The organism is Dysgonomonas termitidis (genome assembly GCF_042654545.1).
Taxonomy (GTDB): Bacteria; Bacteroidota; Bacteroidia; order Bacteroidales; family Dysgonomonadaceae; genus Dysgonomonas; species Dysgonomonas termitidis.
The window spans coordinates 57672-115342 of sequence record NZ_JBHSGN010000077.1 but is presented as its reverse complement, the minus strand read 5'-3'; the positions used below and the strand labels follow the sequence as shown (position 1 = coordinate 115342).

The 57671-nt window shown below is 41.0% G+C and carries 45 protein-coding genes (2 of these 45 cut by a window edge); 25 read left to right on the top strand and 20 right to left on the bottom strand.

Annotated features, from left to right (window positions below):
• Nucleotides 1–1276, top strand: partial view of a sulfatase-like hydrolase/transferase gene (locus ACFO6W_RS13195; protein ID WP_379997164.1) — the 3' portion only. 371 nt of this gene lie to the left of the window's left edge; only the last 1276 of its 1647 coding nucleotides appear in the window; its start codon lies beyond the left edge, outside the window; its stop codon occupies nucleotides 1274–1276.
• A gap of 74 nt (nucleotides 1277–1350) precedes the next feature.
• Here the strand turns inward: ACFO6W_RS13195 and ACFO6W_RS13190 are convergent, their stop codons facing one another.
• Both ACFO6W_RS13190 and ACFO6W_RS13185 read right to left on the bottom strand, forming a co-directional pair.
• A complete protein-coding gene (locus ACFO6W_RS13190; RefSeq protein ID WP_379997162.1) occupies nucleotides 1351–2553 on the bottom strand; it encodes an FprA family A-type flavoprotein in 1203 nt (400 codons plus the stop codon).
• A gap of 29 nt (nucleotides 2554–2582) precedes the next feature.
• Nucleotides 2583–3602, bottom strand: a complete 1020-nt coding sequence (locus tag ACFO6W_RS13185) for a prolipoprotein diacylglyceryl transferase (protein ID WP_379997160.1) — start codon at nucleotides 3600–3602, stop codon at nucleotides 2583–2585.
• A 363-nt stretch (nucleotides 3603–3965) separates the two neighbouring features.
• Here ACFO6W_RS13185 and ACFO6W_RS13180 point away from each other — a divergent pair, with 363 nt between their 5' ends.
• From ACFO6W_RS13180 to ACFO6W_RS13165, 4 genes are all read left to right on the top strand, one after another.
• The gene (locus tag ACFO6W_RS13180; RefSeq protein ID WP_379997158.1) at nucleotides 3966–5933 is read left to right on the top strand and encodes a glycogen debranching enzyme N-terminal domain-containing protein; all 1968 of its coding nucleotides are present in this window, start codon (nucleotides 3966–3968) and stop codon (nucleotides 5931–5933) included.
• A 94-nt stretch (nucleotides 5934–6027) separates the two neighbouring features.
• Nucleotides 6028–7287, top strand: coding sequence for a glycosyltransferase family 4 protein (locus ACFO6W_RS13175; protein WP_379997156.1), 1260 nt, complete (start codon nucleotides 6028–6030; stop codon nucleotides 7285–7287).
• Between the two features lie 126 nt (nucleotides 7288–7413).
• Nucleotides 7414–8979: a polysaccharide deacetylase family protein gene (locus ACFO6W_RS13170; protein ID WP_379997154.1), complete on the top strand. Its 1566-nt coding sequence runs from the start codon at nucleotides 7414–7416 to the stop codon at nucleotides 8977–8979.
• 87 nt (nucleotides 8980–9066) lie between these two features.
• Nucleotides 9067–9267: a hypothetical protein gene (locus ACFO6W_RS13165; protein ID WP_379997152.1), complete on the top strand. Its 201-nt coding sequence runs from the start codon at nucleotides 9067–9069 to the stop codon at nucleotides 9265–9267.
• A gap of 70 nt (nucleotides 9268–9337) precedes the next feature.
• Here ACFO6W_RS13165 and ACFO6W_RS13160 read toward each other — a convergent pair whose 3' ends face one another.
• Complete coding sequence (locus ACFO6W_RS13160; protein ID WP_379997150.1) at nucleotides 9338–10087, bottom strand: RDD family protein; 750 nt, start codon at nucleotides 10085–10087, stop codon at nucleotides 9338–9340.
• Nucleotides 10088–10267: 180 nt separating this feature from the next.
• Between ACFO6W_RS13160 and ACFO6W_RS13155 the strand changes: the two genes are divergently transcribed.
• Genes ACFO6W_RS13155 through ACFO6W_RS13130 form a run of 6 tightly spaced genes read left to right on the top strand, consistent with a single transcriptional unit; the run spans nucleotide 10268 to nucleotide 16564 of the window.
• Entirely contained in the window at nucleotides 10268–11263 is a 996-nt protein-coding gene (locus tag ACFO6W_RS13155) for a stage II sporulation protein M (protein ID WP_379997148.1), read from the top strand.
• On the top strand, nucleotides 11250–12122 hold the full coding sequence (locus tag ACFO6W_RS13150) for a DUF7847 domain-containing protein (RefSeq protein WP_379997146.1): 873 nt from the start codon (nucleotides 11250–11252) through the stop codon (nucleotides 12120–12122). Before ACFO6W_RS13155 ends, ACFO6W_RS13150 begins: the two co-directional genes overlap by 14 nt.
• 10 nt (nucleotides 12123–12132) lie before the next feature.
• The gene (locus ACFO6W_RS13145) at nucleotides 12133–12879 is read left to right on the top strand and encodes a hypothetical protein (RefSeq protein ID WP_379997144.1); all 747 of its coding nucleotides are present in this window, start codon (nucleotides 12133–12135) and stop codon (nucleotides 12877–12879) included.
• A complete protein-coding gene (locus ACFO6W_RS13140; protein WP_379997142.1) occupies nucleotides 12869–14248 on the top strand; it encodes a DUF4350 domain-containing protein in 1380 nt (459 codons plus the stop codon). Before ACFO6W_RS13145 ends, ACFO6W_RS13140 begins: the two co-directional genes overlap by 11 nt.
• Before the next feature lie 10 nt (nucleotides 14249–14258).
• The gene (locus ACFO6W_RS13135) at nucleotides 14259–15233 is read left to right on the top strand and encodes an AAA family ATPase (RefSeq protein ID WP_379997140.1); all 975 of its coding nucleotides are present in this window, start codon (nucleotides 14259–14261) and stop codon (nucleotides 15231–15233) included.
• Nucleotides 15197–16564, top strand: a complete 1368-nt coding sequence (locus tag ACFO6W_RS13130; protein WP_379997138.1) for a DUF58 domain-containing protein — start codon at nucleotides 15197–15199, stop codon at nucleotides 16562–16564. The genes ACFO6W_RS13135 and ACFO6W_RS13130 overlap by 37 nt, the downstream gene beginning before the upstream one ends.
• Before the next feature lie 46 nt (nucleotides 16565–16610).
• Here the strand turns inward: ACFO6W_RS13130 and ACFO6W_RS13125 are convergent, their stop codons facing one another.
• The 5 genes from ACFO6W_RS13125 to rfbA form a co-directional block, all read right to left on the bottom strand.
• On the bottom strand, nucleotides 16611–18899 hold the full coding sequence (locus tag ACFO6W_RS13125; protein WP_379997136.1) for an NADP-dependent malic enzyme: 2289 nt from the start codon (nucleotides 18897–18899) through the stop codon (nucleotides 16611–16613).
• Between the two features lie 1118 nt (nucleotides 18900–20017).
• Nucleotides 20018–21019, bottom strand: coding sequence for a S41 family peptidase (locus tag ACFO6W_RS13120; protein ID WP_379997134.1), 1002 nt, complete (start codon nucleotides 21017–21019; stop codon nucleotides 20018–20020).
• Between the two features lie 132 nt (nucleotides 21020–21151).
• Nucleotides 21152–21943, bottom strand: a complete 792-nt coding sequence (locus ACFO6W_RS13115; RefSeq protein WP_379997132.1) for a glycoside hydrolase family 25 protein — start codon at nucleotides 21941–21943, stop codon at nucleotides 21152–21154.
• 9 nt (nucleotides 21944–21952) lie between these two features.
• The gene (rfbC, locus tag ACFO6W_RS13110) at nucleotides 21953–22501 is read right to left on the bottom strand and encodes a dTDP-4-dehydrorhamnose 3,5-epimerase (protein WP_379997130.1); all 549 of its coding nucleotides are present in this window, start codon (nucleotides 22499–22501) and stop codon (nucleotides 21953–21955) included.
• A 14-nt stretch (nucleotides 22502–22515) separates the two neighbouring features.
• Nucleotides 22516–23379 carry a glucose-1-phosphate thymidylyltransferase RfbA gene (gene rfbA / locus ACFO6W_RS13105; protein ID WP_379997128.1) on the bottom strand — a complete coding sequence of 288 codons (864 nt, stop codon included), beginning with the start codon at nucleotides 23377–23379 and terminating at the stop codon, nucleotides 22516–22518.
• A gap of 372 nt (nucleotides 23380–23751) precedes the next feature.
• On the opposite strand from rfbA, the gene ACFO6W_RS13100 reads away from it, so the two are divergent.
• From ACFO6W_RS13100 to ACFO6W_RS13065, 8 genes are all read left to right on the top strand, one after another.
• Entirely contained in the window at nucleotides 23752–25482 is a 1731-nt protein-coding gene (locus ACFO6W_RS13100; protein WP_379997126.1) for a S41 family peptidase, read from the top strand.
• A 343-nt stretch (nucleotides 25483–25825) separates the two neighbouring features.
• Nucleotides 25826–26437 (top strand): DUF4290 domain-containing protein, encoded by a 612-nt coding sequence (locus ACFO6W_RS13095; RefSeq protein WP_379997124.1) that lies wholly within the window; start codon nucleotides 25826–25828, stop codon nucleotides 26435–26437.
• Nucleotides 26438–26542: 105 nt separating this feature from the next.
• Nucleotides 26543–27061, top strand: a complete 519-nt coding sequence (gene rimM, locus ACFO6W_RS13090) for a ribosome maturation factor RimM (protein WP_379997122.1) — start codon at nucleotides 26543–26545, stop codon at nucleotides 27059–27061.
• Between the two features lie 122 nt (nucleotides 27062–27183).
• Entirely contained in the window at nucleotides 27184–28260 is a 1077-nt protein-coding gene (proB, locus tag ACFO6W_RS13085; protein ID WP_379997120.1) for a glutamate 5-kinase, read from the top strand.
• A gap of 2 nt (nucleotides 28261–28262) precedes the next feature.
• Entirely contained in the window at nucleotides 28263–29513 is a 1251-nt protein-coding gene (locus ACFO6W_RS13080) for a glutamate-5-semialdehyde dehydrogenase (protein ID WP_379997118.1), read from the top strand.
• Nucleotides 29513–29698, top strand: a complete 186-nt coding sequence (locus ACFO6W_RS13075; RefSeq protein WP_379997116.1) for a hypothetical protein — start codon at nucleotides 29513–29515, stop codon at nucleotides 29696–29698. The genes ACFO6W_RS13080 and ACFO6W_RS13075 overlap by 1 nt, the downstream gene beginning before the upstream one ends.
• Nucleotides 29698–30600, top strand: coding sequence for an acyltransferase (locus ACFO6W_RS13070; protein ID WP_379997114.1), 903 nt, complete (start codon nucleotides 29698–29700; stop codon nucleotides 30598–30600). Before ACFO6W_RS13075 ends, ACFO6W_RS13070 begins: the two co-directional genes overlap by 1 nt.
• Nucleotides 30600–31553, top strand: a complete 954-nt coding sequence (locus tag ACFO6W_RS13065) for an N-acetylornithine carbamoyltransferase (protein ID WP_379997112.1) — start codon at nucleotides 30600–30602, stop codon at nucleotides 31551–31553. The genes ACFO6W_RS13070 and ACFO6W_RS13065 overlap by 1 nt, the downstream gene beginning before the upstream one ends.
• Nucleotides 31554–31626: 73 nt before the next feature.
• Here the strand turns inward: ACFO6W_RS13065 and ACFO6W_RS13060 are convergent, their stop codons facing one another.
• Nucleotides 31627–33219, bottom strand: a complete 1593-nt coding sequence (locus tag ACFO6W_RS13060; RefSeq protein ID WP_379997110.1) for an OmpP1/FadL family transporter — start codon at nucleotides 33217–33219, stop codon at nucleotides 31627–31629.
• Nucleotides 33220–33310: 91 nt separating this feature from the next.
• Nucleotides 33311–34720: a hypothetical protein gene (locus ACFO6W_RS13055; protein WP_379997108.1), complete on the bottom strand. Its 1410-nt coding sequence runs from the start codon at nucleotides 34718–34720 to the stop codon at nucleotides 33311–33313.
• Between the two features lie 433 nt (nucleotides 34721–35153).
• Between ACFO6W_RS13055 and ACFO6W_RS13050 the strand changes: the two genes are divergently transcribed.
• Together ACFO6W_RS13050 and ACFO6W_RS13045 are read left to right on the top strand one after the other, a co-directional pair.
• The gene (locus ACFO6W_RS13050) at nucleotides 35154–35612 is read left to right on the top strand and encodes a GTP pyrophosphokinase (protein WP_379997106.1); all 459 of its coding nucleotides are present in this window, start codon (nucleotides 35154–35156) and stop codon (nucleotides 35610–35612) included.
• Nucleotides 35602–36804 (top strand): DUF6348 family protein, encoded by a 1203-nt coding sequence (locus ACFO6W_RS13045; RefSeq protein WP_379997104.1) that lies wholly within the window; start codon nucleotides 35602–35604, stop codon nucleotides 36802–36804. Before ACFO6W_RS13050 ends, ACFO6W_RS13045 begins: the two co-directional genes overlap by 11 nt.
• A gap of 42 nt (nucleotides 36805–36846) precedes the next feature.
• On the opposite strand, the gene ACFO6W_RS13040 is transcribed toward ACFO6W_RS13045, so the two are convergent.
• The 6 genes from ACFO6W_RS13040 to ACFO6W_RS13015 all read right to left on the bottom strand — a co-directional run bounded on the left by ACFO6W_RS13040 (nucleotide 36847) and on the right by ACFO6W_RS13015 (nucleotide 45586).
• Entirely contained in the window at nucleotides 36847–37446 is a 600-nt protein-coding gene (locus tag ACFO6W_RS13040) for a sugar O-acetyltransferase (RefSeq protein ID WP_379997176.1), read from the bottom strand.
• Nucleotides 37447–37471: 25 nt separating this feature from the next.
• The gene (locus ACFO6W_RS13035) at nucleotides 37472–39814 is read right to left on the bottom strand and encodes an ATP-dependent helicase (RefSeq protein ID WP_379997102.1); all 2343 of its coding nucleotides are present in this window, start codon (nucleotides 39812–39814) and stop codon (nucleotides 37472–37474) included.
• 395 nt (nucleotides 39815–40209) lie between these two features.
• Complete coding sequence (carB, locus tag ACFO6W_RS13030) at nucleotides 40210–43434, bottom strand: carbamoyl-phosphate synthase (glutamine-hydrolyzing) large subunit (RefSeq protein WP_379997100.1); 3225 nt, start codon at nucleotides 43432–43434, stop codon at nucleotides 40210–40212.
• Nucleotides 43435–43513: 79 nt separating this feature from the next.
• The gene (locus ACFO6W_RS13025) at nucleotides 43514–44278 is read right to left on the bottom strand and encodes an endonuclease/exonuclease/phosphatase family protein (protein ID WP_379997098.1); all 765 of its coding nucleotides are present in this window, start codon (nucleotides 44276–44278) and stop codon (nucleotides 43514–43516) included.
• 68 nt (nucleotides 44279–44346) lie between these two features.
• Nucleotides 44347–45120, bottom strand: a complete 774-nt coding sequence (locus tag ACFO6W_RS13020) for a M15 family metallopeptidase (RefSeq protein ID WP_379997096.1) — start codon at nucleotides 45118–45120, stop codon at nucleotides 44347–44349.
• A gap of 73 nt (nucleotides 45121–45193) precedes the next feature.
• The gene (locus tag ACFO6W_RS13015) at nucleotides 45194–45586 is read right to left on the bottom strand and encodes a DUF1573 domain-containing protein (protein ID WP_379997094.1); all 393 of its coding nucleotides are present in this window, start codon (nucleotides 45584–45586) and stop codon (nucleotides 45194–45196) included.
• Between the two features lie 184 nt (nucleotides 45587–45770).
• On the opposite strand from ACFO6W_RS13015, the gene ACFO6W_RS13010 reads away from it, so the two are divergent.
• The gene (locus tag ACFO6W_RS13010) at nucleotides 45771–46727 is read left to right on the top strand and encodes a hypothetical protein (protein WP_379997092.1); all 957 of its coding nucleotides are present in this window, start codon (nucleotides 45771–45773) and stop codon (nucleotides 46725–46727) included.
• An 83-nt stretch (nucleotides 46728–46810) separates the two neighbouring features.
• On the opposite strand, the gene ACFO6W_RS13005 is transcribed toward ACFO6W_RS13010, so the two are convergent.
• From ACFO6W_RS13005 to crcB, 3 genes are all read right to left on the bottom strand, one after another.
• The gene (locus tag ACFO6W_RS13005; protein ID WP_379997090.1) at nucleotides 46811–47461 is read right to left on the bottom strand and encodes a murein L,D-transpeptidase catalytic domain-containing protein; all 651 of its coding nucleotides are present in this window, start codon (nucleotides 47459–47461) and stop codon (nucleotides 46811–46813) included.
• A gap of 44 nt (nucleotides 47462–47505) precedes the next feature.
• Nucleotides 47506–53463 (bottom strand): alpha-2-macroglobulin family protein, encoded by a 5958-nt coding sequence (locus ACFO6W_RS13000; protein WP_379997088.1) that lies wholly within the window; start codon nucleotides 53461–53463, stop codon nucleotides 47506–47508.
• 121 nt (nucleotides 53464–53584) lie between these two features.
• Nucleotides 53585–53941: a fluoride efflux transporter CrcB gene (gene crcB / locus ACFO6W_RS12995; RefSeq protein WP_379997086.1), complete on the bottom strand. Its 357-nt coding sequence runs from the start codon at nucleotides 53939–53941 to the stop codon at nucleotides 53585–53587.
• Between the two features lie 400 nt (nucleotides 53942–54341).
• On the opposite strand from crcB, the gene ACFO6W_RS12990 reads away from it, so the two are divergent.
• The 3 genes from ACFO6W_RS12990 to ACFO6W_RS12980 all read left to right on the top strand — a co-directional run bounded on the left by ACFO6W_RS12990 (nucleotide 54342) and on the right by ACFO6W_RS12980 (nucleotide 57311).
• Nucleotides 54342–55823: a DUF3943 domain-containing protein gene (locus ACFO6W_RS12990; protein WP_379997084.1), complete on the top strand. Its 1482-nt coding sequence runs from the start codon at nucleotides 54342–54344 to the stop codon at nucleotides 55821–55823.
• Between the two features lie 4 nt (nucleotides 55824–55827).
• Complete coding sequence (locus ACFO6W_RS12985; RefSeq protein ID WP_379997082.1) at nucleotides 55828–56232, top strand: GNAT family N-acetyltransferase; 405 nt, start codon at nucleotides 55828–55830, stop codon at nucleotides 56230–56232.
• Nucleotides 56233–56369: 137 nt separating this feature from the next.
• Complete coding sequence (locus tag ACFO6W_RS12980) at nucleotides 56370–57311, top strand: aldo/keto reductase (protein WP_379997080.1); 942 nt, start codon at nucleotides 56370–56372, stop codon at nucleotides 57309–57311.
• Between the two features lie 82 nt (nucleotides 57312–57393).
• Here the strand turns inward: ACFO6W_RS12980 and ACFO6W_RS12975 are convergent, their stop codons facing one another.
• A protein-coding gene (locus ACFO6W_RS12975; RefSeq protein ID WP_379997078.1) for an FKBP-type peptidyl-prolyl cis-trans isomerase crosses the window boundary here: on the bottom strand, nucleotides 57394–57671 show its end. The gene runs 346 nt beyond the window's last position; only the last 278 of its 624 coding nucleotides appear in the window; its start codon lies off the right edge, out of view; its stop codon occupies nucleotides 57394–57396.

Genomic DNA, 57671 nt, shown 5'->3' with positions numbered 1-57671 from the left:
TGTCGGTGTATTGATTTATGCTGCTATCCCGATTGTGATGATATGCACGATGAAATCGTTCAAAAAGCTAAAAATAAGCAATAATAAACTACTTTTTTCTTTAAGTATTATCATTATCTTATGCATTGTCGGTATCAACAGGGTCTCGCGTTCGGTCTACTTCGTCAACTTCTATAAAACGTTCGTCAGCTATAAACTAAGGACCAGCTATGAAATAAAAACGATAAAAGAGCGGCAGAAAGAGGACTACATAGTAGAATCCGTCCGAAAAGACACCGTGCCATTGACTATTATCGTTGTCATAGGTGAATCCCTGAACAAACACCATATGTCGCTATATGGCTATCCGCGCACCACAAACCCCTTGTTATCCCAGCTTGGAGATAGCCTCATTGTATATCAGGATGTTGTTGCGCCGCAAGTACATACAATCCCGGTCATGCGTTCTATTTTATCTATGTCGGAGTTGAAGCATCCGGAATACTTTACGGAAAAACCATCTTTGTTCGAATTGTTTAACCGTAGCGGATACGACACTTATCTAATAAGCAATCAGGAATTCAGCGAAGACTGCAAATCGAGCTACGATATCCTGTTAACTCTGGCTAAAAAGAAATACAATGTAGCAACATATAAACAACATGACGACATTGTTCTGCCTGTATTGGATAAAATATTCGATGAAAGCGCTAACAACAGAAATAACAAGCTGATACTGGTACATCTGATAGGCAATCATATGGCCTACGAATTCAGATACCCCAAAGAATATATCGTATATAATAATAAAAAAGACAATCTGGTCGCAGATGCGCCATTCAGGGATGATAAAGCGAAGAAGACAATTGATAAATTCGACAATTCCGTCCTATACAACGATTACATAATAAACAGTATTATAGGAACGCTTAAAAGCCGGCAAAAAGGAGATGCAGTAATGATATATTTCTCCGACCACGGCGAAGAATTATACGACTATCGTGAATTTGCAGGGCATGCATATGAAAAGGTATCACCCACAATGAGTGAAATACCTTTTATGATATGGATGTCGCCTTCGTACAGAAAAAAACATACCGATCTTATCTTCGACAATAAACGCCCTTATTCCACCGAAGATTTCATATACTCCCTATCCGACATCGCCGGGCTAAACTATAAAGACTATAATGATTCCAAGAGCCTGTTCTCCAAAGAATTCAAGGCTAAAGAACGCTATGTAGGCGACAAGAGATATGAAGATATCAAGGAGAAATTTAAAGAGTATAAAGAATAAAAAATGAGTTATAAGTCCACATCTCATAACTCATCATTTATAATTTATAATTTATAACTTATAATTTAAAGACTTTATCTGTCTTGCTTCAATCTCTCGGCCATCGCTTTACCCAGCGAAATACAGGCATCATACGTATCATGACGCATAGCCTGACGCATCTCCACCGGCTCGCCAATTACTTCAAACTTAGTATCCAAAGCAAACTGAGCCAGACGTTTCACGGCAGCCCCCGCCCATGTGAATGAACCGAAGTATCCGAAATAACGGTGCTTCATATCACGTCCTTCTATTTTCGACAACAGGTATTCCACTTCAGGAAACAGCTTGTTGTTATATGTAGGCGAACCTACAATCAGCCCCTTATACTTAAAGATATCACGGATAATATAAGAATGTGAACGTTTGGATACATTGTGAAGGATAATCTCCTTTATTCCTTGCTGAGCCAGTTCATAAGCAACAGTTTCGGCCATCTGCTCGGTATTCCCGTACATACTTCCATAAGCTATAACTACGCCCTCATCACCTTCATAACGGCTAAGTTTGTCATAAATGGAAATCACTTTTTTGATCTGTTCATCTATAGTCCACACAGGACCGTGGGTAGAACAAATCATTTTTATATCCAGTGCGCTCAACTTCTCCAATGCCTTCTGTACCGGAGAGCCAAATTTACCCACCACATTGGAGTAGTAACGTATCATTTCGTCATAATAGCGTTCAGGGTGTAATTGTGTATCGGTAATACCGCCATCCAAAGTCCCGAATGTTCCAAAAGCATCTCCCGAAAAGATAATTTTGTCGATAGTGTCATATGTCATCATAGTTTCTGGCCAGTGCACCATCGGTGTGAGATTAAACACAAGATTGTGCTTACCCAACGACAGCTCATCCCCGTCATCAATCACCATCACACCGTCCGTAATACCATAAAAGCCCTGTACCATATCGGCTGTACGCTTATTACCCACAATCTTTACATTCGGATACCTGTTTCTCAGCAAACCGAGGGAACCCGAATGGTCCGGCTCCATATGATTGATAATAACATAATCGAGCGGTCTCCCACTTAATGCTATTTCCAGTTTATGAAAGAAAATATCGGAGTAGCAGATATCAACAGTATCAAATAATGCTGTTTTGCCATCCGAAAGAAGATAGGAGTTGTAAGAAACCCCTTTAGGCAGCGGCCACAGATTTTCAAAAAGATGCTTTGTCCGGTCATTTACGCCGATATAGAATAAGTCATCTTTTATTGGAATTGGTTTTAACATACTATCTAGTATTTTTCCTTTTTATTATGTTATTTTATCGTCTTTTCATCTATCGGCCCTTCTTTTCTGGTTATAGCGCTCCATACCAGCCATACTCCCCATACGACAAACGGCAGGCTCAATAACTGTCCCATATTCAAAACCATCGCCTGCTCATAATCTACCTGCGTGTTTTTTATAAATTCCACGATAAAACGCGACAGAAAAATGCCAATCAGCGAAACTCCCAGAATAAACCCGCTTTTGGTTTTGGCCGGTGTCTTATAAAAAAGGAACAAGCCTATAAGGAAAATGCAGAAATACGTAAGAGCCTCATATATCTGGGTAGGATGGCTGGGCAGAGAGTATATTGGTTCAGCGCCCCTTTTCCAATCCTCTATATTCTGTATAAAGCGAAATGCCCATGGCACATCGGTAGGTCCTCCATATATTTCAGAGTTCATCAAATTGCCCAGACGTATGGATGTCGCTCCTATAGCCACGCCCACCACCAGTTTGTCCAAAGTCTGTATCGATGTCAGATAAGTCATATACAACATAGCCACACATGCACCCACCGATAATCCAAGAAAAGCAATACCCAAAGTGGCATCGGCATTATCAGGATTTATTATATATCCGGCAATTCCACCGACAATGAAGCCGGCTACAGCACCAATAATCAAATGCTTCCAGTTCAATTTCTTTCCGGTTATCTTCAATGAATAAAGACAAACACCAATAACCATCCCAATAGCGCCACCATGACTGGCTAGCCCTCCTTTCCATATCTCTATCAGAGATACGGGGTTGGACAGATATTCCATCGGTTCATAGAACAGGCAGTGCCCCAGACGGGCACCTATGATAAGGCCGGTGAGCACATACAGGAACAGTGAGTCGAACCATTTCTCCGGAAGTTTTTCCGATTTGTACATCCTTTGCACCACCATTGTTGTGCAGAGAACCCCCGCAGCCCATAAAATACCATACCAGCGAATTTCCCGTCCAAAGAGAGAAAAAGCTTCAGGATTTACATCCCATGTTATAAATGAAAGCATGTCCAGCATAAAAATTATATTAGGATTCTATATAAGCTACCTTGTTTTTCGGATTACAAAGATATAAAAATACTATTCATTTAAAACTCGTTTAAATAATAAGTTGTACTAAATTTCTTAATTCTGCCATATTAAAAAACTGAAACTTAATATCTTTTGTTATAAATAAAAATACATATCCAATATAAAATAATTCTAAATAAGTACAACAACGCAGGACACATTTTTGCTTTTGATTTTATGTTAATAAACATCATGCGCAATTTGGAATATTTATTAACATTTTTGCTATCTTTAAAATCAGAAATAGGCTCTGGATAAAGTATCCTGACTTATTCAGTTATGTATACACAGTATAACTGTTAAAAAATTATGGATTATAACAAGGCGAACACCTATCTTAAATTTGATAAATCCCGGATGGTTAATCTAGAATACTCTCTTCGAAGAGAGATACTTAGAACAAACCGACGTGGAGCTTATCATTGTACTACACTCGTAGAATGCAATACGCGCAAACAACACGGACTACTCGTTATGCCTGTGCCCAAACTTGACAATTCGAACCACGTGCTACTCTCTTCTTTCGATGAAACTGTTATACAGCACGGTGCCGACTTCAATCTGGGAATACATAAATACGACGGGGACAATTACAGCCCCATGGGGCACAAATACATCCGTGAGTTTAGCTGCGATTCATTACCCCGCACCATATACAGGGTCGGAGGAGTAATCCTGTCGAAAGAAAAAATGTTTTCGCTCGAAGACAACACTATCTTCATCCGGTACACGCTTCTGGATGCACATTCACCGACAACCATACGCTTCAAACCATTCCTTGCCTTTCGTGAGATCAATACCCTGACGGTAGAAAACACGGTTGCCGAACATGGCTATAAAGAAGTGGAAAACGGTATCAGTATGTGTATGTACAGCGGTTATCCCGAGTTGTACATGCAATTCAACAAAGCGGCGAATTTTGTATTCGAACCCAATTGGTACAAGGGGATAGAATATGATAGAGATAAGGAAGAAGGCCTCCCGTATAAGGAAGACTTATATGTTCCTGGTTATTTCGAACTCCCTATTACAAAAGGTGAATCCATTATATTTTCGGCAAGCGATGTCCATGCCGATACCGGAAGACTATCTCTGTTATTCGAAGAAGGAGTAAAGGAACGTACACCGCGCTCTTCTTTCTACAATTGCCTTAAAAATTCCGGTCACCAGTTTTATTTTCGTCCCTCCAAAAATGAATTATACCTGCTGAACGGCTACCCTTGGGGACAAGTTACCGCCCGGGAGCAATTTATGTCTTTACCGGGACTAACGATCGGCTTAGGCAAACATGAAGCCTTCGAAGAGGTAATGGATACCGCAATCCCAACAATAGAGGCTTTCATGGAAGGGAACCCTCTGACAGGCTTTCTCAAAGATATAGGTGATGCGGATGTATTGCTTTGGGCGCTCTGGGCGTTGAAACGATTTTCCGATACAGAAAAAGACCGTTTTTATGCCAAATACGCATTGCTAACCAGCAAAATTGTAGCTTTCATACAGGAAGGGAAGCACCCTGGCCTCACCCCGTTAACAAACGGATTACTGAGCGTAGACAACCGTGCAGGACACCCTAGCTGGATGGACAACGCCGTGGCGGCCGGCAACTATCCCCTGCCACGCACCGGATGTCTAGTCGAAATCAATGCTTTCTGGTATAACGCATTAATGTTTAACCAGGATATTGCCCGTCATCTGGAAGATGCAAAACTTGAAAAGAAAATGTGCCTATTAGCCGAAATAGTAAAAACTTCATTCATCGACGTTTTTTACAACGATGGCGGTTACCTCTACGATTATGTAGCAGGAAACTATGTGGACTGGAGTGTAAGGCCGAATATGCTTCTGGCCATATCCCAGGACTATCCCCTCCTGGACAAACGGCAAAGCAAGTCCGTCATAGATATTGTCACTAAAGAATTACTCACAGCCAAAGGAATACGCTCCCTCAGTCCTAAAAGCATCGGATTCCGCCCACGCTATGAAGGCTCTGCCGCCGATAAAACCCATAGCGCATACAACGGAGCCTCATGGCCATGGTTGCTTGGCCCGTATATGGAAGCATACATGAAAATATTCCAACGGAGTGGCTATTCGTTTCTCGACCGCCTGCTCATCGGAATAGAAGATGAAATGTCGAACGACTGTATTGCTTCGCTCTCGGCACTTTACGACGGCAGCATCCCGTATTCCGGACATGGGCCTATATCGTATTCCCTTAGCGTGGCAGGGGTTATCTGGGCATTAAACCTACAAAAAGCATTTGCAGATGAATATTAAGAAAAGTATTAACCGCATAAAAAATATTAATGAGAGACGGAAAATTGACACTTGCTATTTTCTCGGTTTCATTAATGCTTAATTTTGAAAGTATATGAAAGCATTAATGTTTGGATGGGAGTTTCCTCCTCATATATTAGGAGGGCTCGGAACTGCAAGTTATGGCCTTACCAGAGGCATGGCGATGCAGCCTGATATGGATATTACATTCGTAATACCGAAGCCTAGGGGAGATGAGGACCAGAGTTTTCTGAAAATCATCGGGGCATGCAATACCCCTGTTGTATGGAAAGACGTTTATTGGGATTATGTAAGCGAAAGGCTTTCAAAATATATGGACCCTCAGGAATATTATAATATGCGGGATCATATTTATGCCGATTTTAGTTACATGCATACCAACGATTTGGGTTGTATCGAATTCTCGGGACGTTATCCCGACAATCTCCTCGAAGAGATAAATAACTATTCGATTATGGCGGGTGTGATTGCCCGTACCCACAATTACGATATTATCCATTCACACGACTGGCTCACCTACCCTGCAGGTATACATGCCAAAAATATATTAGGAAAGCCACTGGTGATACATGTACACGCTACCGATTTCGACCGTAGCCGCGGCAATGTAAATCCACAGGTATACCAGATGGAGAAAAACGGGATGGATCATGCCGACCATATCATTTGCGTAAGTAATCTTACCCGTCAGACGGTAATTGAAAAATACTATCAGGACCCGGCAAAAGTAACCACAGTTCACAATGCCGTAGAACCTTTAAGCCCCGAAATACTAGCCATCAATACCGAAAAAGGAATAAAAGACAAAGTGGTTACTTTCCTCGGGCGCATAACCATGCAAAAAGGCCCGGAATACTTTGTGGAGGCAGCTGCCCGTGTACTGGAAAGGGCCAAGCATATACAATTTGTTATGGCAGGCAGCGGCGATATGATGGAACGCATGCTGTATCTGGCTGCCGAAAAGGGTATATCGGACCGCTTCCATTTCACAGGCTTCCTCAAAGGGAAGCAAGTGTATGAAATGCTGAAACGCAGCGATGTATATGTAATGCCATCGGTATCCGAGCCTTTCGGGATTTCCCCGTTGGAAGCCATGCAATGCAGTATCCCTACCATTATCTCCAAACAATCGGGATGCGCCGAAATTCTGGACAAGGCCGTAAAGGTAGACTACTGGGATGTAGATGCCATGGCAGATGCCATATATTCTATTTGTACATATGATGCTATGGCGGATTTTCTCAGCAAAGAGGGCAAAGCCGAAGTGGATAATATCAAATGGGAATATGCAGGACAGAAAGTAAGGGATATATATAATAACTTGTGTAACTAAAGCAGCTCCCTAATTCCCCGGAGGGGGACTTGCAGCGAGAGTAAAAATTGATTGAAAAAAATTAAAAATAGTACAAGTAGCTTGTTTACTCGTAACTCGTAACTTGTAACTAAAAAAATATAAATTATGAAAAATATTTGTTTCTACTTCCAGATACATCAGCCACACCGCCTTAAAAGGTACAGGTTCTTCAATATCGGAGGCGACCACTATTATTATGATGACTTTGCCAATGAAGATTTCATCCAGCGGGTAGCCGAAGTTTCCTTTATTCCGGCCAATAGATTGATGCTGGATATGATAAAAGAATACAACGGAAAGTTCAAGGCCGCATTCTCGATCTCGGGTGTGGCACTGGACCAGATGGAGATATATGCCCCGGAGGTAATCGATGGATTCAAGGAACTCGCCGATACAGGATGTGTCGAATTCTTATCTGAAACACAAGGGCATTCCCTGGCGTCGCTTATTGATCCCGAAGGGTTTAAAAAACAGGTAAAGGAACATGACGATAAAATAGAAAGCCTGTTTGGGCAACGTCCGAAAATATTCCGTAACACGGAACTGATATACTCGGACGATATCGCCGAGCTTGTCCACGATATGGGATTTACGGGTATGATCACTCCCGGAGCAAAAAGAACTTTAGGATGGAAAAGCCCCAATTATGTATATAAATCGGCTGCACAACCGAAACTGAAGCTATTGATGCGCAACCCACGATTCAGTGATGATATCGCAACCCGCTTCTCCAATTATAACTGGAGCGAGTATCCGCTTACCGCCGACAAATTTATAAACTGGATAGCCGCCACACCAAAGGAAGAACAGGTAATCAACCTGTTTATGAATTATGAGGCACTGGGCAACTTCCAAAAGAAAAGTTCGGGAATATTTGATTTTATAAGGGCGTTGCCTCGATTTGCCAAAGAAAAGAATATCGGATTTGCCACCCCTTCCGAGGTACTGAATATGCTGAAACCGGTAGACAGTATTTCGTCTATGCACCCGATATCATGGGTAGGCGAAGAAAGGGATATATCGGCATGGTTAGGCAATACACTGCAACAGGAAGCTTTCCACAAACTCTACGAAGTTGCCGAACGTGTGAGTATGAGCCAGTCGAGACGGCTGTTGCAAGACTGGAATTATCTGCAATCGAGCGACCACTTCTATTATATGGGAACAAAACATGACCTGCCGTTCAGCCCTTACGCCTCTCCATACGAAGCATTCAATACTTATATGAATGTATTGAGTGATTTCAAGGAAAGAGTAGATGCCGAATTCCCTAGTTCGATCGAAAACGAAGAATTGAACGCCCTGCTGACAACTATCCACAACCAGGCAGACGAAATAGACCGGTTAGAAGACAAGATTAAGAAACTGGAGACAAAAACAAAGGGCACTGCATCCAAGGCTACGGATAAACCCGTTTCAAAACCTGAAACCATTAAGGAAGAGAAGCCTGCTCCTGCCCCGAAAGCATCGAAGAAAAAAGTGGCTGTTGCCTCTGCAAAATCCGAGGACAAGACAGGATTGACCACAAAGGTTAAAACCGGACCGAAAGCTAAAAAGCCGGCGGCAAAGATAAAAACAGATACTAAACCGGGAATAGAAGCCAAACCAGAAGAAAAAACGGATGGTAAAAGACCTGCATCCACGACTAAAGCTACGACAAAAAATAAATAATATTTTATATCCTTGCAACTTTTGACAAGCAGAATGCATCTTTATTAATAGGAACGTATTAGTCACTGTAACAAACTATTTAAGCCTATGAAAACAAAGATGCATTCTGTATATTCAAGTGTACGATTTTCCATACTATCACTAGCCGATCAATATTCGGGCACAACCATTAATCCGGAAGAAAAAGGATGGATGAAGAGGGTTGTTTCCGGTCTAAAACCTGAAGAGCATATAGTGAAGAATATCAATATGATAACAGAAAAATTCCCCAAAATAGACGTTTTATAAACAGATAGGCTCAAAGATGTAATAAGGCATATTTGCCCGCTTTACTTTATATTCACGCAGCTTTATTTTTTTATATGTCCTGTACTGCCTGATAATTATAATCACTTACTACTTTACGAAGAAACACCCTGTCGGGTCCATTATAAGTATATCCCGTAATGGACTTTATACGTTCGGCCAGCCGCTGGTTGAAGTAATCGCTGTCGCGCATGCGCTGATCCTCTATTATAGAACTGATAGTCTGAATATCCTTATCGGATAGTCTATCCAGAACATCTATATAAGTCACCTTATAATCTTCATGGAAATCGAGATCGGTGATGGATAATTCCCTGTTACGACTATTTAATTTGAGGTCTATAACCGTGGTTCCGGCCAGAAGGTCGCCCAAACGTTGCGATTTTTTTGTCACAGCCACCATGATTACCGCCAGAAAACCTTCTGTCAGGGAGAAGTCTATCAAACGAAAAAGCCATCTTATGAGGAAAGAGCTAGATGTAGGAGCTGTACCGTCAACGTTGACAACCCTTATTTTCATGACCATTTTACCGGGACTCTGCCCGTTATTTAAAATTTCGAAAAGCAAATGATAGAAGATTACAGGAAAAAAAATGATAATAACGAGAAAGATTGCAAAGATATCCCCACTGAAAGCCTGATTTATTCCAAAAGACGCCACCGTCCCCAAAATCCAAAACCAGCCGATAACCCACACAATAATAGCAATAAGATCGAGTAGATATGCTAGTATACGCTGTCCTACGCCCGCAGTTTCGTAATCTATAGTTACATTTTGTGTTGTCTGAACTTCAATAATCATTTCGATAAATAAAATAAGGCTTCAAGCCTTTTTTGCACCTATATCTGTTTTGTTTTCCCATTATAATGACTAAAAATCACAATTCCAGATACTCTCTATTATTTATAATTGACAAATTTAATTTTTTTGTATGATTATTACCACATTTCTTTCTTTCTTTTTAGGCAAAGGATTATATTTGTGAAAATAATTCTAAATACGAACTACAAACTAATGAGAGAAGCCGCCTTTGTTAAGGAAAATAGGAATAAGTGGCAGCAGATAGACAGTCAGACCAAAGATAAAGATATTCCGGCTGAAACACTCGCTGACAACTTCATAGAACTTACAGACGATCTCTCGTATGCACGTACTTTTTATCCCAAATCACAGACAGTAAGATATCTTAATCAGCTTGCCGGCCGCTATTTTATTAATATATACCAGTACCGAAAAAAGGAGAACGGCCGTTTCCTCCGCTTCTGGAAAACCGAATTACCGCTTATCATGTACCGGTACAGGAAGAATATGCTTTATGCATTCCTGTTCATGCTTGCAGGCGTACTTTTGGGAATCTTTTCCCTGCAACAGGAATCTGATTTTTCAAGCGCAGTACTCGGGCAGGGATACGTGAACATGACTCTCGAAAATATAGAAAACGGAGATCCGATGGGCGTATATAAAGACGATGCTAAAGGATGGATGTTTTTCGGTATAGGCAGCAATAATATCAGGGTAGCATTCTATGCTTTTATTTTCGGGATATTTTGCTCTGTTGGAACAGTTTATATACTGTTTTCCAATGGGGTAATGCTGGGTGTATTCCAATATTTTTTCTACCAATATGGATTACTCGGTGAATCGGCGGCTGTCATATGGCTGCATGGCACATTGGAAATATCGGCTATTATCATATCCGGAGGTGCAGGTATGGTTTTGGGAAACAGCATCCTGTTCCCCGGCACATACAAACGGATCGATGCCGTGCAGAGAGCGGTGAAAGATGCTGCAAAAATAGTAGTGGGCCTGATTCCCGTCTTTATTGTAGCTGCTTTTATCGAAAGTTATATTACCCGCCTCACAGATATGCATATATATCTTAAACTTACAATAATAGGCCTGTCGGCATTATTTATCATATGGTATTTTATTTATTACCCTTATCTTATAAACAAAAAAACGAATGGAGACACATGAAAAAATCAGATTGAACGGAAACCGCGATTTCAGTGGTAACTTCGATATGGCAATAAAATTTATCAAACAGAATTTCGGGCCTATTGCCAGAGGTCTTTCTTATCTGATACCTCTATTGCTGATAGCTGCATTCTGTATACCAAACCTGTTCAGCATGTATTATCAGATGGGAACTCACGGATTAAATAATCCCTATGAAGATTTCACGGTATCCTCATTTCTTATGGCTGCCATCGGGTATATACTACTGTGGCTTGCCATGTTCGCCATGATATTATTTACCATATCTTATATGTCGATGTATGTAAAATCGGATGACGGAGTTGTCGACAATATACAAGTATGGAAAAAAACAGCCAAAGTAGCGTTGCCTGCTTTCGGGGCTTCGATTCTTTTTGGGCTGGCATTCACGATAGGTTTCGTTTTATGTATTATACCGGGTATTATTGTTATGGTTTATCTGGGATTTTATCTATATGCATATATCAATGAAGATCTAGGTATTATGGATAGTTTCCAACGAAGCATCGAGTTAGTCAGGAATAATTTCTGGATAACATTAGGTTATGGCTTAGTGTTTGTAATTATACTCTCTTTGATTGGTTCCGTATTTGCCATACCCTACTATATAGGGTTGATAGCAAGTACGTTTCAGGTTAAATTTTTCGCCAACGATTTTTTCTTTATCTTATCCATCATGATTCTCTTTGTGGGATCTTTATTCTCATATATAATAATGTATACAGCTATGGGAGTCATGTATTACAGCCATCGCAACAAGATAGAAGGCAACGATCTGGAATTTGAGATAGACAGTATAGGAAACCATAACGATACTCCTCCAAGCATCCCATATTAACCCGGTCTCTGTGTTGAACAATAAGAAAGATATAACATTTATAAAGAGTATATTATTTATATTCTTCACTTGTCTATTCTCATATCTTCCGGCGCAGACCGACACAATACAAACCATTACGACATCACCTGTACAGGAAACTGTGGATTTCAGAATCCCTGATGAAACGAAAATAAAAGAATACCAGAACGATAATCGCTTCCAGTACAAAAGAGTCGAAAAAACTCCCTCATGGTGGGATAAAGTTAAAAATTGGTTCTTCAATCTCTTCGAAGATATATTTTCAGCTATAGCAGAATCGGGCTTTCCTGGAGTTATAGTCCTGATAGCGCTAATTGTTATTATATGCCTTATTGTCCTGAAATTTGCCGGAGTAGACCTCAGGACAGTATTCGGGAAGAAAAAGATGGATACGCCCGAAATCGATATTTATACCGAGAATGTACACGATATGGATTTTGATTCGCTGATAGCGAATGCGTTGAAAAATAAAGATTACCGCCTTGTTATACGCTTCCTTTATCTAAAAAATCTGAAACTTTTAACGGATAAGGAGTTTATAGAGTGGAAGCCAAATAAGACCAACTACAGTTACCAGTACGAGATAGAAAATCAGACCGTACGCTCCAATTTTATGGAAACGACGCTGATTTTCGATTATATATGGTATGGAGAATTCATTCCCGATGAAACGAACTTCCCTCTTATATGTAGCCGGATGGAGTCTTTCTCTAAAACGATAGCCAATGAAAGATAAGAAGATGATAGCACTCATAGTGGTGATTGTCCTCTTATTATTCGGACTCCCATTCGCAAGATCCAGGGCGCCAAAGCCTGTAGACTGGTCGCCTACTTTCATCAATTCGAAAACCGGACCTTATGGTACATATATTACCTATCAGCTACTGGACGATATTTTTGATGAAAAGAATATACGGGTCACCCGCATGCCGGCCTATAACAACCTGAAGAAAAATGTGGGAGAATACCTAACTTATGATGATTCATACTCATACGAAGACAAGGATTATTACGATACATATGAGGAATCTACAGTCACGGATTATCCGGACTATGAAACCGACTCCGCAACAAGTTATATGGAAGAGCAAATAGAAACCGGCAGTACTCTCACGGAAGAATATGATCCCACTTCATGGTATGCCGATCTGGATAATATATCAGATACTACCTCATATATATTTATAAACACAAGTTTTACGCTCGATAAGCTGGATATGGAGTATATGCTGGATTTTGTAGGGTTGGGTAATAACGTCTTTATTTCTGCCGAAACGATAGACAGAAAGCTTTTGGATACATTAAAGATAAAGACGGATACAAAATATTTCCAGACAGATACAGTTTATAACCTTACTGACCACCCTGCAAGAAAATACAGTTTCGGCAGTATTCAGGGACAAGTAAAATTTAATACGGATAGTTGTAAACTCTCTGTCAGACCTTTGGCCTTTAACAATAAGAAAGATACCGTATTTATCGATGTTAAGTATGGTAAAGGCCATATCTACCTGCATTCCGTACCTTCGGCTTTTGCGAATGTGAACATGCTCCAAACCGGGAAGTACGATTTTGGATTCCGGTGTTTATCATACCTGCCCAAAAACAGTAAGATAATTTGGGACGAATATCAGAAGCAGGGTTCACTGGGCGAAGGAAGCGATTTTAAGATAATGTTGAATAATCCGCCATTGCGTGTAGCATTGTATGCTATTCTCATCGGTTTTTTGCTGTTCATGCTATTCCGCTCAAAACGCACCCAACGGGCTATTCCAATCATCAAGCCTCCGGTGAATTCATCATTAGAATTTCTGGGAACGATAAGTAACCTTTATTACCGTAAGAATGATTTCATGACCATATTAATAAAACGACATGCATATTTCCTCGATTACATCAGGAAGCATTATTATATGTCCACCGAAAACATCGACAATGAATTTGTAAATGTATTGAGTGCGAAATCGGGGATGGACAAGGACCGGCTCAGTGAACTGTTCCATATCTATAAAGACTTATCCACATTGGCCTTTATAGAAACCCAGCCATTCCTTAGATACAATAACTTGTTGGAAGAGTTTTATAGAACTGTAAAGAACAAATAAACAGAGATATATGTCAGATTTAGAATTCCAGTCGAGAATAGATTTCTCCGAATTGAGCCAAGGCGTTCAAAGCATAAAAAATGAAATCGGGCGGGTTGTTGTCGGCCAGCATCAGTTGATAGAACAAATGATTGTTGCTATTCTGGCAAATGGCCATGTGCTGGTAGAAGGTGTGCCCGGCGTTGCAAAAACATTATCGGCAAAACTTTTAGCTAAGACAATCGATGTAGGATTCAGCCGCATCCAATTTACCCCCGACCTGATGCCGTCAGACGTATTGGGCACGAGTATTTTCATGCCGGGAGCCGCTAAGTTCGAATTCAAGAAAGGGCCTATATTCTCCAATATAGTCCTGATAGACGAGATTAACCGTTCTCCGGCCAAAACCCAGGCAGCTTTATTCGAAGTAATGGAAGAACGTCAGGTTACAAATGACGGTACCACATATAAGATGGACTATCCGTTCCTCGTAATAGCCACGCAAAACCCTATCGAACAGGAAGGTACTTACCGCCTGCCGGAAGCACAACTGGACCGTTTCCTTTTCAAGATAGTAGTGGATTATCCGAATATCGTCGATGAAATCGCTATTCTTGATCGCCAGAACAAAGGCGAACTCACTATAGATGCAGTTATAAACCCTGTGCTGGATGCCGGAAAGCTCAACCGTTTACGTCAGACTGTGGAAAAAGTGCTGGTCGAACATCATTTACTCGAATACATCGCACAAATAGTATCTGCCACCCGTCAGAGTCCATGGATAACATTAGGCGCCTCGCCTCGTGCTTCCCTGGCCATTCTGAATGCATCAAAAGCGTTGGCAGCCATCAGAGGCCGAGATTTTATCACACCCGACGATATAAAAGAAATGGCCGTGCCTGTGCTTCGCCACAGAGTATTATTAACACCTGAAAAAGAAATGGACGGTACATCCACCGATACAATCATATGGCAATTGATAGACAAAGCGGAGGTTCCCCGATAATACGGTTTATTAAGAGTCTCTATCTTACAAACCTGCTCTTTATTACACTGGCATTATGTGTAATAGGACTTTTCACATGCTTTATTTTCGATGAATATTTCTACCTGATGCAGCTTGCGTTGGGCGTATTCTGCGTATTTATCCTTCTGGATATATTCACTGTCTTTCGTCAGAAGAAAGGAATAGCAGGAACACGTAATTGTCCCGACAGATTGTCCAATGGCGATCAGAACACAATATCTATCTCTATCACAAATAAATACCCTTTCAAAGTCAGGATAAAAATCGTAGAAGAAGTTCCTTTCCAATTTCAGAAAAGGGATCTGATATTCAGAACATCTCTGGCAGCCGACAGATCAGAAGTCTTCTATTACGACTTACGTCCCACTCAGCGGGGAGTATATCAATTTGGCTCTTTAAATGTTTATGTAGCAGGTTTATTCGGCTTCGTCAGCAGACGCTATATCTTCGACAACCATAAGGATGTGGCGGTATATCCGTCATTTATAGAGATGCATAAATATGAATTGCTGGCGGCATCGCACCGTCTGACCGATTACGGGGTAAAAAGAATCAGGCGGATAGGGCATGCAACGGAATTCGACCATATAAAACATTATATATCCGGCGACGATCCCCGTACAATCAATTACAAGGCAACAGCCCGTATAAACCAACTTATGGTAAATACATACCAGGAAGAAAAGTCGCAGCCTGTATATTGCCTTATCGACAAAGGGCGCACAATGAAAATGCCGTTCAACGGACTGACATTGCTCGATTATGCGATCAATTCGACTTTAATGGTATGCAGTACAGCGCTTAACAAAGGCGATAAAGCCGGATTGATTACCTTTTCGAAAGGGATAGACGAAATATTGCCTGCCGATAAGCATCGCCGCCAACGGAACAAGATACTGGAAACTCTGTACGCTCAGCAAACCGATTTCAAAGAGGCCGACTATGAACGCCTATATGTCACTGTACGCCGTAAACTGACGCAACGAAGCCTGATAATTCTATATACCAACTTTGAAACAGTAAATGGCATGCGCCGCCAATTGAAATACCTGGGCAGTATGGCCAAAGATCATCTGATACTCGTCGCCTTTTTCCTCAACTCGGAATTTAATGAAGTTCTGGATACCTCACCCTCCAATATGGAAGAGACTTTCCGCAAAGGGATGGCTGAAAAGCTGTCGTATGACAAACTGCTTATTGTAAAAGAACTGAACAGGTACGGGATTTACACAATATTGTCAAAGCCCGAGAATCTGACGATCGATTCCATCAATAAATACCTGGAGTTCAAATCGAGAGGCCTGATATGAGTAATAAGTCGTAAGTCATTACTCAATACTTAGTACCTGATACTTACTACTCTTCCAATTGTCCGCTTTGAGATGCAATCGCATCCACGACAGCAACAGTCGTAAGATTTATAATATCCCTTACAGAGCTTTCAATATCAGTGAAATGAACCGGCTTGCGTAGTCCCATCTGAATAGGCCCGATACTTTCACCGGCAATGCCGAGTTCCATAAGCAGCTTACTGGATATATTTGCAGAGCTCAGATTCGGGAATATCAATGTATTCACATCCTTACCTCTTAGTGCATTGAAAGGGAAAGTCTTGTCTCTTAGCTCCTTGTTCATTGCAAAGTTCAGTTGCATTTCGCCGTCGATCTTGAATTCAGGATAATTCTCGTGGAAGTACCGTATAGCGTTAGCTATACTCTTCGGACTACCGTTATCATCTGCACCATAATTGGAGAACGACAGCATTGCCATTACAGGTTCGGTTGCAAAATATTTAACCGCATCGTGTGTCAACTTCACTATTTCTATCAGCACATCTTCCTCCGGCCAGCGGTTTATAAGCGTATCAGCCAGGAAAAAAGGCCCTTTCTTGGTATGCACGATATGCATTGCTGCAAAATGCTTGTAATTGGGCCGTAATCCGATAACTTCCAGCGCAGTACGCGCAAATTCGCGGTAATGACTGTAAATCCCGGTTATTACAGCATCGGCATCCCCTGTTTCCACCATCATCATACCGAAATAATTGCGGTCGCTCATTTTCTCAAAAGCTTCCTGATATCGGATACCTTCTCTCGATTTCTTATCACTTAATATCTTTGCGTAACGGCTACGCCTTACATCTTCCGATATGTTGCGATGATCTATTATTTGTATTCCATTCAGCTCAAGCCCGTTTTCACCGGCAATATGCCTGATGCGGTCCTCACTACCCAACAGGATAGGATGGCACAAACCGTCTTTATGTGCAAAAATCGCAGCCTTTATCATATTGATATGGTTACCCTCGCAATATACAACCCGCTTGGGATCACTCTTTGCCAAATGCGTAAGACGGTGTATGAGCTTATTGCTGTAACCCAGCATCTCCGATAGCTTGTTCGCATATGTATCCCAATCGGTAATCTGCTTACGGGCAACGCCACTTTCAATAGCCGCTTTCGCTACCGCAACAGAAACAGTCGTCAGCAAGCGCGGATCGAGAGGTTTAGGTATAATGTATTCTTTACCGAATGACAGACGCTTCAACTCATAGGCTGTATTGATAACATCCGGAACAGGTTCCTTTGCCAGATCGGCAATAGCACGTGCCGCGGCAAGTTTCATTTCTTCATTGATACCTGTAGCCCTGACATCGAGCGCGCCGCGGAATATATAAGGAAATCCCAGCACATTATTGACCTGATTAGGATAGTCGGAACGGCCTGTGGCAAAAATAATATCATCGCGGGAAGCCATTGCTTCTTCGTATGAGATCTCGGGATTAGGATTCGCCAAAGCAAATACAATAGGGTCCGGAGCCATTTTGCGAACCATCTCCTTTGTCAGTACATCAGCTTTGGACAGGCCTAAAAACACATCGGCGCCTTCTAAGGCTTCAGCCAGCGTTGTTATATCCCTACCGGTCGCAAAACATTTCTTTATATCACTCAAATCATTACGTCTCGTAGTAAGTACCCCCTTACTATCACACATAATTATATTTTCTTTCCTGACTCCGAATTTCATATACAGGTTAGTACAGGCAACAGCCGAAGCCCCTGCCCCGTTCACAACCAGTTTTATCTTCGAAATATCCTTATTTGATACATCCAGCGCATTAAGCAATGCGGCCGCCGATATGATAGCCGTGCCATGCTGATCGTCATGCATCACCGGAATATCGAGTTCTTCCCGCAGACGTCGCTCTATTTCGAAACATTCAGGAGCTTTTATGTCTTCCAGATTGATTCCTCCGAATGTAGGGGCAATCGCTTTTACTGTCTGTATAAATTTCTCCGGATCTTTCTCATCCACCTCAATATCAAAGACATCGATCCCTCCGTATATCTTAAAAAGTAATCCCTTACCCTCCATTACCGGTTTGCCTGCCAGAGCCCCGATATCTCCCAGCCCCAGAACGGCCGTACCGTTAGATATGACTGCCACCAGATTCCCCTTAGCCGTGTAATCGTATGCCGTCTGAGGATATTTTTCTATCTCCAGACACGGCTCGGCTACACCGGGTGAATATGCCAACGCCAAATCGGTTTGAGTACTGTGAGGTTTTGAGGGAATAACTTCTATTTTCCCCGGTCTGCCTGATGAGTGATACTTTAAAGCAGCTTCTCTTGTAACTTTAGGCATAATCTTAAGATTTTTATAAGTTTTACTAATTATATCAACTAGCATGAATTAGAAACAAAGTTACAAAAAAGGAATCTGATACAGCCAAATTTTAGGTTAATCGTTATGACAATAAAAACTGTTTTTCAACATAAAAATGACAGAAAATATAGACCATAATCAAGCATTTTCAATTTCGTTAACATCATAAAGTCAAAACACAATATAATAAAATTAGATATTTAGCTTTAATACAACAATTTGACGCAGGATGATGAAAATAGTATAATAACAGATAATATCTCAATTTCTATACATCTTGCATTTTAACTATAAAACCATCATAAATCACATTCAACTTTTACAGTTAGCAGTTAACAGAAATACAGGTCTTTCAACTTATTACTTAAAACTCATAATTCATTATTATATTTACGTTTATTAACTATGTTTAATTAAAACCTGACACATCTGACAGTTTTTTCATTATTTTCATCTTATACATTCACATTCATTAACTATATATAGTTAAAAAGTAACAAAAGTAACACTTGTTTCAATTAACAGCTAACAGTTATCAGTGAACAACTCATATCTCGTGTCTTGTCTACTCGTAACTCGTAACTGCCCGAAGGGCGAAGTAACTCGTAACCGTTAAAAGGTAACAAAGGTAACACTTATTTCAGTTAACAGTAAACAGTCAGCAGTTAACAACTCGTATCTCGTGTCTTGTCTACTCGTAACTGCCCGAAGGGCGAAGTAACTCGTAACTATATCAAAAAAGTTACAAAAGTTACACTTTTCCCACTATTTTTTATCTGTTCCTTTTTTCTCTCTCCGTAAGTCCCCCAAGGGGCAGGGCTGTTAAGTTCTCCGCTTTATTTTGTTATTCTCTGCTGTCATCCTGAGTGGAACGAAGGATCTCCTTCTATTTAGGAGATGTTTCACTTCGTTCAACATGACAAAGAGTATATAAGGATTCAGAACTTAACAGCCCTGCTCTTGGGGAATGGAGAGTGCTCGTTCATCCTTTCAAAGAACTATCAGCTAAAAGCTAAAGGCTATCGGCTTAATATATAGATAAAGTATTTTGTAAAAAGTGATTTTTGATTCAAGATTATTTAAATCATTGGTTCACGTTATTTATTAGCCTTCAAAACCTCTCTGGCTCTTTCGATCATCGAATCTAATCCCTTAGCCATATCTTCATCTGTCATGTCCTGAGAGATATCGGGGTCGATGCCAAATTCTATCTGCTCTTTCTCTGCATCCAGGACGGGTGATGCTGAAAACCGTACCGACCAGCCATTGGGCAATTCGGAAGAGAAAGGCAAACCGGAACCTCCGCCTGTTTTATCACCTATGATAATAGCATTTGGAGCATAACGCATCGCGTTCACAAAATCATTGGCTGCACTATAACACCTGCGGTTGGTAAGTACCGCCACTTTTTTCTGGAATCTCAGCCCGCTTGCCGGCTCTATATGCATTTCATAAGGTTCGGAGAAATCATTATGTCCCTTACCAGTTTTGTGAAGGATATGGGCTACCAGTGTCTTCTCATTAAAGAAATAAGACGCAAGTTTTTCACTGTTAGTCATTAGCCCCCCGCCGTTGTTCCTTACATCGAGGATAACACCGTCACATGCGGCCAGACGGTCGAATACCTGCGACAGATTACCATCGCCGATCCCACTCGAAAAACTACCATAGTACACATAACCAATATTATCATCCAGTATTTTGTACTTCAATCCGCTGGCAATACTGTAGTCTGTCCCAAGATAATTATCCTGTATTTTGGTGTCGAAATTATAGGGATAATCTTCGTACCATTTCCAGTAACGGGCCACATCATGGGTCGCCACCAGATTCACATGCCCGTCCTTTACCTCAGCCAGCATTTCTCCCAATACCGTAAACAAGGCATCGTTGCTCATACTCTCACTTATACGTGCTGCATAACGGGTATGAACTTCGTTCCAGTCCACATCCTTATAACTGAAAAAACAGTAATGCTCATCCATTATTTTCCACAAAGCCTCAAAGTTTCCTTTTCTGGTATTATCGAATTTATCTTCATCAAAACATGATGAAAAGCAGAAAACAAATGCAAGAGATATGAAAAGTATATATTTCATACTATAATTTTGTTTTTAATGGATGTATGGAAACTCGCATGACAAAATTATCATGCACTTAGATGAATGGTGATTGGCTCCGCCGATTTTGCAATTCATGCTTGTTTTCATACAGTATTTATATTTAGAGCCTCAAGGTAATAATAATTCTTTAAACTCCTGAAATGAATAACGATAGTAGTTCAAATCAATATCGCCATCCACCCCGGGCAATTCCCCTTTATGCGAAAACTGCCATATACGCCAGTTCTTCACATCACCGGACGGCTCATTATGCAGGTCACACATCCAGATCAGGTTATCAGGAAAATTATCTTTGATATATAATTTATAGCAATCTTTATTTGTATAAATGACTGGATGGATGCCAAAATGCTCATACAACTCCTTTTCCAGCACTTTCAATTCACTTACGACAACTTCAATATAGTCTTTATCCTTACTATACGGATTGGCCGGTGAATGTTCCACATCGATAGCCGGCAGCATATCTCCGGCGTTAAACCGCGCTATTTTCAGAAAGTGCAGGGCCTGCTCTTTTCCGGATAGGCCGAATGTATAGAAATGGTAAGAACCCACCTTTATATTGGTTTCCCTCGCCAAATCATAATTGTAGGGATAATTCCTGTCTTCATGGGAAGTTCCTTCTGTCGCTTTAATATAAGCGAAAGTGATGTTCTGCTCCAATACACTCTCCCAGTTAAGGATCGGGTTGTGATGGGATACATCCACTCCCTTTACAAAATACTTGCTGGAATCGAAAGACCCGGATTCTCCAAAATAATCTTTTATAATGAAGAACGCCACAACACACAGGCACGCAGCTATGACAAATGGCAGAATAAGCCTTTTCGGTTCAAATTTCGTTGCTCTCTTTCTGCCTGTTTTTTTCAGGGTTCGCTTTCTTACTATTTTCTTAGCCATTGGCTTACCTTAATCGAAAACAACAGTCTCAGTAAAAAGCTTACCTGCTTTATCTTTTGCCGACAGAATCAGCTCTTCTTCTTTTATTCCCCAATCAATACCCACTGTTGGATCGTTCCACAAAAGCGAGGCCTCATATCCCGGGGCATATACATTGTCCACTTTGTAAGAAAAAATGGCTTCGGGGCTAAGCACCAGAAATCCATGGGCAAAACCTCTGGGGATGAATAATTGCTTTTTATTATCTTCGGTAAGTTCCACGGCTAAAGATTTGCCGAAGGTGGGTGACGATTTACGCAGATCCACTATCACATCCAGTACACTGCCCTTTAGCGCTCTGACCAACTTAGCCTGCGCATATTTACCTGTCTGATAATGTAAGCCCCGCAATACACCACGGGTCGACTTCGATTCATTGTCCTGGATAAATTCAACCCTTCCGACATGCTCCTCAAAAGCATCTTTCCGGTACGACTCCATAAAATACCCTCTTTCATCGGTAAAGACACGGGGTTCTATTATCCAGACTCCTTTTATGTTCTGCTCTGTAAATTTCATACAATAAAAAAACTTTAGTCTAGTAAGCTAAGTATATATTGTCCATATGCTGTTTTATCAAGACGTTTGCCTAAAACCCGCAGTTGTTCATTATCGATCCACTTGTTTCGCCATGCAATTTCCTCTATACATGATATATAAAAACCTTGCCTGTTCTGTATTGTCTCAACATAGTTCCCGGCTTCAAGCAAGCTATCGCAATTCCCTGTATCGAGCCATGCAAAGCCCCGTCCGAACAATTGAACCTTCAAAGTCCCTTCGTTCAGATAGCACTTGTTCAGATCGGTGATTTCAAATTCTCCTCTGGCCGACGGCTTCAACGCCTTCGCCTTTGCGGAGACACTGTCATCGTAAAAATAAAGTCCGGGCACAGCGTAGTTGGATTTAGGGTTTTCGGGTTTCTCCTCCAATGATACTACCTTACCATCTTCATTAAACTCTACAACTCCGTATGCCCTGGGATCTTTGACATAATAGCCGAAAATGCATGCCCCTTTTTCTATCGTTGCAGCTTCTTTCAGCATTTTGGAAAAGCCCTGTCCGTAAAACATATTATCTCCGAGAATCAGGCATCCGGCTTCTCCGTTCAGAAATTTTTCGCCCAATACGAAAGCCTGGGCCAAGCCGTTAGGAACTTCCTGAATTACATATTCAAACTTCATCCCGAGCTCTTCTCCCGTACCCAGCAACGCCTCAAACATCGGCAAATCGCGCGGCGTGGAAATGACCAATATTTCGCGGATACCGGCCAGCATCAGTGTGGATAAAGGATAATAGATCATCGGTTTATCATATACCGGCATTATCTGCTTCGATATTGCTTTGGATAAAGGGTAAAGTCGTGTGGCGCTTCCGCCTGCGAGGATAATTCCTTTCATGCTCGTTCTGTTTATTTATTCAAATGCAAATATAAGATAATAGTTACGAGTTACAAGTTACGGATTACGAGTTTTTCGTTGCTCCGCTCCGTTTTGCCAACGTGCATCTTGCTTACTCGTAACTGCCAGCTGAGCGAAGTAACTCGTAACTTTTCATTATCTGATCATCCTTTTATGTTTTTTTGTTAAAAATAAGACATATATAACCCTGTCAAATTTCGCTATTTATAAAAAAAAGTATTCCTTTGTGTTGTTTTTTAGAACAATGAGTAAGGGATAGGATTTAGTGATTTAACATCGAATTATAATTCACGCTCGTTGTTCCACTTACTAAAGTAATAAACAGGTCTGCGACATAAACAGATAGAATTAATGAAATATAGATTCATCACATTTTTGACAATCCCGGTTCTTACGGGAGCTTCTTTTATTCAGGCGCAGAACGTTCCTGATAAAAATCAACAGCAACGTTACTTCGACATAAATAAGAATATAGAAATATTCAATTCCATTGTACGGGAAGTAGACATGTTCTATGTAGATACCCTGGACCTGAACAAAACTATCCGCAGCGGGATTGACAATATGCTCAACACCCTCGATCCTTATACGACTTATTTCAACAAGGACGACATGAAGGAGTTCAGCACCCAGATTTCCGGCGAATATGCCGGCATAGGCTCCAGCATTGCCTTCAAAGACGGGAAAGTAGCTATTACTGAACCCTTTGAAGGAAAGCCTGCCGATAAAGCCGGGTTAAAAGCCGGAGACTACATACTCGAAATAGACGGTAAAGACATGACTACCTGCGATAAGGTAGAAGGAGAAGCTTTCGGTCGTACACTGAGTAACTTTGTAAGTTCTAACCTGAAAGGGCAACCGGGGACATCGATACAAATAAAAATAGAGCGTCCCGGCGAGAAAAAGCCCTTTATTGTAAAGGTGGTACGTGAGAAGATCACTATCGATCCTATACCGTATTATGGCCAGATAACTCCCTCTACAGGATATATTAATTTCAGCCCTACTTTTACCGATAAAAGTGCGATGGATGTGAAAAAGGCATTCCTCGATCTGAAAAAGCAGGGAGTAACATCCTTAATTTTCGATCTTCGCCAGAATGGAGGCGGAATACTTGAAGAAGCCGTCCAGATTGTAAACCTGTTTGTACCGAAAGGAAAAGTCGTCTTATCTACCAAAGGAAAGCTGAAACAACTGGACAGGACGTACCGTACTACACTCGAACCTATCGACACGGAGATACCCATTGTCGTACTTATAGACAGAGGCTCGGCTTCGGCGGCAGAGATCGTTGCCGGATCGCTGCAAGATATGGACAGAGCGGTACTCATAGGTGAACGCACATACGGTAAAGGATTGGTACAGTCGACAAGGGAAATCCCATACGGAGGCGGTGTAAAAGTTACCAATTCCAAATATTATATTCCGAGCGGAAGATGTATTCAAGCCATAGATTACACACACCGCAACGCAGATGGCAGTGTAGGGCGTATCCCTGACAGCCTGACAACCGTATTCAAAACCGAAATCGGCCGTCCGGTAAGAGATGGTGGTGGTGTTTCTCCGGATATCGCATTCGAGGAAGAGAAAGCTCCTACCATAACATACTACCTTGCCAATCAGTTCATCGTATTCGATTGGGTTACAGACTGGGCCGCAAAGCATAAATCAATTACTTCCCCCGAAACATTCTCTATTTCGGATGAAGACTATGAAAGTTTCAAGTCATTTGTTAAGTCAAAAGATTTTCAATATGACCGTATGAGTGAAAAATCGATGGCTTCGCTCAAAGAAGTAATGGAATTTGAAGGATACATGAAGTATGCGGATGCAGAATTCAAGGCTCTGGAAGCGATGCTTGTACCCAATCTCGACCGGGATCTGGAAACATTTAAAGATGACATTACACGTCAGATAAACACAGAAATCATCAGACGTTACCATTATCAGAAAGGAGAATATATCTATACTCTGAAAAATGATAAGGAACTGGCCAAAGCCGTAGAAGTATTAAACGATCCGGAATTATACAAAAAAACATTATCTGCTCCCGCTGAAGAAAGCGAAGTAGCTATGAACTAATATAAAATAAGAGCAAAGCATCCGTCTGATAACGGATGCTTTGTTATTTTAAGGCTATTGCACATGAGGCATAAACGACTTGAAATTACATTCTTATTCAATATTTTTGAATACATTATCAAGGAGTTCAACTAAAAAGATTATCTTTGCAGTCCTGTAAAGGCTGAAACCGACAAACCGAAATAAAAACGAGGGTCGCGGACCTGTTTATTGTTTATCCAAGTATAACAATTATTGATAGTTATAGCGTTAAAACACGACATTAGATACTTATTTAAATTATAAGGCCTACAAACTGATTTCAGCACATTATCAAATTAAGAATAATAACCCAATACTAAAAATGGAATATAATACTCAACTGAAAAAACTAGCCCTTCCCGAGTATGGAAGGAATATACAGAATATGGTCGACTACTGCCTCACAGTACCTGACCGGAATGAACGCAAACGCTGTGCCAATACTATTATCAATATAATGGGAAATATGTTTCCCCACCTGCGTGATGTAAATGACTTTAAACACATCTTGTGGGATCACCTCGCCATTATGGCCGATTTCAAACTGGATATCGACTACCCTTATGAAATCGTAAAGAAGGAAGACCTTTATTCCAAACCCGGAAAAATTGAATACAGCCGTCCCGACATGGAGTACCGCCATTATGGAAAAACTCTGGAAAAAATGGTGAAGCTGGCTACCGAACTGGAAGACCCGAAAGAAAAGGAGCAATTCATATTACTTGTTGCCACTCATATGAAAAAATCATATATACAATGGAATAAGGAAGTGGATGACATGAAAATATTCATCGATCTCTATGATTTGTCGAATCATAAAATAGACATACGAAGCTCCAATATAAAACTTCCCGAAATGAAAGACCTCGGACAGAGGAATACCAACAGCAACAATAGCGGAGGGAAGAAAAACCAGCAGCAAAAAAAGAAATAATATTTAAGTGAAAGACGGAAAGTGAACATTATACGGGTAAAGCAGTTTTATTGTTTCGTGTTATTGGCACATTAGATTTCACTTTTCACTGCTAACGAATAGGATATGATAACAGAAAACGAAGTTTTCAAAATAGGAAAATTTATCAAACCTCACGGAATAAAAGGTGAGATAAATTTTTTCTTCGAGAATGATGTATTCGACCGCGTAGATTGCCCGTATCTTATTTGCCGTATCGACAATATCCTTGTACCTTTCTTTATTGAAGAATATAGGTTCAAAGGTAAAGAAACCGCCCTGATAAAATTCGAGGATATAGACGATGAGGATAAAGCCAGGCGAATGTCGGGCCTGGAGGTTTATTTTCCCCGCAAATATTATGAAGAAGAGAGTAATGATGAGATAGAATACTCATGGAATTTCTTCATAGGTTTTTCCGTTATAGATAAAGCAGCCGGCAAGCTGGGTATAATTGAAGATATAGACGACAAAACGATCAATACTCTCTTTCTGGTAAAAGACGGAGAGAACGAACTCATAATCCCTGCCACAGAAGACTTTATAGAAAAAATAGATGCAAAGAAAAAAGCATTGTACCTTGCCCTTCCCGAAGGGTTGATTTAAGGACAGACCCACCTTGCTATATTATTCCGGCCTAAGAATCCATTTTTCCACCCATTTTCACTATAAACGAACATTTTACTTTAAAATAAAATTATAACTTTGCTTTTTTAGGTATATTTTCGATGAAAGAGCGCATAGTTGTAAAAATAGGTAGCCAAATACTGAGCCGTAAAGACGGAATGCTGGATCTCACCCGTATGTCGGCATTGGTAGATCAGATAGCAGAACTACATAAAAATAATGTAGAGGTTATTCTGGTTTCATCGGGTGCCGTAGCATCCGGAAAATCTGAAATTAAGGTAAAAGCGAAACTAGATACCATTTCGGCACGCCAGTTATACTCTTCTATTGGCCAGGTGAAGCTAATCAACCGTTATTATGACCTGTTCCATCAGCAGGGTATTATCTGCGGGCAGATACTCGTTACCAAGGAGGATTTTGCCACACGCCGCCATTACCTCAATCAGAGGAATTGCATGTCGGTAATGCTCGACAATAAGGTCATCCCCATTGTAAACGAGAATGATGCCATTTCTGTTAATGAACTCATGTTTACAGACAATGATGAATTATCGGGGCTGGTAGCTGCAATGATGGGAGCAAAAAAGCTGATAATACTCAGCAACATAGACGGAATTTACAGTGACAACCCCAATAATCCCGGGGCATACATATTCCGGGAAATAGACGCTAAGAAAGACGATATAGAAAACTGTATCCAGTCGTCCAAATCGGCAACAGGACGCGGAGGAATGACCACAAAATACAATGTGGCCCGCAAAGCTGCCGAAGAAGGAATCGAAGTTATTATTGCCAATGGCCGCAGGGATAATATACTTGTAGACCTCATAAAAGGAAAAGATGTTGTATCTACCCGTTTCAAGCCATCGGGCAAAGGGGCAAACAGTATAAAAAAATGGATAGCTCACTCCGAAGATTTTACCAAAGGAGAGATACATATCAACAAATGTGCGGCGGAAGTTCTTCTGAGCGATAAGGCTGTAAGCCTGCTGCCTGTCGGCGTAACAAAGATCTCCGGCAATTTTGAAGCTGATGATATTGTCCGTATTATCGACGAGAAAGGTAAGCAGGTAGGCATTGGCCGCACTTCGTACAGCAGCGAAAAAGCGAAAGAAACAATAGGGAAAAATAATAAGAAAGCAATTGTGCATTACGACTATTTATATATTGAAAAATAAGAATGGACGACTATCACCAGAACATGTTCCGGTTGGTTATGGAAGCAGGTAAAAGCCTGAACTTACTGGAAGAAAAGGAAATCAACGCAATACTGGAAGCTATTGCCAAAGAAACCGAGTCGAAAATGTATTACATCCTTGCCGAAAATCAGAAAGATTTGCAGCGGATGGATACAAGTAACCCAAAATATGACCGTTTGTTATTAAATGAGCAACGTATAATGGATATTGTGAAAGATATCCGTAATGTGGCTTCCCTACCCTCCCCCGTTGGGAAAATACTCATGCAAAAGACATTACCGAATGGACTCAACTTATCTAAAATAACCGTCCCATTCGGGGTTATCGGCATTATATACGAAGCCCGCCCGAATGTGAGTTTCGATGTATTTTCCCTATGCCTGAAATCAGGTAATGCCTGTATATTGAAAGGCGGATCGGACGCGCGTTTTTCGAACGAAGCCATTATAGATATCATTCGCAATGTATTGGATGAAAACGGGGTGAATCCCAATGTATGTACACTATTGCCTAATGACCGGGGAGCGACAGAGGAACTACTTAACGCACGTGATTATGTAGACCTCATCATTCCGCGCGGAGGCCAGGAATTAATTAATTATGTGCGCGAAAATTCCCGTATACCTGTCATTGAAACAGGTGCGGGTGTTTGCCATACCTATTTTCATAAAGAAGGAGATGTGAAGAAAGGCAAGGATATCGTTACCAATGCCAAAACACGTAAAGTAAGTGTATGTAACTCGCTGGACTGTCTGGTAATAGACAAAGACCGGTTGGATGATCTACATTATCTTTGTGAAGATCTGGAGAAAAAGGATGTTATAATATATGCGGATAAGCATGCCTATGAGGCTTTGTTCCAATACTATTCGTACGATCTGTTGAAAAAAGCGGATGAAGACAGTTTCGGAACGGAATTTCTCGATTATAAAATGGCAGTCAAAACCGTTTCCGGTATCGATCAAGCCATCGGGCATATAGCCACTTACAGTTCCAAACACAGTGAAGCCATCATAAGCGAAGATCGTGAAGCCATCAGGTTATTCGAAAAGATGGTCGATGCTGCCTGCATCTATGCCAATGCATCCACTGCATTTACAGATGGCGCACAATTCGGACTAGGTGCGGAGATAGGTATCAGCACACAAAAAATGCATGCCCGTGGACCTATGGCATTGGAGGAATTATGCACTTATAAGTGGATAATAGAGGGCAACGGGCAAATCAGATAATGAGAAAGAAAAAGAAGAAGACAGCAGGAAAAATAACTGTCGGCGATTATATAAAAGCGATCAAAAAAGCTGACCGGGACAATGAATTGTCCCGGTCGGCGGGATGGCAACGTGTTACATCAGTGCATAAAAGCAAAAAAACGTATAACCGCAAAACACAAAGAAAGAACTTTACTGATGAATAATGGAACGTAATATAAGGCTCGATTATTTCAGGATCATACTCAGTCTGTTGGTTATCACGATACACACACAGTCTCTTTTTAGTAGTGAATCATTAGCAGGATGGCTCATTTCTAACGGAATAGCCAGAATAGCAGTGCCGTGTTTTTTTGTTATCAGTGGATATTACCTTCATTCTAAACTGAGTGATAATAAGGCATTAAAAAGGTATATGTTCCACACTTTCATTGTGTATGTTGTATGGTCGTTCATCTATTTGCCCACCTATTATAATACGGTGGAAGCCCGTTCACTGATTACATTTACCATTATGGGATATTATCACCTGTGGTTCCTGCCTGCACTCATATCGGGCACACTTATGCTGGCAGTAATAAAGAAGTTTATAAAGAATAACGACCTGATACTGCTTTCCGGTATTATTCTCTACATTACCGGATATATACTGGAAAACTCCGGATTACCATACAGATCGTTCTGCAATGGTATTTTCTTTGGTTTTCCGTTTATCGTGTCAGGATATTATATCCGGGAGAAAGATCTTACAAATATTGCTAAGACCCCATATTTGTATGTTCTTTTACCGGTAAGCCTGATCGCATTATTAACCGAGTCATACCAGGGTTATCAAACGGATATTTACCATAACTTATTTCTGTCGTTATACCTCCTTTGCCCCGTATTAATTATCTGTATACAGAAAGGGGCAAAATATACAGTTGAAAAATACGATATATCAAAACTGGCGGCAGGAATTTACTTTGTCCACCTTCTCGTCGCAGGACTGATAATCCCGATAGGGGCAACAAATAATATTTACAGATTACCGTTCATAATGATAGTCTCCGTACTATTAGCTATCTTTATAGTCTTAATCAACAAACGCATTAAAATACTTTTGTAATGAAAACATATACCAATGTCAAGGACCTCGGCGACCTTAATGCCGCAGTAAAAGAAGCCCTCGAAGTAAAGAAAAACCGCTTCGGATTTAAAAACCTCGGTGAGAGTAAGACGCTGTTAATGGTGTTCTTCAATTCCAGTCTGCGCACCCGCCTGAGCACGCAAAAAGCCGGGATGAATCTGGGTATGAATACAATGGTACTCGACATCAATCAGGGAGCATGGAAGCTGGAAACCGAACGGGGAGTAATAATGGACAGTGACAAATCGGAGCATATCCTCGAAGCCATCCCCGTGATGGGCAGTTATTGCGACATTATCGGAGTACGCGCGTTTGCTCAATTCGAAAATAAGGAAGATGATTATCAGGAAAAGATACTGAACCAGTTCATTAAATATTCGGGACGTCCTGTATTCAGTATGGAGGCGGCAACAGGGCATCCTTTACAGGCTTTTGCCGACCTCATCACGATAGAGGAGTATAAGAAAACGGCCCGTCCGAAAGTTGTCCTTACATGGGCGCCACATCCGAAAGCCCTGCCTCAGGCAGTACCTAATTCATTCGCTGACTTTATGAATGAGGCGGATGTAGATTTTGTTATCACACATCCCGAAGGTTATGACCTCGATCCTAAATTTGTACGTGGAGCAAAAGTTGAGTATGATCAGGATAAGGCACTTGCGGGAGCAGACTTTGTTTATGCAAAAAACTGGGCTGCATATACCGATCCTAATTATGGAAAGATATTAAGTAAAGATATGTCGTGGACAGTAACAACTCAGAAGATGGCGCTGACAAATAACGCTTACTTTATGCATTGCCTGCCTGTACGCCGTAATATGATTGTGAGCGATGATGTAATAGAAAGTCCTCAGTCGATTGTTATACAGGAAGCGGCCAATCGTGAAATATCGGCCCAGACAGTTATAAAGAGAATGCTGGAAAGCTTGTAAAATATAATCCGTTATAACCAAAAGCAGCGCATCCCGAAAGAGATGCGCTGCCTTTTATTTTATAACCAGCTTATTAGAATCTATATCCCAACGTTAACAAACCCTGGAAATTATTTGTCTTGAAAGTAGATTTATCCGCTCCGGTAAAGGCATATAAGTCATCCTTCTGAGATTTCATTACAAACGCGATATCGGTATAGAAATGGCGTGAAAATCTGTATCCCATACCATAAGTGAAATAGTTTGTAGCGCCATCCAGTACATACTGCTTAGCTGCGCGGCTGTCGGTAACAACTTCATAGTCGCCCGGAAAATCTTTCACTTCATTTTTGAACGGGCTTTGCATCCATGAATAACCTACACGAGCCGAAAACTGGTCTGTAATACGATATTCAGCTCCGACACGTAAAGTAGATGCATTCCTGAAATCCTGCTTAATATAAGAATTTGGATCACCCAGACCTGTAGCAAGAGCATTACCCCGGTCATCGAACAGTTTCATACTATTCGCGTAATTAGTCAGTTCATAATCGGCACTGATAATTGCCTTACCGCCGATAACGCCTGCTAGGCTCAATGTCCACTTGTCAGGAGTGCGCATTTTATAATCGAGTATAGCATCCTCACTCCGGTCTGAATTGGGATCACTGAAGCTACCTATATAGGAACTTGTTCCATCGGCAAAATCGGAAGACAGATCCGCAGCGAAATAATCGGTCATATTATACCATGTAGGAGAATGATATGAAACTCCAATTCGCAATTCTTGTACAGGCTTTACAATTACACCGGCAGTAACCTGCCATCCTGTACCATCTGTTCTCATCCAGTTTTGTAATTCCTGACCACCCCAAAATGAACCGCTATTCTGATAGTCTTCAATATAACTAGAATACATACGATAATTTATATCGGTAAGGGACAATGTTGCCCCAACACTAACAATATCTGAAAACGTTGTTCCTATATTAAAATCATATGTACTGACAGAACCTTTTTCTTCTACAAATAAGTCACTATAAGCCGCATACTCGGGAGAAGCCGGGACATATTGCCCTGAACCCACAGGGGTTTTCTCATCTATAATATGTCCATTAAAAGCCAGTACGCTCAGCCAGTCCTGATTGCGCCAGATATCTCTCCAGTCATTCCCTTCATCACCTAATGCAATAGCCGAGGCAGGACGCCCATTATTTGTTGCTCTATCAGCCATATAAGCCGCCATATCATACGACAGGTTATTGCCAATCGCGTTATATTTCCTGTCAAAATTTTTCAGCCTATTGTACGAAAACCCGATATTGATACTACGAACCACATCATTATCAAATATAGGGAACACACTCACAAATGCCAGATTATCAAAGTTCACTTTAAACTTACTTTCATCAATTTTTCCGGCATTCATTTCTGTCTGAACCTTAGAATTCTGAAAATTAAGCGTGGTAACTATTTCTGATGATTGATAAACTCCTATACCTGCTGGATTAATGGATATACCGGATATATCGCCACCGAGTGCCCCAAAAGCTCCTCCCATAGATACGGAACGAGCTGTGCCTGTCAGGTCGTTTTTCGAATATCTGTACGCATCCATTTCATTTTGAGCCTGGGCGGCCCCAAATGTCAGTGCAGTTGTTAACAGTAGTAATGATACATGTTTCATAATGCAATTTTTAATATTTTTATATCTTTTCAAAAAAGCTGCCTCAAAAATTAATATTGAAACAGCTTTTTATTTTAGTTGTCCTTATTTTTTATCTGCGTCCGCCACTGCTTCTTCCGCTACTACTTCCTCCACCTCCGGATGAACGGCTGCTGGAAGATGATGAGCCTGAGCTATATGAACCTCTGGATGAAGAACTGCTCGATGAACTGCTATTATAACTTGGGCGTGAACTTGAGCTACTGTTCGATGAACCGCTATAGCTAGGGCGCGAACCAGAACTGGATGAGCCACTATAACTCGGACGTGAACTTGAAGTGCTGCTCGGTGAACCGCTATAACTAGGACGCGAACTAGAACTGCTACCTGCTGAAGTATTGTAACTTGGACGGGTAGTCGGTCTTGTTGTAACACTACCTGTGCCTGAGCTTCCGCTATTATAACTCGGACGGGTTGTAGGTCTTGTTGTTACTCCGCTGGAAGAACCTCTGCCTGTTGATGTTCCATAACTAGGACGAGTTGTTGGCCTTGTACTTACATCGCCTGATGAAGAACCCCTGCCGGTAGATGTACCGTAACTCGGACGAGTTGTTGGTCTTGTACTAACACCATTCGAAGAGGATCCTCGGCCTGTAGATGTTCCGTAACTTGGACGGGTAGATGAGCCTCTGCCGCCATAACTAGGACGGGAACTATCGATGCCTGATCCACGGCCTGCATATCCGTATGAACTACGACCCGAACCATAACTTGTCCGACCGGGTCCATAACTTGTCCGGGGACGTCCCGAATAGCTGTAACGTGCGCTACTACCGTAGTATCCGTGATGATGTCCGCCATACCAGCCACCACCATACCAGCCTCCGGCGTACCAGCCACCCCAGCCATACCAAGGTCTGCTCCAACCCCAACCCCAGCTACTGCCGTAATACCATGGATCGTACCAGCCACCCCAGTAACCGCTATAATACCATGGATCGTACCAAGGATAGAAACTGCTGTAATATCCACCCCAGCCCCAGCCAAGATTTACGTTAAAGTTCCAGCCACGGTTACGATAATAATTGCTGTACAGGTCATTTGTGACATATACATTTATCTCATTATCACTGGATATCTTAACACTGTTCTCGGGTTCATGGAATTTTACTATACGGTCTGTGTACTCGTAATCCTGATATTCATCGGTGTAAATCACCGAATCTTCAGGATACTGTTCTTTTTGGTACACAGTCACATCTCCACCCCTGCGGTTATAGGCATCCACATCGATGTTTACGTTACCTTCTGTTTCCAGTGTAACTTCACCGTTATCGCGGACTACCAATACCTGTGTTGGTTTCTGTTGTTGCTGAGAAACTGTATTTTTGACTTTTACTTCTTTCTTCTTATTATCCTTTGATTTAGAAGTAGCATAAATGTCATCCCAGTCATCTTGCGCAAAAGCGATAAATGGCAATACAGACATCAGAAACATCAGTACTAAATTTTTTACTTTCATAATCTGCTCTCCTATTCTTTATTGTTTATAATCTCTATCATTTTGTGTTATTGACAACTTTTTGCCGGTCTTTATAAAATTAGACTTCCTAACCTGAAAAAGGTTTAATACAAACATCGATAAAATATTAACAGAGAATAAACAAATATACGACATTTATCTTTTCCATTCAATATTTTATATATGAAAGATGCAATAAGAGACACTTTTGCTGCGCTTTATTATGTTAAAAAAACAATAAAAACAAGTATGGACAAATACTTATAAATTAAATCCGGAATAAGCACTGCTTTTTTTTCAGTTCAATCATACCTCAACCCGATGTTAAAATAAAGAGGGATAGTTCTGTTTTTCCTATTTTTAATTAGATTTGTAATGCCCATATAATGGATATAACAACAACCGAAAACTAGCACAATTAGCTCCATACACAATGGATAACATATTAGAAAAAGCAATCCGGATTGCGGTAAACACACATTACGGACAAACGGATAAAGGAGGTGAACCATACATATTCCATGCTCTGAGAGTGATGAATAATGTAAATACAATTGAAGAAAAAATTGTAGCTATCCTGCACGACATTATGGAAGATACCGATATTACTGCTGATGATTTGAGAGCAGAGGATATCCCCGAAGCCCTGATAAATCAACTCCTTGTATTATCCTATTCTCCCGATACCGCGTATAATGCATACATAGAGCAGATAGCCAAATTCCCGATAGCTGCAACAGTCAAACTCGCCGACCTTAAAGACAATATGGATATAACCAGATTACGGGAGATCACAGACAAGGATATCCAACGACTGGAAAAGTATCATATAAGCTATTCTTTTTTGATGGAAAAACTAAACGATAATAAATTTGAACCCAATGAACGATAATAAACTGATGCAACATGAATCGCAACTCAACAGTTTTCTGGCTGAGGCTTTTCACAAACATAATATTGAATGTAATATAGAAAACGATTTGATTATATTCCCCCGCCAGCATATGACGGCATGGACATGTATGCTTAACCGTTCATCTTCTACAAAGGCCATCATTTTACAGTTAGACATACATCTCGAAATAGGGCTAGGGAAAGTCATTATAGAATCGTGCGCGGGAATGGGTACGAATGAGTGTTCCGCAATAAAAGACGCATGGAAAAATTTCCTCACAAATTCTTTCCACACCTTGCTTTCTGCTTTTTTTACAAAAGAATTCGACGATCAGATCAATAATCATCAATGGGCTATTGACGGACGCATATACGATGTTACCATGAGCAATGTGACAACCAGAGGGAAACATCCCGATCCGCTCCCTCTACGTTGGCTCCAACAACTTGAAGATATCATACAAAGCCAAACGCTGGAAGAAGGGACACATTGGGTAAAGCTGTACTATGCACAATCCGAAAGCGAATTAATTTCGGGTGAAATACTTCTCGATAATGATGTCTGGACGAGTGTAGAGAAAACTGTATTTAGATTCGATTTCCCAACCTACAAGGATTTCTTCTCCATACGGGTCTTCATAGTATTGAAAGACAATTTGGATATAAGCCATGTAGCCGCTACAATGGCCTGGATGGCAGGCGAAGACGATATGGCTATAGAACGACAAATGATGGAAAATGGCCTCTCATTATCCGATGCAGAGAAAGCAAATGCGTTCATACCTCTGGCTTTCGGCCGTGTATTTCTAAAGGGTATCACCACGGCAGAATTTTCAGATGAAGCTATTATTACAGATGGAACTGGAAATGAAAAGACCATCAGCCTCAATGATGAACCCATCTATACATCATCATATCTGCTCGCTGAGAAAATAATGAAAGAGGGCTGTGTAAATAAGGAGCATTTTCAAAATCTATTTATCCAAAGTGCGGAATTCAATGCATACAATAATGCTTTGAAAGACGGGGCTAAAGCAGAAGATATGAATAATGCCAGATTCGACGTACCGGTTATATATATGCCACACTACCAGCCTTCCGAAAAAAAGGAAAAAGCCACAGAAAATATTATTACTGAAAAGACCGGTAAGGAAAAGAAAAAGCCATCATGGAAATTCTGGAAAAAATAACTTTTCCCCGGTGAAGTAAAAAGCTAAGTAAAGAATCATTACTTATTCAGATCTGTTTATTGAGCGCATCACCCGGCATGGATTCCCGACTGCAAGGCTATTGGACGGAATATCTTTTGTGACGACACTACCTGCACCGATAACGGAACCTTTGCCAATAGTAACCCCCGGCACAACTATAACTCCCCCACCCAACCAACACCCGTCTTCAATGGTAACAGGCAAGGCCAGAGTCCGGCAGAAGTATTCGTCACTCTCTCTATTCCAATCAGGTGTTAGGCGATCTTGCAGATCGATGGGATGTGTTGCCGTATAAATCTGTACATTGGACGCGATAAGGACATTATTGCCTATCGTTATTTTATTACAATCGACAAAAGTACAATTCATATTTACCGAAACATTATTCCCTATATGGATATTGCATCCATAGTCACAAATAAACGGATTGCCAACGGATACATTCGACCCTGTACTTCCAAACAATTCTTGTAAAAGGCTATATTTCTCAGATTTGAAATGATAAGGAAGCGCATTGTATTGTGACAGTATCCTCCGGGATTTTTCTTTCATCTCCAGAAAAATACTATCATGGCAATTATACCACTCTCCCATCATACACTTTTCATATTCTGTTTTCATCATCTCTATTGTTATGTTTCACCTCCTATCCCACAACCTCGAACCGGGCAAACTTCAGCAACAACTGCTTCACACCCGAATTCTCAAATTCAACTGTAGCTTTTCGGCTATCGGGATCACCTGTTACCGCAGTCACCTTACCTACACCGAAACGCTCATGCTTTATTACTGCACCAACCTGTACTTCACCTGAATTCACTCCCGCCGAAGCTCTCGGGGTAGCATTGCGCGCATTCACAAAATTGGAACGGGGAGATGCCGGAGGAAAACCAGCCTCCTGATGCGGAGCTATTGGCTGCCTCTGAGTTACCGGGCTTTCAGGATATGATGTACGGAGAGTATTCGTGTAATCATGCAAATCGTTTGTATATGTTTCGGGACGGTTGAGTACTCCGAATCCCCCACCGATTACGTTCAGATAGCAGGTATCTATATCGCGAAGGAAACGGCTTGGATTCGATGCATTTATTTGCCCGTTCCGGAAACGGCTTTTAGCATATGTAATCATGCAATATTCCTTTGCCCGGGTAATAGCGACATAGAACAAGCGGCGCTCTTCTTCCAGGCCCCGGAATTCATTCTTTGCCATTGACGACGGAAAGAGATCTTCTTCCAATCCTACAACGAACACATTCTTAAACTCCAATCCTTTAGATGCATGAACAGTCATCATTGTCACTTTTTCCTTATCAGCCTCCTTGTCCGTATCCTGATCGCTAAGCAATGATACTTCGGACAAGAAATCCATCAATCCTATCCCCCCCAGCCCTTCTTCCCTACGGCTTTCACAAAATTCATGAATACCGCCCAATAATTCCTGTAAATTTTCCTGACGGCTCATACCTTCCGGCGTCTGATCCTGGTATGCCTCGGTAGCGATACCGCTTTGTTTTACAATCCGGGATGCCAGATCATAAGCCGACAATTCCTGCAACCGGGCGATAAAACTTTCGATAAGTTCTCTAAACGCACTCAGTTTTTTAGCAGTACCGGCATTCACATTGAGATTATAGCCTAAGGAATCGCCGATTATCTCCCACAGGCTCACATTATGCGCACGGGCCGCAGCGGCTATTTTATTTAATGTGGTGTCGCCTATCCCCCGTGTAGGAAAATTAATGATACGCCGGAAAGCTTCTTCATCGTAAGGGTTCACCACCATACGAAAATAAGCGATCACATCCTTGATCTCCTTGCGCTGATAAAACGACAGGCCGCCATAGATACGGTATGGAATATTCTTTTTTCGCAATGCCTCTTCGAAAATACGTGACTGGGCATTGGTACGGTACAGGATGACGAAATCACTATATGAGGCTTTCTTTTCGCGACGGATATCCCATATTTTGTTCGATACAATTTCACCTTCCAAAATATCGGAGTAGGCGCTTTCAACCTCAATACGTTCCCCTTCGTCGTTCTTGGAATATATCGTTTTCTTTATCTGCTCACGGTTTTGTTGAATAAGACTATTGGCAGCATTAACGATATTCTGGGTGGAACGGTAATTCTGTTCCAATTTAAACAACTTCGATTCAGGATAAACTTCCTTAAATTTAAGTATATTATCTATATTCGCTCCGCGAAACGAATAGATACTCTGCGCATCGTCACCCACTACACATACACGGTGGTGCGCATCGGCAAGCTGCTTCACAACAAGATATTGTGCAAAATTCGTATCCTGGTACTCGTCTACAAGTATAAACTGGTAACGCTCCTGATAGCTTTTTAATACATCGGGATGGTCACGAAACAAAACATTAGTATAAAACAACAGGTCATCGAAGTCCATGGTATTGGATGCTTTCAGCCGGTTATTGTAATCTCTGTAAATATCTTTCAGTACCGGCATCTTCGAACGCTGGTCGTATTCCAGCAACTCCTTGTTTTGCGCATACATCTGCGGGGAAATCAGCGCATTCTTTGCGTTAGATATCATAGCCTGCACCCTGGCCGGCTTATAGATTTTATCATCCAGTTGATACTGCTTGATTATAGTCTTAATCATATTGCGGGAATCAGCCGAATCGAAAATGGTAAAACTGGAATTGAATCCGATTTTCCCGGCTTCGGTACGTAAGATACGGGAAAACACGGAGTGAAAAGTTCCCATCCATAAATAACGCGCATATTTCCAACCGATTATCTCGGCGATACGTTCTTTCATTTCACGCGCTGCCTTATTCGTAAATGTAAGAGCAAGTATGCTGTGAGGCATATAGCCTTGTTGCAAAAGATATGCTATTTTATATGTCAGCACGCGCGTTTTACCCGAACCAGCCCCTGCAATAATTAGGGAAGGCCCGTTTATATATTCAACAGCTTCGCGCTGCTGCTCATTAAGATGATCCAGTAAATTATCCATAGAAATCAGTGATAGGGTAACAAAGATAAGTCTTTTTTAGGAATATGTTCTTCTTTAGTTATGTCAATCACCAGTCGTTATTTTTGATTGCTGTATGAAATCATTGGATTCTTTTCAGCCAGGTGCAACCGAAGATTGCTTGTGTCCCTTTTGTCCAAATCCCCAAAAGAAACCAAAAATATTTTAACGATCCGCTTCATAGGCCGACCCGCAACAGATGAAAAGACGAAACGGAAAGGCTCGCTCTGAATACGGTATAATACGAACCGGGAGATAGGCTCAAACACGTTCCCGTTTTTTTCGTCTCTGTGTTATCACATACAAACCCCTATTTAAGGATTCAAAAAAACAGGGTTGCTCAAAGAACAACCCTGTGATATTTGAGCCTTAGCTAATTACAGTTTATACTCTTGCCAGCTCTTAATCGGAATATCCGTTTCCTTCATTTCGCAAAAGGCCTGAATAAATGCACTCGCCAACCGTGCGTTTGTTATTAGCGGGATATTATGGTCGATAGCTCCGCGGCGGATTTTGTAGCCGTTGGTAAGTTCGCGACGTGTATGGTTTTTAGGGATATTGACAATCAGCTCGAACTTGTGATTCGACATCATATCCATCACATTGTGTTCCTTTTCTTCATCCGGCCAGCTGACCACCATTGCCTTGACACCGTTATCCGCCAAGAATTGCGCTGTTCCGGCTGTAGCGTAAATATCGTAATTGCTTTCCTGCAACATGGCGCAGGCATCCAGTAAGTCTACTTTCGATTTACTGTCACCGGACGAAACCATAACACTCTTCTTCGGAATGTTATATCCGACTGAGATCATCGATACCAGCAAGGCTTCACTGAAATCATCTCCCAGACATCCGACTTCGCCGGTCGAAGACATATCCACACCGAGAACAGGGTCAGTGTTATGCAGACGGGAGAATGAGAACTGGGAAGCTTTTACACCAATCCAGTCGATATCGAAATTTGAGTTATCCGGTTTTTCATAAGATGCATCCAGCATAATGCGTGTAGCCGTCTCAATGAAATTGCGTTTCAATACTTTAGATACAAAAGGGAAACTGCGAGAGGCCCGGAGATTACATTCGATTACTTTCACATCGTTATTCTTAGCCAGAAACTGAATATTGAAAGGTCCACTTATATTTAGCTCTTTCGCTATCTTACGGCTTATCCGTTTGATACGGCGGGCAGTCTCGAAATATATCTTCTGAGCCGGGAAAACAAGTGTCGCATCACCCGAGTGTACTCCGGCAAACTCCACATGTTCCGAAATAGCATATTCCACGACCTCGCCATTTTTAGCTACGGCGTCGAATTCTATTTCCTTTGCATTTTGCAAAAACTGGGAAACCACTACCGGATATTCTTTCGAAACCTTTGCGGCCAGCGTCAGGAATGTCTCCAGCTCCTCGGCATCGTGACATACATTCATCGCCGCGCCTGAGAGGACGTAAGACGGACGCACCAGTACGGGATAGCCCACCTTCTCTACAAATCCCTGAATCTCGCTCAAACTGGTCAATTCCTTCCATGCAGGCTGATCTACACCAAGCTGGTCGAGCATACTGGAAAATTTATGACGGTTTTCAGCCCTGTCGATAGACAATGGAGATGTTCCCAAAATCGGAATATCCTGACGATGTAACCTTATGGCAAGGTTGTTCGGTATCTGTCCTCCCATAGATACAATTACACCCCTAGGCATTTCCAGATCGAGAACATCGAGTACCCGTTCGAATGATAATTCATCGAAATAAAGACGGTCGCACATGTCATAATCCGTAGATACGGTTTCAGGATTATAATTTATCATGATAGATTTATACCCCAGTTTGCGGGCTGTCTGTACGGCATTTACCGAACACCAGTCGAATTCTACCGAACTGCCTATACGGTACGCCCCCGAACCAAGGACCACAACGGATTTATCATTCTTGAAATACGGCACATCGTGTTCACTCCTGTCGTATGTCATATACAGGTAATTCGTCAAATCGGGATTTTCGGAAGCAACTGTATTGATGCGTTTTACAGACGGCAGTACATTCATCTTCTTACGAAGAGCGCGTACACGAAGAGATTCTTTCTCTACGTTGCCATCAGGATCTTCTACAAAGCGCGCAATCTGGAAATCGGAAAATCCGAGATGTTTTGCTTTCAGCAGTACTGGTTCCGGAACATCTTCTATACTGTTATAATCTTTCAGGATCAGTGAATAGTCATATATATTTTTCAGCTTCTCGAGGAACCACGGGTCGATCTTAGTCAGGTCGTGTATTCTTTCTACGGTATATCCTTCTTCAAATGCTTTGGCAATAGCGAATATACGCAGGTCGGTCGGGTTCGAAAGTTCTTCATCAAGATCGTTAAATTCCAATTCACGGTTACCTACAAAACCGTGCATTCCCTGCCCGATCATACGAAGCCCTTTTTGGATGATCTCTTCGAAGGTTTTTCCGATAGACATTATTTCACCTACCGACTTCATACTGGAACCGATAAGGCGTGAAACTCCGACAAATTTACTCAAATCCCAACGCGGAATCTTACAGATCAGGTAGTCGAGCGAAGGGGCTACATAAGCTGAATTAGGCGTACCCATCTCTCCTATCTGGTCGAGAGTATAACCTAATGCGAGTTTCGCCGCAACAAAGGCCAATGGATAACCTGTCGCTTTCGATGCCAATGCCGAAGAACGGCTTAATCGCGCATTTACTTCTATAACACGATAGTCGTCAGTTTCGGAATTGAAAGCATACTGGATATTACACTCCCCTACGATACCGATATGGCGGATGGCTTTCTTGGAAAGCTCCTGCAACATGGTCAACTCTTTCTCATCCAGGGAACAGGTAGGTGCCACAACGATACTCTCCCCCGTATGAATACCAAGGGGGTCGAAATTCTCCATACTGGCAACGGTGAAACAGTGGTCGTTCTTATCTCTTATCACCTCAAATTCTATTTCTTTCCAGCCTTTGAGAGATTCTTCTACCAGTATCTGTCTGGAATAGGCAAACGAACTTTCACACAAGGTCTTGAACTCTTCCAGATTGTTACTGATGCCGCTACCCAAACCGCCTAAGGCATAGGCAGAACGTACCATCACGGGGAAACCGATACGGTTAGCAGCAACAATGGCGTCTTCCATTGTTTCCACAGCCTGACTGACAGGTGTTTTCACATCTATCTCATTCAGTTTCTCTACAAACAGATGGCGGTCTTCGGTAGCCATGATCGCTTCCACGGAAGTACCCATTACTTCCACTCCATACTTTTGAAGAGTACCGTTCAGATATAGTTCCGTACCACAGTTAAGAGCTGTTTGTCCTCCAAAAGCGAGCAAGATACCATCTACATTCTCTTTCTTTATTATTTCTTCAACGAAATAAGGAGTTACAGGTAAGAAGTAAACCTTATCGGCAATACCTTCCGAAGTCTGGATAGTTGCAATATTGGGATTAATCAATACAGTATAAATCCCTTCTTCTTTTAAAGCTTTTAAAGCTTGTGAACCGGAGTAGTCGAATTCTCCGGCCTGCCCGATTTTAAGTGCGCCCGAGCCCAGCACGATGGCTTTCGTGATCTTTTTGTTAATTGACATAGAATTATGGCTAATTGTAATAGATTATTTAGTAATTGCGTAAAGATAAGGCATTTTTATGAATAAGCCCTAAAATATATTATGGTGCTATATCGATAAATAATGGCCTGTGGTCTGATGCAATGCTGTCGTCCAACACTTTAGCATGATATACAGGATATGTGCTTCCTATTGCCGTATATCCCATAATGTAGTCGATAACCCTATCGGGACTGACGGACGGAAAAGTCATGTATTCTACATTATTAAGGATTTTCCATTCGGACGACAAAAGTTTTATCTCTTCCGAATCAGGCTCTGCATTCAAATCTCCGATCAGAAAAACAGGCTTGCCATATGCTTTCGCTTGCTGGTTTATAATTTCAATTGAAGACTTGCGGTCTTCTTTGGTTAAAGAAAGATGTGTGGCAAAGACAATATAATTTTCAAACTCGGCTATAAGGAGTGTACGTTGTTCTTCCTTTCCCGGCAGTGGTATATTTCTTGACGATAAAGGACTTCTTTTAGATAATATCCCTACGCCATATTTCCCTCCCTGAAATGAGATGGCAGCTCCATAAACGGCATGCATCCCGGTGAGATTACTTAATTTACCGAGAACATCAATCCCATTGCTGCGCCGGGTTACACTGTCGAGCTCCTGAATAGCCAGTACATCGGGAGATACGGATTCTATTATATCTGCTATCCGTTGATAGTTGGTTATATTATCCATACCACGGGCATTGCGGATATTGTAGCTCATAACCCTGAATGCATCCCTCTCATGAGGATACTGCTCTTTCTGAGCAAATAAGGAGGACGTAAAAGCCATAAAAAAACAGGCTAGAAATAGTTTCTTCATTGTGTTGATATATAATTGTGTTAAAGATACCAATATTTAGTATAGCGTCAGACTCATTTATATAAAAATCAGTCTTCAACCAGCAATTCCGGTCTGTACTCGAAATGCATTGTGTCATAATGGTACCACTTCCCGCCCCAGATAAAGCCATACTTCTCGAAAACATCTACGATCTGCTGTGGTATACGATTCTTATATTTCACAGCCATGTCTTCTGATGTACAACGGCAGTCCCATTGCCAATAGTCGGAATACTTCACATTCAGATCTATTGCGGTACCGAAGCTATGGAAACTCATACGATCAGTTCCCCGTACCTTCCGCCAGTTGAAAGTCCCTGCACTATGAAGATAGTCTTTGAATTCGGGGTGTTTGTCCAACTCATCCGAGATTTTCTGTAGCTGTTTGTCTACCCCGTTTATGTTTGTAACCTTTAATTTCTGGTTTATAAGATTGGGACACCATGCGATTGTAACAAGATTTTGTTGCACTTCGGATGAAGTAGCGCCATACATTTTCTTTAATAGTCCTTCGTTACGTATCCGCCCGGGGTCATAGTTCCTTGGTATATCCTTCAACTCCCCTTGTTTGTAATCATATGCAAAGATATCACCTAAATCGGAGCTGTTCATCAATTCGCCATGACTCTTCTTTACTCCCTCAGCGTATCTAATTTTAGAACCGTCATACATGATGAGAGACGCTCCGTCATATCCTTTAATCCGGGAAGGATAAGCATTCATCAATTTCCTTACTCCGACAGGGTATGACGTCATATCCTGCGCTACCGTACGGAGTACAAAAAGCAGGAGCAATAATGGTAAAATGATAAGTTTTCTCATATATTCCCTGTAAAATAAAAAGGATATACCCCTTTATTCGGGATATATCCTATTCTTATATTCTAAAGGTTAATTATTTACGAATAACTTCACCTTTGATATTCAATCGGTAGATTGAGTCCGGCACATTAGAGAATACTGTAACATCCTTGTTGAATGTCCCCGGACGGCCAGTCGTAGAATAAGTTACTTTAATCTTACCCTCTTTGCCGGGCAATACCGGCTCGTTTGTATAATCCGGCGTGGTGCAGCCACAACTTGCCTGTACCCTTTGGATAAGGAAAGGCGCCGTACCTGTATTTTTGAAAATAAACTCGCAACTTACCGAACCGGCACTTTCCGCAACCTTACCAAAATCATGTACTGCTTTTTGAAAAGTTACCTTAGGTGCTTTTTTACCGTCCTGAGCTGCGATAAAACCTGTTGATAGCACTAATGCAAACAGGATAAGTCCAATCTTTTTCATATTCCTAATTCTAAATTTACTTGTTAATCGAATGTAGTTTTTAAGTTCATTTAATCTAAATAATTCACAAATGTAAGAATAAAATCAATTAGATATTGATATTTTAACAATAATTTCAGAATACCATTACAATATAAATATTATTTTTGTCGCATTATTTTTTTAACACAAAATTTACAAATTTATGAAAAAACAAAACTTTATTGTAACTCTTTTATTCGTATGCATCTTTTCGGCTTGTAGTAACGATGATGATATAATTACGGAACCGGAAAAGAAAACTACACTGATAACTAAATTAGAAAGGTTAATAGACGACCAGAAAGTGCCGTTTAGTACATTTGCTTATGACAACAACAATCAGCTTACCGAAATCGTATATAAGGAATACGATACTGATAGTAAAAATTTCTACAAAACCTCGACTTACAAGTTCACACGAAACGGTAAAACGGCGAGGGTGAATCTTACAGATGTATATCACAATGATAACGACAGGCAGGAAACAGATACTTATGATTTTAAATACGATGACAATGGCAATGTCATTGAATGGGTAGTGTATGCCTTGGATGGTATTACAAAAGAAGAAATATATACTATTACATGGAATAACGGCAACCTGACGAAATTAACCAAGCTATGGGTTGAAGAGAATGAAAATGAGACTTATGATGTAATCTATGATGCCAACGGGAATATACAACCGGTTACAGTAGAATCGTTTCACCAAGGAATTCCTTCCTATACTACATATAAAAGTGTATATACGTTCTCTGTGAATACTTCTAAAAATGTAAATTTCTTTTCCCTGTTGCCTCAGGAATGCATACTTCTGACGATAGAGGCCGAATATCTGATATTGAGCCGTAACCGAAATGAAGTCATAACCTACACAATAGACTCACAATCAAAAACATATACAAGTTCAGACAAAACAACGGTTGAAAGAGAATTTACAAGTAAAGAAACCTTTGCATATGCATTCAAATATGATAGTAACGGTTTGCCTACGGAAGTAATAGAAAGCTCAACAGAATTCGTTAAACACATTGATCATGTATATCCTGAAAATAATTGGGAACATACATACGGTCCTTCACTTCAAGATGCTATCTATCCAATATTTATACAAAAATAAAGAATAAAAAATGCTCGTTATAAGAGCTAAAAATGACGGGGCAGGGGTATCTCCTGCCCCTAATTGTATCCGTAACATATAATTCAGATATATATCCACATCAATACAGGCTTTTTAGATATTTTGAGCATCTCATCCACCTTACGCATCATCTCGTTGCTGACAACAGGGCATCCCTGACTCCAGCCCAGTGGCAGATGTCCGGGATAAATATCATGGTCGGCAACAGGAGTATGAGAATGTAATACTACCCAACGTTTGAAAGCATTGCTATTTGTCTTATCCAGTCCATGCATCTTATAGTGGATATTGATACCCCAGCTGCTGTATGCACGTGCTCCTATCTTATACTTTCCCAACGAAGAACAATAACTACCTTCCACATTACTGAATACAGGCTTTGCCTGTGTACTTTCCATCCCATAGCCATGGCAGCAAAGTCCCGAATACCTGATCGTATCTTTAGCGAAATCCCAGACAAAGAAGCGCTTCTTCCCGGAATGGATACTAAAATCGATGAGATAGCAGTATTCAGTATTGAAACCTTTCGATTTGCAATAGGCCAAAGCTGAATCAGCTTTGGATTTAAGCCGGGTAAAAGCTAGTTGCTTTTCATCTTCTGTATTTCTATGCTCCGTCTGATTTGTCCCACTGTAGCAAGACTTGTATCTGATAAAAGATACAAGCCCAACCAGTAGGAATGTGGCTAATATGATAGAGCCGAATGTTTTCATGTACCTGTAGTTTTAGCTGTAAAAGGTCTTTTATATCATATTTACTATTCTTTCACCGTCACTTTTATACCCTGCGTATGCGATACAAATTCAGGAGCATACATACATTGAATAGTCGTGATCCCATTCGCATACTCCCCTGTACGGTTTACATACACAGGATATTCCAATACATATGTGCCTTTAGGCAAATGGTCGAAGTAGAAATTAGTGGATGCGTCTTTCGCCATCTGATAGTATATCAGACCGCCTGCCCATCTTGTACCTGAAATAGTCTGCTGCGGTTCAAAACATGGCGCACGCATATCTTTCAGTTGTACGAAATCCATGTCCCTGTCGGTGCGTACTGTCAAGCGGACAATCACTTTATCACCGACTGCCAGCGGGTTCGACTCAGTTATCAGGGTCAAACCTTTTCCTGCTGCCGATACATTCTCTTTAAATAGCTCCTTGCTAACATTCAGATCGCCTTTTTGTATTGTTATCTTGTCCAGATTTTCGTAATACTGCCAGTATATAGCACCATAAGCAGGCTGGGAAGAGGAGGTGGTTACTTCCACTCTTCCCATATCATTCGCTATTTCCGACTTATTCCATGTTTGTTTGAAATAGCCTGTCCCCAGTTCTTTATTCTCCGGTTGTACAGTCTGACTTCCTACCTTAATTACCGTCGGAGCGGGTTCTGTTGCAAACCAATCCGTACCTAAGCGTAACAAGGCATTGATAGCATCAATAGACGCATGAGTGGATTCCCATACTTGTGTACGCTTCTGATTCAGCAACCAGCGTTTCATCATATCCATATCCTCTTTAGATGCACCATTTTGTTCCAATGCGTCCATCAGGAATGTATGTACACTGATAGCAGATAATGACATAAATACATTGCTGCGGTTGTTTGGCCAGTACATGCCCAGTCCGGCATTCTTAACGGCATGTTCCCTGATTGATTTTACAATCTTGTTTGCCTGCTCTTTTTCTCCGTTTTGTTTCAGCACAACCGAAAGGATAGAACGTTCATACAGGTTCAATTTAGTCCAGTTCCTAGTTACCACATCTGTATAGAAACGCTCGGCAGCACGTGCTTCCTGACTAATCGGTATATCACGATAGAATGAGCGCACATAAGCAAATTCGAGCTGATTGGTAGAAATAGTCGTAACCTTTTCCCAATCTTTATTATACTTTTTAAGGTTTTTGAAATCTTCCGCAATCTGATTATCAATATATTTCAATGCTTTCATTTGCATTTCTTTTATCTCCTGCGGATACTCCACCTGTCCTGTTTTTTGCAAATTAGCATATCCGTAGAGTATATACTGAGTTACCGAACGGCTCGGATAAAGTCCCTTGTACCACGACCAGCCTCCGTCATTTGTTATTAGTTCCGCTAATTTCCTTGTGGCTGCATCGGTTTGTTGTTTTGTATTATTCAGATCGAATAGCAGAGACAGGCGTTGCATTTGCTCTGTTTCGTCTTTGGCATCGAGTACCCAAGGCGTTTCTTCCAGTAAGACAGCTTTCAGTTCTTCATCTTTCTGAAGTTTGGAAACGAGCGTTTGCTTATCTCCTCCCTGCTTTTGCCAAGCCTGTATCATAGAAGCTACTTTCGGATACTGGCGGACAATCGAAGATCCCAATGTATTCACATAATAACTGGCAAACCAGTTCACGGCGTTTTCATTCGACGGATTGCTCATAGTCGGCAATGCCTGTACCGCATACCATGCCGGATTGGATGCGTATTCCAATGTCAGGCGATAGTTGCTCGCTGTGTTTGATGTATTGTTATATAGTTTATCGAATGTGAACGTACTTGTGCCCTGCTTCGTAATATCTATCGGCATGCTTTCGGTTACCAGCATACGATTGGATAATACAGCCAATACATGTTGCTCACCGTCACTGAACGATTCGTTTTGTGCTACAATGCGGCAACCTATCAGCTCTATGCCGGCAGGAATATCGAATATCCAGCTAACTGATGTAGAGGCATCTTTTTCGAGAGAGAATGTTTGTTTTTGGTTTGCAAGGCCTAAATCAATTACTTTATCAGTTGCAGGGTCAAAGAATTCGATATGTACATCTCCGGATAAAGACTTATCCGAAAGATTTGAAATTTTAGTGGAAATACTTGTCTTATCTCCCTGACGGACAAAACGAGGCATATTAGGCGTCACCATCAGTTCTTTACGGGTAATCACCATCTGCTCTAATGTACCTACACGTGCATCTTTATCGTGAGCCAATGCTCTGAAACGCCATGTAGTATTGCTTTCGGGTACAGTGAAAGATATAAGGGTCTCGCCTTTTTCGTTAGTCCTCAACTGAGGAAAGAAGAATGCTGTCTCGTTGAAATTCTGGCGGATTTGAGAGGCAGAAGCAACCGGATTTGAAAGATCAAGTTTATCCAATAAACTTTCTACACCTCCTGCCGAATCAGCAACTACAACAGATTCTTCAAGCATAGCCTGCGGTGCGGCAATAGCCACTCCGGCAGCCCGGCCTTGCAACACATTCGAAACTGAACCAGTCAGCATATGTGTCTTTCGAGTACCATATCCGACAACGACAACTTCATCATCGGAATAGTTCAAATATTGCCTAGGGATATCTCCCAATGTATTATTCCGTCCGTATGAATATATAAAATCAAACCAGTTGATAATATCTTTTGTCCTTTCAGGAATCGATATATCATATTGAGATTTATAATAGAAATTGAACAATCGGGTATAATCGTTACTATACCATGGGAAACTGTAATTTACAGGCGTTACATATTCCCGGCTTGTATAAGGGCGGTTAAACGCCCATGCCGTATATGGATATAATTTGTCGAGAGAAGTGTCATACATCGAAGCCAGCAGTTCTGCCAATACAGGTTGGTTTGTAGTGTCTTTTACGCTTATAGTCCATATTTCGGCCTGTCCCGGACGCAGTTTATCACGGAATACTTCCAGTTTAATATTCAATTGAGTATCCGGCAAATCTGTTTTCTTATACAATGAAGCCTCTTTATTATAAAGTTTACCATCCCTTACCGATGTGAATGTCATTTTCAGTTCATCACCATACTCATCTTTGTAAGGCACGGTGAATGTCTGGTTCGCATCACTGAGTTTTACGAAACGTTTTTCAAATACCTTCTTATTATTATACAACTGATAAAGGATATATGAATCTTTTTCCGATGAACCGAATATCACTTCGGCCGGCTTGTTTTTCTCAAATAACAGATTCTTCGTTATCAGCCATTCATTTGTCTTTACTGGTGGTTTCTTATCAGCATAAGAATAAAGTACGAAATTCTGCTTTTCACTCACTTCATTTCCTTTACTATCCAATGCTTTCACCTGTAACTGATATTTACCCGACGCTAATGATTTCAATCTGGCTTTCAACTCGGTTTGCTCTCCAGTTTTGAATGAACCGGACAATACTTTGCTTTTTATAGAATCGTTATCATCCAGCGCGTATATTTCGTAAGTCCCCGAAGTTTCAATATCCTGTGCCTGCAAGTTACGGGCTGCGATTTTGAGTTCGTAGTCGCTTGCTTTCTCCATCTGTTGCGGTATATCGATATTAATTAGCATCGACACATTCCCTACGGTTAGGGTATAAGTGTTCGACTGTGTTTCGCCATTCACATCCGTAACCGTAGCTGTAATGTTGAATGTATATATCTGCTTGTCATTGATGGAACGCAGAAGTGCCCTGTTGCCATCTCCGGCTTCGGGAGTGAATGTAATTTCGAACGAACCGTCATCGTTTGTCTTCACAATACCATCCGTAAAAGGTGTGGTGTTACCTGAACGCCAATACCAGAAGCTAAACTGCTCACGGGTTATATTGTATTTCACATCGGCACCCTGTAAACTGATGCCCGAAAAGTTCTTGGCATAGCCTTTCAGTGTCACCTCTTCCCCGAATGTATAAGTTTTATCTACTTTATCGAAGGTTATTTCAAAGGTAGGACGTTTGTATTCTTCTACATTAAAATAGGCTGAAGCGTCGTCTATCTCAATGTGATATCCTCCCAAAAGACCTGTTTGCGGCAAGACAAATTCGCCGGATATAGAGCCGAATTCATTTGTTATGATTTCCTTTTCAGCAATAGATTCACCATTTGCATTGTATAATTCAACAGTATATTCTTTATTCGCCAGCAATTTAGAACCATTATCTATGGCTATTGCTTTGAAATAAACGGTCTGGCCCGGACGGTAAATACTCCTGTCCGTAAATATACTGATGGCCTCTTCATCTCCGTCTTGCTGAATCTGGTTCCATCTGTAATTCTGAGCCGATAAGGTTTCTGCCCGCAAGCAGGAATCAGCTCCTAATTCAACCTTATATGTAGCTATATTATAACGGTACTGATCTGTAGTGATCGTCTTATCATTGTAAACGGCAAGCCCCAAAGCATCTGTTTTAAGTATTGTTATTAACTTCTGAGCAGTTTTACTATTGGGATATTCATAGGTATATATTTTAACTGTGGCATCTTTTACAGGTTTGCCTGTCATACGGTCTACTACAAGTATTTCGTATTCATCTTTGGCACTGTTGCGGGACAGTGTAATTAATGAAGATACAGTAAAATCGAATGTATTATTGATTTGTAAATTTAAATTATCCTTCGCATTATCATTTTCCAAACTATCTTTCGAACGACAACTAAAGGAATATTTTCCCACAGGTAAGACACCTAGATCTATAGATAATGTGTCCTGCTGATAGGCAGCTTTAGAAATCAGGTTCAACTGAATATCTTTCACCTGATTGTACTTTCCGTTTTCTACTTTATATAATTTGAAATCCGGCTTTTCCGTCAAAGCTTGTAAATTCTTATGTATCAATATCAGTTGAAACGGTTGTTTCGGATACTGTAACTGATTTCCTTTTATTGTCAGGGACGGATATTCCATTTCATTCAATCTGGCTTGAAGCACTTTTGCCCCGTATGATGCCGGATATTTATCTATACCTTTCTTTATCCATGTGTAAATCTTTTCTCTTACATCGGCTGATTGAGTTCCGGTATATGAATCTACTATCTTATTTATAATCTCAGTAGACGCTTCATTGTTCTCATATTTCTTTTCCAAAGCGATGAAAATGTCTAATACTTTATCACCAGACAATGTACGGGAATTCCGACTAAGATAGTTTGCCTTATCGATCTCCGTGAAAACAAGTGTCGGTATCATATTACGGCTCAGTAAATCCTTCATATATTGCTGGTAATACAGATAGATTATTTGCCGCTTATCCGCTCCGGCGCCAATATTGAGTTTGATATATTCATCTGCCGGGGCTGCCAGTTGCTCCAGACTTGCCCCCGTAAGCGTTGCATCATATTCCCGGTAACCCATTCCCTCAATACTCTTCGCTATCTGAATAGCGCGTTCCATCAGGAAGTCATATAAAGTAGGATAGTATTTCTGACCGTCAGTACCTAAGAGTATAATGTCGTCATAAGTCTTGGTTGTGGATTGTTTAAGCGTTGTGATATCTTTTACCGATAAATCAAGATTCCCGATAATCTTATTCATAAAGATATTGCTGCTCCACTCTTTCATATCTTCGGGAACCATATCCTGCAAATCGGTTCGCTGGTTTATCTGCCACTGGTTGCTGTTATAATAGTCGGAATATAACTCAGCTAACATTGAATGCAGCAAAGCTTTTTCTTCCGTATTGGTAGTTTGAGGTAATAAAGCCTGTAAATCTGTGAAAATAGTCTCATTATCGCTTCTGTCTATTTGTTTCTTATACTTATTTTTATAGATCAGGGCTTTGACCACTTGAGTGGTATTCTTATCGGAAATAGCCTTTTGCAGAATTTCATCGACAGATTTGGCTGCCGATTGCGGAAGACTTTGTTGCTCATAATCTTCTGCCTGTTTCCACTCATTTTCATATTTCTTATTTGATGTTTGTGCTATCATACTGATGCTCAATAAAAAGAACAGACTAATCAATAATTGCTTCTTCATATTATTATGTTTTGTATTTTCTCTCAATATATTATAGACGGATTTTAGGTGTATTATTCATAAGGAAAAGAGTTAAAATTAGTTATGAGTTATATACTTTCAACTCATCACTTACAACTTATCATTTACTAACATACATTCCCAACCATACCGCGCCAATGCCCGACACACAGCTGGATAATGTATAAACAAAGGCCATTGCCATCTGGTTGTTGTTGGCTAATGTTAAAGTTTCGCTGGCAAATGTGGAAAAAGTTGTAAAGCCTCCGCAGAACCCTGTTATAAGCAGGATGCGAAGATTATTCGAAGGTATAAGGTTTGCGAATATGCCAATACAAAAGCAGCCCAGTATGTTGACTGCGAATGTCGCCACAGGAAACGGGAACGGTTCGGAGCGCGTTATCAATACTGAGGCGAGGAAGCGCATAACGCTGCCTACTGCACCTCCTACACTGACTAAAATAATCTGCTTTAACATAGTCCAAATTTACATGTTTATTTTAAAAAAACAGGTAAGTCGTTAAAAATCGATTTACCGGAATCCGCTATGTACAATATTTTATACTTAAAGGATGACAGCACAAAATAACAAAACAAAGTCGAGATCTTAACAACCCTGCCTGGAGGAGGACTTACAATGAAGGTAAAAAGTGGAAAGCCGAAAATGAGGGAATAGTGTCTGATTTCAGGTTTTCAAAACATAGCTATAACTTGCAGGAGAAGAATTTTTAATTGTCTCCGGTGTTACTTTTTTATCTAAGGATAGAAGTTTATTACTTTATACTCCATTTTCTAAACTTTTTAACATTATTATTGTTGATTCTTTAGTTATTTTATCTTTACACACTTAAAATGATTTGAATATCAGACATACATTTATGTATAAAAGACTTATCACTACCCATGTTATATTTATTATAACCGCTGTATCGGCATATTCCCAATTTGCCATACACAAAACAGTGGTTCCTTCGAAACCTGCCGACTCTATAGATATTGCCTTCTACTCCAAAAAGAAAGGGCTTGGTGCTGCAACCCAGATATTTTCCTTCAATATGGGGTTATGGGCATTCAACAGATATGTAGCCAAACAGGACTATGCGTATATTGACATCCATACCATCAGAAAAAATATTAAGCATAAGTGGGTATGGGATAATGATGATATGGGCAACAATATGTTCCTGCATCCCTACCATGGCAATCTTTATTTCAATTCGGCGCGTTCGCGGGGATACAACTTCTGGGAATCAGGCGCCTTCGCCCTTGGAGGGAGCGCCATGTGGGAATTGTTTATGGAAAACGAATATCCTTCATTCAATGATATTATAGCTACCCCTGTAGGCGGGCTTGCATTAGGAGAGGTTTTTTACCGCACATCCGATTTGGTCCTTGACGACCGGAGAGAAGGGATGAACCGCTTCGGACGTGAATTGGCCGGTTTCCTTATTGCTCCTACCCGGGGCCTTACCCGTGTACTGAACGGTGATGCATGGCGTAAACGCTCCACCACGGGTAAACAGTTCGGAGTGCCGGATGTATCTGTGGAAATAGGTACCGGTGTGCGGGCGCTGGAACTGAAGGGACAGATACTGGATAAAGGGGTCGGCGCCGCTGTGGATATCAATATCGAATATGGAGACCGCTTTGCCACCGAGAATGAAAAGCCTTACGATTACTTTTCGTTCCGCAGCAACCTGAATGTACAGGGTTCACAACCATTACTTAGCCAGTTGAATATACTAGGGCGTCTTTATGTAACAGAAGTTATCGATAACGAGAAGGATTTCCTTAGCTTCGGATTCTATCAGCATTTCGATTATTACGATTCCGATACGATATCCGATGTGTCGGGCCAGATTCCATACAAATTCTGTACTCCGGCTTCTGCAGGTTCGGGATTTATATACGAGAATAAGCGATGGAAAAATTTAAGATTCACTGCCTTTATGCACGGTACCCTTGTCCTGTTAGGAGGTACGCTCAGCGATCATTATGTAGTGGACAAGCGAAATTATAATCTGGCAAGCGGATTCAGTTCCAAGATAGGAGGAAGCCTGACCTATAAGAACAAAATCAGTGTATCCACTTCTTATGAGATGTATCGTATGTTCACATGGAAAGGCTATCCCGAAAATGTGGACTGGGAAAATATAAATGTCCATGAGTTCGACTATCAGGGCGACAGGTCACAAGCCATACTGCATGCTTTCAGCTTAAGAGCAGATCTGAAAATGACCGAACATCTATATCTGACAGGGATATATAGTAATTATACCCGGGATACCAATTACAGGTATTTCGATAATGTATTCTCCAAAACATCGGAAGGCCGTTTACTTCTAAGTTATAAATTTTAAGATCATGATAATAGCCGAAGCTCCATACCAGAATGTACTCAACATGCGTCAACAAGTAATGTATCCGGACAAGGATACGGAATTTGTAAAGTTACCAGATGATGAACGGGGGTTACATATCGGAGCATATGAGAATGAGGAACTGCTGTCTGTCATGTCTATTTTTCTTCACGGACGAGATATACAGTTCCGCAAGCTGGCAACCCGAAATGATATGCAGGGAAAAGGTTTTGCTTCGGCCCTGATGAAGTGGCTTATAGATTATGCCAATGATATGAAATTCGACAGGATCTGGTGCAATGCCCGCGCAAATGCAGCTGGTTTTTACAAGAAATTCGGGTATGGGGAAACGGATGAGCGTTTCTCAAAAAACGGATATGAATATGTCGTGATGGAACGGAAATTCTAATTTGAGAATTTAATATATCAGCAAATCGGCAGCAAATATATAAATGAATAAAATTATTCTTAATGCTCAATCTATATGCTAAACTTTCCCATCTTCCCATTTGTTTTAACATCATTATTAACTAGTTATACCTTAAAATGAAAAAAAGAAAAATAGGAAAATCAAAACTGGAAGTATATCCTTTCTGCCTGGGAGGAAATGTTTTCGGCTGGACAGCCGATGAAAAGGCATCGTTCGAAATCCTTGATGCATACACTGACGCCGGATTTAATTTCATAGATACGGCAAATGTATATTCTGCATGGGCACCGGGGAACAAAGGCGGGGAATCGGAATCTATCATTGGTAACTGGCTGAAGAGATCAGGAAAGAGAGAAAACTTTATTATTAGCACTAAGGTAGGCGCGGCGCTTTCTCCGGATAGTAAAGGACTGAAAAAAGAGTATATACTAAAACAGGCCGAAGCCTCGTTGCAACGCCTGCAAACCGATTATATAGATCTGTACTTTTCTCATTACGATGACCTTACAACTCCGCAGGAAGAAACGCTGGAGGCTTATTCCCAACTGGTAAAAGAAGGTAAAGTCCGCTATATAGGAGCTTCGAATATGAGCGCTGAAAGACTCGTGGAATCCATTCATAAAAGTAAGGATAACGGCTATGCCGAATATATCTGCCTGCAACCCGAATATAATCTCTACGACAGGTATAAGTATGAATCAGAATATGAGCGTATAGCCGAAAGGTACGGACTCGGTGTAGTCAGTTATTATTCATTAGCGAGCGGCTTCCTTACCGGTAAATACAAGTTTGATGAAGAAGTTAAGGGTAATCGCTCCGATGCAGTAAACGAATATATGAACGATAGAGGGAGGCTTATTATGGATGCGTTGACTCAGGTTTCGGAACGGCTGAACGCGACTCCTGCCCAGGTAGCTCTAGCATGGCTTATAGCTCACCCTTCCATTACTGCGCCTATAGCCAGTGTATCCAAAGCCAGCCAGCTCGATATACTGAAAGCTGTAGATCTGAGCCTGGATAAAGAGGATATGGACAAACTGAATGATGCCAGCCAATAAGCAAAATATCCAAAGATCATAGATAGAAACAAAAAGGACAGGCCTTCAGACCTGTCCTCTATTATATAATCAAAATCTTATTTTAGTGTCCGCCGCAACCACAGCCTGAACCGCATCCACCTGCTCCGGCCATTTCTTTTTCTTCGTGTCCGCCGCAACCGCAAGAGTCGTCTTCACCGTCTCCACAGCCACAACCTGAACCACAGCCGCAACCTCCCTGAGGAGCAAATAAAGCGGCTATTTCTTCCGGAGTAGATTCTCTGACATTAAGAACCTTACCGGAGAAGTTCAATGTTTCACCCGCTAACGGATGATTGAAATCCATCTTGATAACATCGTCCTTAACTTCTACAACAGAAC

Bases quoted from the DNA above. Each gene is read 5' to 3' on its own strand.
- ACFO6W_RS13015 (WP_379997094.1), bottom strand. From the start codon at position 45,586: ATGAAAAAGATTGGACTTATCCTGTTTGCATTAGTGCTATCAACAGGT.
- rimM (WP_379997122.1), top strand. From the start codon at position 26,543: ATGATAACAGAAAACGAAGTTTTCAAAATAGGAAAATTTATCAAACCT.
- ACFO6W_RS13050 (WP_379997106.1), top strand. From the start codon at position 35,154: ATGGATAACATATTAGAAAAAGCAATCCGGATTGCGGTAAACACACAT.
- rfbC (WP_379997130.1), bottom strand. From the start codon at position 22,501: ATGAAATTTACAGAGCAGAACATAAAAGGAGTCTGGATAATAGAACCC.
- ACFO6W_RS13020 (WP_379997096.1), bottom strand. From the start codon at position 45,120: ATGAGAAAACTTATCATTTTACCATTATTGCTCCTGCTTTTTGTACTC.
- ACFO6W_RS13080 (WP_379997118.1), top strand. From the start codon at position 28,263: ATGGACGACTATCACCAGAACATGTTCCGGTTGGTTATGGAAGCAGGT.
- ACFO6W_RS13035 (WP_379997102.1), bottom strand. From the start codon at position 39,814: ATGGATAATTTACTGGATCATCTTAATGAGCAGCAGCGCGAAGCTGTT.
- crcB (WP_379997086.1), bottom strand. From the start codon at position 53,941: ATGTTAAAGCAGATTATTTTAGTCAGTGTAGGAGGTGCAGTAGGCAGC.
- ACFO6W_RS12980 (WP_379997080.1), top strand. From the start codon at position 56,370: ATGAAAAAAAGAAAAATAGGAAAATCAAAACTGGAAGTATATCCTTTC.
- ACFO6W_RS13175 (WP_379997156.1), top strand. From the start codon at position 6,028: ATGAAAGCATTAATGTTTGGATGGGAGTTTCCTCCTCATATATTAGGA.
- ACFO6W_RS13100 (WP_379997126.1), top strand. From the start codon at position 23,752: ATGAAATATAGATTCATCACATTTTTGACAATCCCGGTTCTTACGGGA.
- ACFO6W_RS13040 (WP_379997176.1), bottom strand. From the start codon at position 37,446: ATGAAAACAGAATATGAAAAGTGTATGATGGGAGAGTGGTATAATTGC.
- ACFO6W_RS13055 (WP_379997108.1), bottom strand. From the start codon at position 34,720: ATGAAAGTAAAAAATTTAGTACTGATGTTTCTGATGTCTGTATTGCCA.
- ACFO6W_RS13180 (WP_379997158.1), top strand. From the start codon at position 3,966: ATGGATTATAACAAGGCGAACACCTATCTTAAATTTGATAAATCCCGG.
- ACFO6W_RS13160 (WP_379997150.1), bottom strand. From the start codon at position 10,087: ATGATTATTGAAGTTCAGACAACACAAAATGTAACTATAGATTACGAA.
- ACFO6W_RS13170 (WP_379997154.1), top strand. From the start codon at position 7,414: ATGAAAAATATTTGTTTCTACTTCCAGATACATCAGCCACACCGCCTT.
- ACFO6W_RS13010 (WP_379997092.1), top strand. From the start codon at position 45,771: ATGAAAAAACAAAACTTTATTGTAACTCTTTTATTCGTATGCATCTTT.
- ACFO6W_RS13150 (WP_379997146.1), top strand. From the start codon at position 11,250: ATGGAGACACATGAAAAAATCAGATTGAACGGAAACCGCGATTTCAGT.
- ACFO6W_RS13000 (WP_379997088.1), bottom strand. From the start codon at position 53,463: ATGAAGAAGCAATTATTGATTAGTCTGTTCTTTTTATTGAGCATCAGT.
- ACFO6W_RS13130 (WP_379997138.1), top strand. From the start codon at position 15,197: ATGGCAATTGATAGACAAAGCGGAGGTTCCCCGATAATACGGTTTATT.
- ACFO6W_RS13005 (WP_379997090.1), bottom strand. From the start codon at position 47,461: ATGAAAACATTCGGCTCTATCATATTAGCCACATTCCTACTGGTTGGG.
- ACFO6W_RS13070 (WP_379997114.1), top strand. From the start codon at position 29,698: ATGGAACGTAATATAAGGCTCGATTATTTCAGGATCATACTCAGTCTG.
- rfbA (WP_379997128.1), bottom strand. From the start codon at position 23,379: ATGAAAGGAATTATCCTCGCAGGCGGAAGCGCCACACGACTTTACCCT.
- ACFO6W_RS13095 (WP_379997124.1), top strand. From the start codon at position 25,826: ATGGAATATAATACTCAACTGAAAAAACTAGCCCTTCCCGAGTATGGA.
- ACFO6W_RS13135 (WP_379997140.1), top strand. From the start codon at position 14,259: ATGTCAGATTTAGAATTCCAGTCGAGAATAGATTTCTCCGAATTGAGC.
- ACFO6W_RS12985 (WP_379997082.1), top strand. From the start codon at position 55,828: ATGATAATAGCCGAAGCTCCATACCAGAATGTACTCAACATGCGTCAA.
- ACFO6W_RS13025 (WP_379997098.1), bottom strand. From the start codon at position 44,278: ATGAAGAAACTATTTCTAGCCTGTTTTTTTATGGCTTTTACGTCCTCC.
- ACFO6W_RS13115 (WP_379997132.1), bottom strand. From the start codon at position 21,943: ATGGCTAAGAAAATAGTAAGAAAGCGAACCCTGAAAAAAACAGGCAGA.
- ACFO6W_RS13185 (WP_379997160.1), bottom strand. From the start codon at position 3,602: ATGCTGGACATGCTTTCATTTATAACATGGGATGTAAATCCTGAAGCT.
- ACFO6W_RS13125 (WP_379997136.1), bottom strand. From the start codon at position 18,899: ATGCCTAAAGTTACAAGAGAAGCTGCTTTAAAGTATCACTCATCAGGC.
- ACFO6W_RS13140 (WP_379997142.1), top strand. From the start codon at position 12,869: ATGAAAGATAAGAAGATGATAGCACTCATAGTGGTGATTGTCCTCTTA.
- ACFO6W_RS13190 (WP_379997162.1), bottom strand. From the start codon at position 2,553: ATGTTAAAACCAATTCCAATAAAAGATGACTTATTCTATATCGGCGTA.
- proB (WP_379997120.1), top strand. From the start codon at position 27,184: ATGAAAGAGCGCATAGTTGTAAAAATAGGTAGCCAAATACTGAGCCGT.
- carB (WP_379997100.1), bottom strand. From the start codon at position 43,434: ATGTCAATTAACAAAAAGATCACGAAAGCCATCGTGCTGGGCTCGGGC.
- ACFO6W_RS13045 (WP_379997104.1), top strand. From the start codon at position 35,602: ATGAACGATAATAAACTGATGCAACATGAATCGCAACTCAACAGTTTT.
- ACFO6W_RS13075 (WP_379997116.1), top strand. From the start codon at position 29,513: ATGAGAAAGAAAAAGAAGAAGACAGCAGGAAAAATAACTGTCGGCGAT.
- ACFO6W_RS13120 (WP_379997134.1), bottom strand. From the start codon at position 21,019: ATGAAATATATACTTTTCATATCTCTTGCATTTGTTTTCTGCTTTTCA.
- ACFO6W_RS12990 (WP_379997084.1), top strand. From the start codon at position 54,342: ATGTATAAAAGACTTATCACTACCCATGTTATATTTATTATAACCGCT.
- ACFO6W_RS13065 (WP_379997112.1), top strand. From the start codon at position 30,600: ATGAAAACATATACCAATGTCAAGGACCTCGGCGACCTTAATGCCGCA.
- ACFO6W_RS13060 (WP_379997110.1), bottom strand. From the start codon at position 33,219: ATGAAACATGTATCATTACTACTGTTAACAACTGCACTGACATTTGGG.
- ACFO6W_RS13165 (WP_379997152.1), top strand. From the start codon at position 9,067: ATGAAAACAAAGATGCATTCTGTATATTCAAGTGTACGATTTTCCATA.